The organism is Streptomyces sp. NPDC057280, from assembly GCF_042668605.1.
Classification (GTDB): Bacteria; Actinomycetota; Actinomycetes; order Streptomycetales; family Streptomycetaceae; genus Streptomyces.
This window is the reverse complement of sequence record NZ_JBHUYR010000013.1, coordinates 1-56,799: the sequence shown is the minus strand read 5'-3', so window position 1 is coordinate 56,799 and position 56,799 is coordinate 1. Positions and strand designations below refer to the sequence as shown.

General features: G+C 70.3%; 52 protein-coding genes and 1 tRNA gene (1 of these 53 only partly in view). 19 read left to right on the top strand and 34 right to left on the bottom strand.

Translation table 11 applies throughout. The features are described 5' to 3' along the window. From ACFUO4_RS41145 to ACFUO4_RS41125, 5 genes are all read right to left on the bottom strand, one after another. On the bottom strand, window positions 1-377 hold the 5' portion of the coding sequence (locus ACFUO4_RS41145; RefSeq protein ID WP_383495149.1) for an aldose 1-epimerase. The gene continues 421 nt to the left of window position 1, outside the view; 377 of the gene's 798 nt are visible here — the first part of the coding sequence; the start codon lies at window positions 375-377; its stop codon lies beyond the left edge, outside the window. Window positions 378-449: 72 nt separating this feature from the next. Beyond that, window positions 450-1,433: an SRPBCC domain-containing protein gene (locus tag ACFUO4_RS41140; RefSeq protein WP_383495146.1), complete on the bottom strand. Its 984-nt coding sequence runs from the start codon at window positions 1,431-1,433 to the stop codon at window positions 450-452. A gap of 140 nt (window positions 1,434-1,573) precedes the next feature. Continuing rightward, complete coding sequence (locus ACFUO4_RS41135) at window positions 1,574-3,217, bottom strand: polyamine aminopropyltransferase (RefSeq protein ID WP_383495143.1); 1,644 nt, start codon at window positions 3,215-3,217, stop codon at window positions 1,574-1,576. A 157-nt stretch (window positions 3,218-3,374) separates the two neighbouring features. Continuing rightward, entirely contained in the window at window positions 3,375-3,902 is a 528-nt protein-coding gene (locus ACFUO4_RS41130) for a DUF2617 family protein (protein ID WP_079310835.1), read from the bottom strand. A 668-nt stretch (window positions 3,903-4,570) separates the two neighbouring features. Continuing rightward, the gene (locus ACFUO4_RS41125) at window positions 4,571-4,750 is read right to left on the bottom strand and encodes a hypothetical protein (protein ID WP_383495140.1); all 180 of its coding nucleotides are present in this window, start codon (window positions 4,748-4,750) and stop codon (window positions 4,571-4,573) included. A 266-nt stretch (window positions 4,751-5,016) separates the two neighbouring features. Here ACFUO4_RS41125 and ACFUO4_RS41120 point away from each other — a divergent pair, with 266 nt between their 5' ends. Both ACFUO4_RS41120 and ACFUO4_RS41115 read left to right on the top strand, forming a co-directional pair. Then, entirely contained in the window at window positions 5,017-6,222 is a 1,206-nt protein-coding gene (locus ACFUO4_RS41120; protein ID WP_383495138.1) for a pyridoxal phosphate-dependent aminotransferase, read from the top strand. Between the two features lie 70 nt (window positions 6,223-6,292). Next, on the top strand, window positions 6,293-7,483 hold the full coding sequence (locus tag ACFUO4_RS41115) for a hypothetical protein (RefSeq protein ID WP_383495135.1): 1,191 nt from the start codon (window positions 6,293-6,295) through the stop codon (window positions 7,481-7,483). Between the two features lie 14 nt (window positions 7,484-7,497). On the opposite strand, the gene ACFUO4_RS41110 is transcribed toward ACFUO4_RS41115, so the two are convergent. The 4 genes from ACFUO4_RS41110 to clpB form a co-directional block, all read right to left on the bottom strand. After that, window positions 7,498-8,037 (bottom strand): YbjN domain-containing protein, encoded by a 540-nt coding sequence (locus tag ACFUO4_RS41110; RefSeq protein ID WP_383495132.1) that lies wholly within the window; start codon window positions 8,035-8,037, stop codon window positions 7,498-7,500. A gap of 106 nt (window positions 8,038-8,143) precedes the next feature. Beyond that, window positions 8,144-8,665: an RloB family protein gene (locus tag ACFUO4_RS41105; protein WP_383495129.1), complete on the bottom strand. Its 522-nt coding sequence runs from the start codon at window positions 8,663-8,665 to the stop codon at window positions 8,144-8,146. A 46-nt stretch (window positions 8,666-8,711) separates the two neighbouring features. Next, a complete protein-coding gene (locus tag ACFUO4_RS41100) occupies window positions 8,712-9,992 on the bottom strand; it encodes an ATP/GTP-binding protein (protein ID WP_383495126.1) in 1,281 nt (426 codons plus the stop codon). Window positions 9,993-10,127: 135 nt separating this feature from the next. Continuing rightward, window positions 10,128-12,725 (bottom strand): ATP-dependent chaperone ClpB, encoded by a 2,598-nt coding sequence (gene clpB, locus ACFUO4_RS41095; RefSeq protein WP_079305943.1) that lies wholly within the window; start codon window positions 12,723-12,725, stop codon window positions 10,128-10,130. Between the two features lie 144 nt (window positions 12,726-12,869). Here clpB and ACFUO4_RS41090 point away from each other — a divergent pair, with 144 nt between their 5' ends. Then, window positions 12,870-13,286 (top strand): pyridoxamine 5'-phosphate oxidase family protein, encoded by a 417-nt coding sequence (locus ACFUO4_RS41090; protein ID WP_079305944.1) that lies wholly within the window; start codon window positions 12,870-12,872, stop codon window positions 13,284-13,286. Window positions 13,287-13,449: 163 nt separating this feature from the next. Here ACFUO4_RS41090 and ACFUO4_RS41085 read toward each other — a convergent pair whose 3' ends face one another. Further along, entirely contained in the window at window positions 13,450-13,785 is a 336-nt protein-coding gene (locus ACFUO4_RS41085) for a hypothetical protein (protein ID WP_059194145.1), read from the bottom strand. Between the two features lie 334 nt (window positions 13,786-14,119). On the opposite strand from ACFUO4_RS41085, the gene ACFUO4_RS41080 reads away from it, so the two are divergent. Then, the gene (locus ACFUO4_RS41080) at window positions 14,120-15,130 is read left to right on the top strand and encodes a helix-turn-helix transcriptional regulator (protein ID WP_079305946.1); all 1,011 of its coding nucleotides are present in this window, start codon (window positions 14,120-14,122) and stop codon (window positions 15,128-15,130) included. Continuing rightward, window positions 15,127-16,104, top strand: coding sequence for a helix-turn-helix transcriptional regulator (locus tag ACFUO4_RS41075; protein ID WP_383495121.1), 978 nt, complete (start codon window positions 15,127-15,129; stop codon window positions 16,102-16,104). Before ACFUO4_RS41080 ends, ACFUO4_RS41075 begins: the two co-directional genes overlap by 4 nt. On the opposite strand, the gene ACFUO4_RS41070 is transcribed toward ACFUO4_RS41075, so the two are convergent. Further along, the gene (locus ACFUO4_RS41070) at window positions 16,067-17,098 is read right to left on the bottom strand and encodes a helix-turn-helix transcriptional regulator (RefSeq protein ID WP_079306103.1); all 1,032 of its coding nucleotides are present in this window, start codon (window positions 17,096-17,098) and stop codon (window positions 16,067-16,069) included. The genes ACFUO4_RS41075 and ACFUO4_RS41070 overlap by 38 nt on opposite strands. Window positions 17,099-17,403: 305 nt before the next feature. On the opposite strand from ACFUO4_RS41070, the gene ACFUO4_RS41065 reads away from it, so the two are divergent. From ACFUO4_RS41065 to ACFUO4_RS41050, 4 genes are all read left to right on the top strand, one after another. Beyond that, window positions 17,404-18,948 carry a circularly permuted type 2 ATP-grasp protein gene (locus ACFUO4_RS41065; protein WP_079305947.1) on the top strand — a complete coding sequence of 515 codons (1,545 nt, stop codon included), beginning with the start codon at window positions 17,404-17,406 and terminating at the stop codon, window positions 18,946-18,948. Next, window positions 18,945-19,877, top strand: coding sequence for an alpha-E domain-containing protein (locus tag ACFUO4_RS41060; protein ID WP_079305948.1), 933 nt, complete (start codon window positions 18,945-18,947; stop codon window positions 19,875-19,877). The genes ACFUO4_RS41065 and ACFUO4_RS41060 overlap by 4 nt, the downstream gene beginning before the upstream one ends. Before the next feature lie 4 nt (window positions 19,878-19,881). After that, a complete protein-coding gene (locus tag ACFUO4_RS41055; RefSeq protein WP_383495117.1) occupies window positions 19,882-20,724 on the top strand; it encodes a transglutaminase N-terminal domain-containing protein in 843 nt (280 codons plus the stop codon). Between the two features lie 74 nt (window positions 20,725-20,798). Then, entirely contained in the window at window positions 20,799-21,344 is a 546-nt protein-coding gene (locus ACFUO4_RS41050) for a hypothetical protein (RefSeq protein WP_383495114.1), read from the top strand. Here ACFUO4_RS41050 and ACFUO4_RS41045 read toward each other — a convergent pair. After that, complete coding sequence (locus ACFUO4_RS41045; RefSeq protein WP_383495111.1) at window positions 21,331-22,437, bottom strand: substrate-binding domain-containing protein; 1,107 nt, start codon at window positions 22,435-22,437, stop codon at window positions 21,331-21,333. The two genes, ACFUO4_RS41050 and ACFUO4_RS41045, sit on opposite strands and share 14 nt — an antisense overlap. Before the next feature lie 296 nt (window positions 22,438-22,733). Between ACFUO4_RS41045 and ACFUO4_RS41040 the strand changes: the two genes are divergently transcribed. Continuing rightward, window positions 22,734-24,773, top strand: a complete 2,040-nt coding sequence (locus tag ACFUO4_RS41040; RefSeq protein WP_383495108.1) for a fibronectin type III domain-containing protein — start codon at window positions 22,734-22,736, stop codon at window positions 24,771-24,773. Between the two features lie 39 nt (window positions 24,774-24,812). Next, a complete protein-coding gene (locus ACFUO4_RS41035) occupies window positions 24,813-26,474 on the top strand; it encodes a PA14 domain-containing protein (protein ID WP_383495105.1) in 1,662 nt (553 codons plus the stop codon). A gap of 59 nt (window positions 26,475-26,533) precedes the next feature. Here ACFUO4_RS41035 and ACFUO4_RS41030 read toward each other — a convergent pair whose 3' ends face one another. The 5 genes from ACFUO4_RS41030 to ACFUO4_RS41010 form a co-directional block, all read right to left on the bottom strand. Continuing rightward, entirely contained in the window at window positions 26,534-26,980 is a 447-nt protein-coding gene (locus ACFUO4_RS41030; protein ID WP_079306105.1) for a heat shock protein transcriptional repressor HspR, read from the bottom strand. Between the two features lie 5 nt (window positions 26,981-26,985). Further along, window positions 26,986-28,167: a molecular chaperone DnaJ gene (dnaJ, locus tag ACFUO4_RS41025; protein ID WP_079305953.1), complete on the bottom strand. Its 1,182-nt coding sequence runs from the start codon at window positions 28,165-28,167 to the stop codon at window positions 26,986-26,988. Between the two features lie 36 nt (window positions 28,168-28,203). Then, window positions 28,204-28,857: a nucleotide exchange factor GrpE gene (gene grpE / locus ACFUO4_RS41020; protein WP_383495100.1), complete on the bottom strand. Its 654-nt coding sequence runs from the start codon at window positions 28,855-28,857 to the stop codon at window positions 28,204-28,206. Continuing rightward, window positions 28,854-30,692 (bottom strand): molecular chaperone DnaK, encoded by a 1,839-nt coding sequence (gene dnaK, locus ACFUO4_RS41015; RefSeq protein WP_383495097.1) that lies wholly within the window; start codon window positions 30,690-30,692, stop codon window positions 28,854-28,856. Before dnaK ends, grpE begins: the two co-directional genes overlap by 4 nt. Before the next feature lie 94 nt (window positions 30,693-30,786). Further along, window positions 30,787-31,791, bottom strand: a complete 1,005-nt coding sequence (locus tag ACFUO4_RS41010) for an MraY family glycosyltransferase (RefSeq protein ID WP_383495093.1) — start codon at window positions 31,789-31,791, stop codon at window positions 30,787-30,789. Between the two features lie 211 nt (window positions 31,792-32,002). Between ACFUO4_RS41010 and ACFUO4_RS41005 the strand changes: the two genes are divergently transcribed. Continuing rightward, window positions 32,003-34,270: a (Fe-S)-binding protein gene (locus ACFUO4_RS41005; protein WP_079305954.1), complete on the top strand. Its 2,268-nt coding sequence runs from the start codon at window positions 32,003-32,005 to the stop codon at window positions 34,268-34,270. On the opposite strand, the gene ACFUO4_RS41000 is transcribed toward ACFUO4_RS41005, so the two are convergent. The 3 genes from ACFUO4_RS41000 to ACFUO4_RS40990 are packed head-to-tail and all read right to left on the bottom strand — an operon-like array spanning window position 34,263 to window position 36,651. Next, complete coding sequence (locus tag ACFUO4_RS41000; RefSeq protein ID WP_383495090.1) at window positions 34,263-35,075, bottom strand: DUF817 domain-containing protein; 813 nt, start codon at window positions 35,073-35,075, stop codon at window positions 34,263-34,265. The genes ACFUO4_RS41005 and ACFUO4_RS41000 overlap by 8 nt on opposite strands. 45 nt (window positions 35,076-35,120) lie before the next feature. Next, entirely contained in the window at window positions 35,121-35,636 is a 516-nt protein-coding gene (locus ACFUO4_RS40995; protein ID WP_383495086.1) for a GNAT family N-acetyltransferase, read from the bottom strand. A gap of 13 nt (window positions 35,637-35,649) precedes the next feature. Further along, a complete protein-coding gene (locus tag ACFUO4_RS40990; protein WP_383495081.1) occupies window positions 35,650-36,651 on the bottom strand; it encodes a phosphotransferase in 1,002 nt (333 codons plus the stop codon). 106 nt (window positions 36,652-36,757) lie between these two features. Here ACFUO4_RS40990 and ACFUO4_RS40985 point away from each other — a divergent pair, with 106 nt between their 5' ends. The 6 genes from ACFUO4_RS40985 (at window position 36,758) to ACFUO4_RS40960 (ending at window position 43,848) form a co-directional block, all read left to right on the top strand. After that, window positions 36,758-36,964: a hypothetical protein gene (locus tag ACFUO4_RS40985; RefSeq protein WP_383495078.1), complete on the top strand. Its 207-nt coding sequence runs from the start codon at window positions 36,758-36,760 to the stop codon at window positions 36,962-36,964. 166 nt (window positions 36,965-37,130) lie between these two features. After that, entirely contained in the window at window positions 37,131-38,426 is a 1,296-nt protein-coding gene (locus tag ACFUO4_RS40980) for an FG-GAP repeat domain-containing protein (protein ID WP_383495076.1), read from the top strand. A gap of 169 nt (window positions 38,427-38,595) precedes the next feature. Continuing rightward, complete coding sequence (locus tag ACFUO4_RS40975; protein ID WP_383495074.1) at window positions 38,596-39,960, top strand: FG-GAP and VCBS repeat-containing protein; 1,365 nt, start codon at window positions 38,596-38,598, stop codon at window positions 39,958-39,960. A gap of 36 nt (window positions 39,961-39,996) precedes the next feature. After that, window positions 39,997-41,448, top strand: a complete 1,452-nt coding sequence (locus ACFUO4_RS40970; RefSeq protein ID WP_383495071.1) for an FG-GAP-like repeat-containing protein — start codon at window positions 39,997-39,999, stop codon at window positions 41,446-41,448. Window positions 41,449-41,451: 3 nt separating this feature from the next. After that, window positions 41,452-42,813, top strand: a complete 1,362-nt coding sequence (locus ACFUO4_RS40965) for an FG-GAP-like repeat-containing protein (RefSeq protein ID WP_383495068.1) — start codon at window positions 41,452-41,454, stop codon at window positions 42,811-42,813. A 48-nt stretch (window positions 42,814-42,861) separates the two neighbouring features. Further along, a complete protein-coding gene (locus ACFUO4_RS40960; RefSeq protein WP_383495065.1) occupies window positions 42,862-43,848 on the top strand; it encodes a Yip1 family protein in 987 nt (328 codons plus the stop codon). Window positions 43,849-43,852: 4 nt separating this feature from the next. Here ACFUO4_RS40960 and ACFUO4_RS40955 read toward each other — a convergent pair whose 3' ends face one another. From ACFUO4_RS40955 to dcd, 4 genes are all read right to left on the bottom strand, one after another. After that, window positions 43,853-47,542 carry a TIR domain-containing protein gene (locus tag ACFUO4_RS40955; protein ID WP_383495062.1) on the bottom strand — a complete coding sequence of 1,230 codons (3,690 nt, stop codon included), beginning with the start codon at window positions 47,540-47,542 and terminating at the stop codon, window positions 43,853-43,855. Window positions 47,543-47,646: 104 nt separating this feature from the next. Next, window positions 47,647-48,429, bottom strand: coding sequence for a calcium-binding protein (locus ACFUO4_RS40950; RefSeq protein WP_383495059.1), 783 nt, complete (start codon window positions 48,427-48,429; stop codon window positions 47,647-47,649). Window positions 48,430-48,631: 202 nt separating this feature from the next. Further along, window positions 48,632-49,135, bottom strand: a complete 504-nt coding sequence (locus ACFUO4_RS40945; RefSeq protein ID WP_383495056.1) for a phosphoribosyltransferase — start codon at window positions 49,133-49,135, stop codon at window positions 48,632-48,634. 2 nt (window positions 49,136-49,137) lie between these two features. Then, a complete protein-coding gene (gene dcd, locus ACFUO4_RS40940) occupies window positions 49,138-49,713 on the bottom strand; it encodes a dCTP deaminase (RefSeq protein WP_079305965.1) in 576 nt (191 codons plus the stop codon). Between the two features lie 514 nt (window positions 49,714-50,227). Here dcd and ACFUO4_RS40935 point away from each other — a divergent pair. Further along, a tRNA-Gly gene (locus ACFUO4_RS40935) sits at window positions 50,228-50,301 on the top strand. Between the two features lie 79 nt (window positions 50,302-50,380). On the opposite strand, the gene ACFUO4_RS40930 is transcribed toward ACFUO4_RS40935, so the two are convergent. The 10 genes from ACFUO4_RS40930 to ACFUO4_RS40885 all read right to left on the bottom strand — a co-directional run bounded on the left by ACFUO4_RS40930 (window position 50,381) and on the right by ACFUO4_RS40885 (window position 56,512). After that, a complete protein-coding gene (locus ACFUO4_RS40930; RefSeq protein ID WP_383495053.1) occupies window positions 50,381-51,547 on the bottom strand; it encodes a tyrosine-type recombinase/integrase in 1,167 nt (388 codons plus the stop codon). Continuing rightward, a complete protein-coding gene (locus tag ACFUO4_RS40925; RefSeq protein WP_383495050.1) occupies window positions 51,547-51,759 on the bottom strand; it encodes a helix-turn-helix transcriptional regulator in 213 nt (70 codons plus the stop codon). The genes ACFUO4_RS40930 and ACFUO4_RS40925 overlap by 1 nt, the downstream gene beginning before the upstream one ends. After that, window positions 51,756-53,054: a replication initiator gene (locus tag ACFUO4_RS40920; protein ID WP_383495421.1), complete on the bottom strand. Its 1,299-nt coding sequence runs from the start codon at window positions 53,052-53,054 to the stop codon at window positions 51,756-51,758. Before ACFUO4_RS40920 ends, ACFUO4_RS40925 begins: the two co-directional genes overlap by 4 nt. A 138-nt stretch (window positions 53,055-53,192) precedes the next feature. Then, window positions 53,193-53,444 carry a SpdD protein gene (locus ACFUO4_RS40915; RefSeq protein ID WP_383495047.1) on the bottom strand — a complete coding sequence of 84 codons (252 nt, stop codon included), beginning with the start codon at window positions 53,442-53,444 and terminating at the stop codon, window positions 53,193-53,195. Between the two features lie 25 nt (window positions 53,445-53,469). Then, window positions 53,470-53,664 (bottom strand): hypothetical protein, encoded by a 195-nt coding sequence (locus tag ACFUO4_RS40910; protein ID WP_079305970.1) that lies wholly within the window; start codon window positions 53,662-53,664, stop codon window positions 53,470-53,472. 15 nt (window positions 53,665-53,679) lie between these two features. Then, window positions 53,680-53,871 (bottom strand): mobile element transfer protein, encoded by a 192-nt coding sequence (locus ACFUO4_RS40905; RefSeq protein WP_079305971.1) that lies wholly within the window; start codon window positions 53,869-53,871, stop codon window positions 53,680-53,682. 12 nt (window positions 53,872-53,883) lie between these two features. Next, the gene (locus ACFUO4_RS40900; protein WP_383495042.1) at window positions 53,884-54,489 is read right to left on the bottom strand and encodes a DUF2637 domain-containing protein; all 606 of its coding nucleotides are present in this window, start codon (window positions 54,487-54,489) and stop codon (window positions 53,884-53,886) included. Next, window positions 54,489-54,698 (bottom strand): hypothetical protein, encoded by a 210-nt coding sequence (locus ACFUO4_RS40895; RefSeq protein WP_383495039.1) that lies wholly within the window; start codon window positions 54,696-54,698, stop codon window positions 54,489-54,491. Before ACFUO4_RS40895 ends, ACFUO4_RS40900 begins: the two co-directional genes overlap by 1 nt. Before the next feature lie 78 nt (window positions 54,699-54,776). Next, a complete protein-coding gene (locus ACFUO4_RS40890; protein ID WP_383495036.1) occupies window positions 54,777-56,153 on the bottom strand; it encodes an FtsK/SpoIIIE domain-containing protein in 1,377 nt (458 codons plus the stop codon). Continuing rightward, a complete protein-coding gene (locus ACFUO4_RS40885) occupies window positions 56,153-56,512 on the bottom strand; it encodes a hypothetical protein (protein ID WP_383495033.1) in 360 nt (119 codons plus the stop codon). The genes ACFUO4_RS40890 and ACFUO4_RS40885 overlap by 1 nt, the downstream gene beginning before the upstream one ends. Window positions 56,513-56,799 lie beyond the last annotated feature (287 nt).

Sequence of the window (56,799 nt, the reverse complement as noted above, 5' to 3'; positions counted from 1 at the left end):
GTCAGCGTCAGGGCGTCCGGGGTGAGCGCGACGGCCTGGGTGACGCGGCCGGGGTAGGGCCACGGGTCGACCAGGTCGTACGTGATGACGGCCTCGTCGGCCGTGGCGCGGGCGACGCGCCAGGCGCCGTCGCGCGCGGTGCCGTGGATGGCGTGCGGCGGGGCGTTGAGCGGCATCTGCCGGACGCCGGCCCCGTCCCGGAACCGTCCGTCCCTGATCCGCCCGCACCAGGGCACCATGGGGAAGCAGCCGAAGCGCTCGCCCTGCCGCAGCAGCTCGACGCCACCGATGCGCAGCCCGCCGATCCGCCCACCGTTCCCCGGCAGCACGGTCACCTCCGCGTCACCCGCGGTCAGCGTGATGGGTTCGTTACTCACGGGACGACCCTACTGGGGCGATCAAGAGGGCCTCGGGTGCGGTGGTGGCTCGGAGGGCCGCGGGTGCGTTGCTCAGCGGCGCTTGCGCAGCGCCCGGGTCACCACGATCGCCGAGGCCAGGGCCACCGCCGCCGCGGGAGCCGCCCACCGCAGTGCCGAGTTCGGGGCGATGGTCTGCGGTGCGGGGACGGGAGCGTAGCGGCCGCGCGGGGGTGCGTGGTCGACCTCCTCGGCGCTGCGGCCGATCATCGTGCGGCGCGCGTGCGCGGCCTCGGCGGGGAGGTCGCGGGGGGTGGTGTGATCCTCGTCCTCGCCCTGGCCGCCGGAAAGAGCCTCGGGCTCGGGTTCCTCTGCGGCTTCCGGGGTCTCGGGGGGCTCCGGTACCTCTGCGGCTTCCGGGGGCTCGGTGGTTTCCGGGACCTCGGTGGTTTCCGGGGTCTCGGGGGCCTCCGTGGCCTCAGGCTCGGTGGCCTCTGCCTCCGTGGCCTCAGGCTCGGTGGCCTCTGCCTCCGTGGTCTCAGGCTCGGTGGCCTCTGCCTCCGTGGCCTCAGGCTCGGTGGCCTCGGGCCCAGCGGCCTCGGGCTCAGCAGCCTCCGGCTCAGTGGCCTCGGCCCCCGTGGTCTCGGGCTCGCCGGTCTCCTGGCTCCCCAGGCTCTCCGCGAAACGGTTCAGCAGCCGCGTCACCGCCGACGTCACCGACTCCCCCGGCAGCTCAGTGATGCGTCCGTCCGCCGCGGCCGTCCCTCCGAAGATGACGTTCGTGCCGCCCTCGGCCTCCGTGAGCCGCAGGGTCAGCGTCAGCGTCACCTTTCCGCTGCCCCGGGCCTCCACCGCCTCGCCCTCGACCGCGTACGTGCCGTCGTCCCGGGCGGAGAGGCGGGCCGTGCCGCGGTACGTGACGGAGTGGCTGCCGACGCGCACCTTGAGCCGCCCGGTGACGGGCTCGGCGCCGGCGTCCTGCTGGAGCCCGGGAACGGCCCGGGCGACCCGAAGGGGATCGGCCAGCGCCTCCCTGAGTCGCTCGGCCGGAACCGGAACGAACACCTCATGCTCCATGGTCAGCGAGCCTACCCAGAGGACCGACGACTGCACCCCCGTTGGTCGAAAGTGACCGCGCCCTCGTGTCGGCGGGCCAGGGCCCCGGCGCACTGGCCTCGGCGGTCGCGGTCGGCGTCCCTTGCGCGGGCGCGGGGCGGTCAGTTCGCGTACGCGGGGTGCACCAGCGTCGACGGCGGCATGCCGGTGATCCGGGTCCGGGCCACCGCGCGGGCGTCCGCCGCGAGGGACGCCACGGTCAGGGTCCGGGGCGGCGGTGCGTGCGCGTCGAGGCCCAGGGCGGGCGTCGTATCGGCCCCGGCCAGCACGAAGCCCCAGTCCCGGGGCGCGCGGGAGGCGCCGGTCACCCGGTCGGGCCCGGCCGCGAACCCCTCGTCGCGCCCGCCGACGCAGTAGGGCACGGTACGCAGCCCCGCCGCGCGCATTGTGGTGTCAACCGTCCAGAAGACGCGGGGGCGGGAGGAGACCGGCCCGGCGTGCACCACGAGGCGGCCGCCCGGGGCCAGGGCGCGGTGGGCGAGGCCGTAGAACTCCTGGGAGTACAGCTTGGTGCTGGCGGTGATGCCCGGGTCGGGCAGGTCGGCGATCAGCACGTCGTAGGCGGCGGGCCGCGCCTGCCGCAGCCAGCCGAAGGCGTCGCCCGTGGTGACGTGGACGCGCGGATCGTCGTACACGTGGCCGTTGAGGGCGGCGAGGGCGGGGTCCGTGCGGGCCAGCCGCACCACCCCGGCGTCGAGTTCGACGACGTCGACGCGGCGGACGTCCGGATGGCGCAGGACCTCGCGCGCCGCCAGCCCGTCGCCTCCGCCGAGGATCAGCACGCGGGTGTGCGGGCCGTTCATCGCGGGGTGGACCAGCGCCTCGTGGTACCGGCGTTCGTCGCGGCCGCTGACCCGGAGGCGGCCGTCGAGGAAGAGGTCGAGGGGGCGGCCGTGGGTGCCGCCGGTGAGGACGACCTCCTGGACGTCGGTCTGGAGGGCCACGCGGACGTCGCCGCCGTACACCGCCTGCCGCGCCGCGCGTTCGAAGTCGTCGACGAGTACGGCGGCCGCGGCGAGGACGCCCAGCACGGCGAGGTTGGCGATCACCAGCAGCCAGCGTGCCCGGCGGGTCAGATCGCGGCGGAACAGCCCGAGGACGAGGGCGCCGCCCACGATCGCGTTGACGGTCCCGGTGATCAGGGCGCCGGTCAGCTGGCCCAGCATCGGCAGCAGGAGGAAGGGGAAGGCGAGGCCGCCCACCAGACCACCGACGTAGTCCGCGGCGAACAGGTCGGCGACCGCGCCGCCCGCGTCCTGGCGGCGGATGCGCTGGATCAGCTCCATCAGCAGCGGGACCTCGGCGCCGATGAGCAGCCCGATCGCGAGGGAGAACGCGACCAGCAGGCAGCGCGGTCCATGGGCCCACAGGCCGCCCCAGTCGCCGGTCCAGGCGAAGACGGCGTACAGCGCCATCGCGCTGCATCCGCCGACGAGGGCGAGCGCGGCCTCGATCGCGCCGAACCCGGCCGCCGCATGCCGGCGCAGCCGTTTGGCGAGCAGCGAGCCGACGCCCATCGCGAAGACCATCACGGACAGCACGACGGAGGCCTGGGTGACCGAGTCGCCGATCAAGTACGAGGCGAGGGCGACCAGTTCGAGTTCGTACACCAGTCCGCACGCGGCGCAGACGAACACCCCCGCGAGGACCAGGAACCGCCCGACCGCGGGCCGCACCGGAAGCCGCACAGGACCCGCCCAGGGCGGCGCTGTGCCGGGCGGGGCGGGCGCGTGCGGTTCGATCACGTTGCGACGGTACGTCACTGCAACGGCACGCTTCGTCACCCACACGTGTGGAACTCACGACCGAGGGGCGGACCGGGGTTTGCGCCGCGCGTCAGTGCACCTGGAGCGCAGGGTCGGTACACCTGGAGCGCCGGGTAGGTACACCTGGAGCGCGGGGTCAGTGCGCCTGGAGCGCGGCGGGAATCTTGACGCCGACCTTCGTCCGGGTCGCCACCAACTGGCCGTCCTGCGGGTACGCGTGCCAGGTCCGCCACAGCACCTGGCCCTCGTGGCGCTGGGCGAGCAGCGCCGTGAAGGCGTGCGGGCTGCCCGGGAAGACGCCCGCGAGGCCGTGCGGATGGTCGGAGACGAGGGCCAGCAACTCCTGGGCGCGGCCCGCGAACTGGCCCGGGGAGAGGACCTCCACGCGCGCCGCGAACTCGTACTCCCAGTCGCCGACCCGTTTGGCGACGCCGAGCGGCAGCGGGGTGCTGCTGCCCGGGATGCAGGCCACCGTCTCCGAACAGGTGCCGCGCTCCTCCTCCAGGAGGACCTGGTGGGACGCGCCGAGGAGTCTCAACTGGAGGGTCGACCCGGCCAGTTCGAGGTCGAGCGTGGCCAGCGCCGGAAGCGGCTCGCGTCCCAGCGCCCAGGCGAGGTCGGCCGCGCGCGTGTCGGTGTAGGAGGTGTTCAGGGTCGTGAGCATGGATCGGCTCCGCAAGCACGCAAAGAAAGGGCGGTGTGGGGGGCGCCGGCGCACCCGGGCCGACACCGGCGGGGATTCGGCCCGGTCGGCCCGGTCGGGATGTCGCAGCTGAAGTGTCCGGAGGACGGCCGAGGGCCCGCTTTGGTGATTTAGAGGGAATCATGAACTGTGGCGCCGCCACAGCGTTTTTACCCAACTTCGTGGCGTTTCCATCCCTCAGAGGGCTCCACAGTTCAACTGTTCAACTACGGCGCACGCCGGGCCCGCCAGGGCGTACGCCGGGGCATCCGCGCGCCAGGCGCGAAAAGCCGGGCCCCACCCCCGTGCGGGCCCGGCTCGTCCGGATGCGACAAGAAGCTCAACGTGCGACAGGGAGCTCAGCCGCCTCACGTCAGCTGCCCCCTCCGCAGCCGCCGCCACCCCCTCCTCCACAGGACGCCCCACCGCCCCCGCCCCCACAGGACGACCCGCCGCCACACGACGAGCCGCCACTGTCACCGCCGCCGTCCGCCCAGCTGTCGCCGCTGGTGTCGCCGCCGCTTCCGGAACCCCCGAAGAGGTACCCGCGCCGCCGACTCGGCCTCCGCCGGACGGACCATCTGATCAGCCACACGATCAGGCCCCAGTACAGGGCCACCAGGACGAGGACGAGAGCCGTGATCACGGCGTCACCCCCCTTCCGCCCCCCGGCTGCGGCTCAGCTGCCGCCGCCGCAACCGCCCCCGCCACCGCAGGACGACCCGCCGCCACACGACGAGCCACCCCCGCAGGACGAGGAGGAACCACACGACGAGGACGAGGACGAGCCGCACGACGACCCGCTGCTGCTGGACCCCCCGTCGGCCCACCAGCTGTTGCCACTGCCGCTGCGGCTGCCGCCGCGCCGGCCCGCCCGCGCCCGGTGCGAGCTCCCCCCGCTCGCCCTCGCGATGATCATGACGACGAACCCGATGAAAGCGACTGCCAGGATGATGCCGAAAACCATGGCGTCACCCTCCTTCCGTGTCACCCGAGACGACCCCCCGTGGGCGCCTCGGGTCCTGCGTGCGAGGGAGATGCCCCGGCGTCTCATCAGCCAAAGCAGAGTTGAGCGAATCCAGAGCTTGGGCGCAGGATGACCGGCATGACCTCCACCGCACGCCCGCACCTCAACCGCCGGCTCGCCGAGTTCGGGACGACGATCTTCGCCGAGATGTCCGCGCTCGCCGTGCAGACCGGCTCGATCAATCTCGGCCAGGGCTTCCCCGACACGGACGGCCCCGAGGAGATCCGGGAGGCGGCGGTGCGGGCGCTGCGCGACGGACGCGGCAACCAGTACCCGCCGGGTCCGGGCGTCCCCGAGCTGCGCGCCGCGATCGCCGCGCACCAGCAGCGGCGGTACGCACTGACGTACGACCCCGACACCGAGGTCCTCGTGACGGCGGGCGCGACCGAGGCCATCGCCGCCGCCCTCCTCGCCCTCCTGGAGCCCGGCGACGAGGTCATCGCCTTCGAGCCGTACTACGACTCCTACGCGGCCTGCATCGCGATGGCGGGCGGCACCCGGGTCCCGGTCACCCTGCGCCCGGACGGCGACAGCTTCCGCCTCGACCTCGACGAGCTGCGCGCGGCCGTGACGGACAGGACCCGGCTGCTGCTGATCAACACGCCCCACAACCCCACCGGCACCGTCCTCACCCGCGAGGAGCTCACCGCGATCGCCGAGCTGGCGGTCGAGCGGGACCTGCTGGTCGTCACCGACGAGGTGTACGAGCACCTGGTCTTCGACGACGCCGAGCACATCCCGCTCGCGACCTTCCCCGGCATGCGGGACCGCACGGTCACGATCGGCTCGGCCGGCAAGACCTTCTCCTTCACCGGCTGGAAGGTCGGCTGGGCGACCGGCTCACCGTCGCTGGTCAGCGCGGTGCGCTCGGCGAAGCAGTTCCTGACGTACGTCGCCTCGGGCCCCTTCCAGTACGCGGTCGCCGAGGCCCTCGCGCTGCCGGACAGCTACTTCGAGGCCTTCCGCGCGGACATGAGGGCCAAGCGCGACGTGCTCGCGAGCGGTCTGGCGGAGGCGGGCTTCGGGGTGTTCCGGACCGCCGGCACCTACTTCATCACCACCGACATCCGCCCCCTCGGCACCGAGCTGTCTCAAGGGGGCGACGGCTTCGCCTTCTGCCGCGCGCTGCCGGAGCGGGCCGGGGTCGTCGCCATCCCCAACGCGGTCTTCTACGACCACCGGGAGGCGGGGGCTCCGTTCGTGCGGTTCGCGTTCTGCAAGCAGACGGGGGTGCTGGAGGAGGCGGTCAAGCGGTTGAAGGCGCTGGCGGGCTGACGCGACCCGGGCGATCGGACACTGGGGCGTGATGCTCGCTTATGCCTGACTTCTTATGCAATGTGCTGATGTGACCCCTGTCAGCACGCTCGCGCCGCCCGCCGTCGCACCGCCCGGCACCACCGGACGCATCCGGCCGCGCCACCCCCTCGCGGTGGCGCTCGGCCTGTTCGCCGCCGCCCGGCTCACCGGGCTGGCGGTGCTCGCCGCGACCGCCTGGGCCACCGGCCACCACCCGCTCACCCTGCTGGGCCGGTCCTGGGACTCCCGCTGGTACCTGGGCATCGCCGCGCACGGCTACGGCCACACCCTGCACATCCGCCCTGGCGTCGTCTACAGCGACCTCGCCTTCTTCCCGCTCTACCCGGCGCTGGTGCGCGCGGTGACCGCGGTCAGCCCGCTGGGCGGCGGCGCGGCGGGCCTGCTGGTGTCGTGGACGGCGGCCGCGGTGGCGGCGTGCGGCATCTACGCGATCGGCGTACGGCTGCACGGTCGCGCGGTGGCCACCGTCCTCGTCCTCCTGTGGGCCCTGCTGCCGCACTCGGTCGTGCTGTCGATGGCGTACACGGAGCCTGTCCTGACCGCCTTCGCCGCCTGGTCGCTGTACGCGGTGCTCACCGGCCGCTGGCTGTGGGCGGGCACGCTGGCCGCGCTGGCGGGGCTGGCCCGGCCGAACGGGTTCGCGGTGGCGGTGGCGGTGCTGGCGACGGCGGCGTACGAGATCGTCCGGACCCTGCGGCGGGGCGGAAAAGTTACCCACAGCCTGTGGACGGGCGCGGCGCTCGCCCCGCTCGGCTGGTCGGCGTACGTCGTCTGGGTCGGCCATCGCGAGGGCGACCTGTTCGGCGGCTACTTCGCGGTGCAGCGCGGCTGGGGCTCCAGTTTCGACTTCGGCCGGGGTTCCCTGCGCTTCGCCCGCCACGTCGTCCTCCAGGGCGACCGGCTGGTCTTCCCGATGACGCTGCTGATCGTCGCCGTCTCGGTCCTCCTGTACGCCCTGCTCCTGCTGGACCGCCCCCCGCTCGCGCTGGCCGTCTACACCGCCGTACTCCTGCTGATCACCCTCGGCGGCTCGGGCTTCTTCGAGTCCAAGCCGCGCTTCCTGCTGCCCGCGTTCCCGCTGCTGCTGCCGCCGGCCCGGGCCCTGGTCCGCACGGCGAGAGCCCGGCCCTGGCACGCGGTCGTGGTGACCGGTGCCCTGGCCGGGCTCTCTTTCGCCTACGGGGCGTATCTGGTCGTACTGGCGGACACGCCGCTGTAGAGGACGGCTACGCCTTACGCGTCGTCGTCGCCGTCGCTGTCGGGCTTGTCGGCGTCGTTGATCTCCTGCTCCAGGCCGAGCTGCTCCACGAGCCACTTGTCGAACTCGATGGCGGCCCGCACCCAGCTGACCGTCGACGACACGAAGTGCTCCAGGCTCACCCCGGTGCCGATCAGCATCTGCGCCTCGCCGATGAGGCGGACGGTGCCGTCGTCGTGGGTGTGCGTGTAGAGCTTGGGCCACAGGGTGCGGCGGTTCCAGTCGTCGATGGACTCCAGCAGCTGCGGCTTCTCGTCGATCTTGTGGGGCCGGTCGTAGAACGTCCGGACCGAGAAGACCTGCTGGTCACCCTCACCCCGGAACATGAAATACGTACGGAACTGCTCCCACGGCGCCGCGAGGTCACCCTCTTCGTCAACGACGTACTTCAGCTCCATCTGCTCCAGGAGCTGCTTCACGAGGTCCTGATCCGGGACGACGGGGCCCGCCGGTCCTTGGGGCTGCGGCTCGGGCTGGCCCCCGAAGTTCGGAATCGAGGACGGGTCGATGGTCACCGTGATTTTCCCTTCGTACGGATTCCGCCATCCTCCCCCATGCGGGGAGGGGGGGTGCAAGCCCTGACGGAGCTGTCCGCCGTGAGCTGACTCGATCCGGCTTCCCTCAGCGCTCTTCCATACGCTCGACGAGCCGCCAGATGCCGGTGGACGGGTTGCGCGCGTGATCTTCGCCGGTCGGATCCAGCTTGCGGGCGCGCTCGACGGCGTCGGCCCGGCCATCACGGTACAGGGCGAAATCGACACGCGTCTTGTCGTACCCCGGGACATGTTTCTGCAGCAGGGGCAGCAGCTTCTTGTACGTCGGGACGTGCGCTGTCTGAGGGGCGAAGTGCAGCAGCAGCCACAGCTCGAAGCAAGGGTTGGAGACGGCCACCCGGATGCCGGCCTTGCGCGCGGCGACGGCGGCCTCAGCCACGTCGACGAACTGATCCACGTCGAAGACGCACCAGACTTCGTCGAAGCTCCCCTTGCTCAGGACGCGCTGCTTCTTGGCGTAGTCGACGAGCTGGCTCGGTGAGCAGGCCTTGCCGCGCACAACGACAGAGACAGCAGGATTGCGGAGGTGCTCGCGCAGTCCCTGGAGGTACTGGCGCTCGGTCTCTTTGCTGCCGCAGACGACCAGCACCGTCTGTGCTGATCTGCGCGTGGGACCGCGGCGACGGCCCGACCCCTCACGCGGAAACGGCCTCGCCATGTGCCCCCCAGAATTGCCTGACCACATCCTCGAGCGCCGAGTCCGGCAGGAGCGGCACCGCGCCGTAACTGCCCGCCAGATAGCGCCGCTCGAAGTTCTCCCCCTTGCGCGGTTTGAAGTCGCTGAGGGGATAGAGGTCGGACGCGCCGGTGTCCGCGCTCTTGTCGACGAACCAGACCTGATCGCGGCGCAGCACCTCCTCCCCCAGCATGGTGCCGAGCAGCGAGGCACTGTGCGTGGTGAAGATCAGCTGTCCGCCGCGCGGGTTGAGCTGTGGATTCTGGAACAGCTTGACGAGTTTCGCGGTGAGCAGCGGGTGCAGGCTCACATCCACCTCGTCGATCCAGACCTGGCTGCCGCTGCCCAGGGCCAGCAGGGCCCAGGAGACCAGATTGAGCCAGGTCTTGGTCCCGGCCGACTCGTCCTGGGCGGGCAGCAGGAACTCCTCGTCGCCCACCCGATGCACGAACTGCAAGGACTTCCCCAGCATCTCTTTGACGTCCTCTGGCATCTCGCCCCACTCTTCGGAACGGGCAAGAAAACCAAGCAGCGCGTCGTCGTCCGCCCCTCGGCGAACGCCGTGTACGCCCAGGTCGGCTGCTTTCAGGACGGCATCTCCACGGGCGAGCCCCGCCTGCTCGAAGATTTCAAAGACAGTGGCCAGAACCGCGCCGCGGCTAGTGAGGGCATGGCGCATGCTGTCATTGACGACAACGGCCCCCTTCAGCGCCTTCCAGACGGCTCCCAGCTGCTCGTGCGCCGTCTGAGCGGCCGCGGAGAGATACAGGCTGTTCGGCCGCATCACGCGCTCCGCCGCGACCCTCTCGCCGGAGAGCGAATTCCCGAACGTCACCTCCCCCCTGTGCCGCTCGAAGAGGATCCGCTTACGTCCCTTGGGATACACATAGAGCCACTCGTCCTCGACCTCCGTGTCCGAGACGGCGAAGCCGTACACGTGTCGGACACCGTCGATCAGTACGTCCACGGCGTACGTCGACGGTTCGCTCCTGCTGGCGCGATCCAGCAGAAAAGGTCGCCGCTCGATGCGGGCGCCCGGCAGCCACTGTGCCTGCGATTGCTCCACCGCCCGCACGAAGAACCGGTACGCGTCCAGCACGGTCGACTTCCCCGAGGCGTTGGCCCCGTAAATCGCCGCCACCGTCAACGCCGGCCGCTCGTCCTCGTAAACCGGCACGAGGTTCAGCTCCTGCGGCTCACGCAGTGAGCCATGGTTGGCCACCCGGAAGCTCAACAGCATGCCTTACACCCCGCTTACCGGCCTTGTGAGCAAGTGAATCTCTTATTTTGACTATTCCGAATACTAGCTTCGCATCTCCACACTGGATAGGCCCGCCACCCATGGAGGTGACGGGCCCAAACGCGCTCGCTGCCCTTACAGCGTCTTCCCCGTCGACGGGCCCACGATCAGGCCGTCTCCGAAAGTGTCCACCCGGACCGTGTCGCCGTCCTTGATCTCGCCGGACAGGATCTCCTTGGCGAGGCGGTCGCCGATGGCGGTCTGGACCAGGCGGCGCAGGGGGCGGGCGCCGTAGGCCGGGTCCATGCCCTCGGTCGCGAGCCAGGCCAGGGCCTCGTCCGTGACCTCCAGGGTGAGGCGGCGTTCCGCGAGACGCTTGGCGAGGCGGTCGATCTGGAGGCGGGCGATGCGGCTCAGCTCGTCCTTGGTCAGGGCCGAGAAGACGACCAGGTCGTCCAGGCGGTTGAGGAACTCCGGCTTGAAGGCGGTGCGGACCACCTCCAGGACCTGCTCCTTCTTCTCCAGCTCGGTGGTGAGCGGGTCGACCAGGAACTGGCTGCCCAGGTTGGAGGTCAGCACCAGGATCGTGTTGCGGAAGTCGACCGTGCGGCCCTGGCCGTCGGTGAGCCGGCCGTCGTCCAGCACCTGGAGCAGGACGTCGAAGACCTCCGGGTGGGCCTTCTCCACCTCGTCCAGCAGCACCACGCTGTACGGGCGCCTGCGCACCGCCTCCGTGAGCTGGCCGCCCTCCTCGTAGCCGACGTAGCCGGGAGGCGCGCCGACCAGGCGGGCGACGCTGTGCTTCTCGCCGTACTCGGACATGTCGATGCGGACCATCGCCCGCTCGTCGTCGAAGAGGAAGTCGGCGAGCGCCTTGGCGAGTTCCGTCTTGCCGACGCCCGTGGGGCCGAGGAAGAGGAACGAGCCGGTGGGCCGGTCGGGGTCGGCGATGCCGGCGCGGGTGCGGCGCACCGCGTCGGACACCGCCTGCACGGCCTCCGACTGCCCGATCAGACGCTTGCCCAACTCCTCCTCCATGCGCAGGAGTTTCTGGGTCTCGCCCTCCAGCAGGCGCCCGGCCGGGATGCCGGTCCAGGCGGCGACGACGTCGGCGATGTCGTCGGAGCCGACCTCCTCCTTGACCATGGTGCCCTTGGCGGCCTCTTCCTCGGCCTGCGAGGCTTCCTCCAGGTCCCGTTCCAGGGTGGGGATCTCGCCGTACAGCAGCTTGCTGGCGGTGTCGAAGTCGCCGTCGCGCTGGGCGCGTTCGGCCTGGCCGCGCAAGTCGTCGAGCTTTTCCTTCAGTTCACCGACGCGGTTGAGGGACTGCTTCTCCTTCTCCCAGCGGGCGGTCAGGCCCCGCAGCTCCTCCTCCTTGTCGGCGAGGTCGCGGCGCAGCTTCTCCAGGCGTTCGCGGGAGGCCGGGTCGGTCTCCTTCTCCAGGGCCAGCTCCTCCATCTTCAACCGGTCGACGGAGCGCTGGAGTTCGTCGATCTCCACCGGGGAGGAGTCGATCTCCATGCGGAGCCGGGAGGCGGACTCGTCGACGAGGTCGATGGCCTTGTCGGGCAGGAACCGGGAGGTGATGTAGCGGTCGGAGAGGGTGGCGGCCGCGACCAGCGCGCTGTCGGCGATCTGGACCTTGTGGTGGGCCTCGTACCGCCCCTTCAGTCCGCGCAGGATGGCGATGGTGTCCTCGACGGTCGGCTCGGCGACCAGGACCTGCTGGAAGCGGCGCTCCAGGGCCGGGTCCTTCTCGATCCGCTCGCGGTACTCGTCGAGCGTCGTCGCGCCGACCATGCGCAGCTCGCCGCGGGCGAGCATGGGCTTGAGCATGTTGCCCGCGTCCATGGCGGAGTCGCCGCCGGCGCCGGCTCCGACGACGGTGTGCAGCTCGTCGATGAAGGTGATGATCTGGCCGTCGGAGTCCTTGATCTCGGCGAGGACGGTCTTGAGCCGCTCCTCGAACTCACCGCGGTACTTGGCCCCGGCGACCATGGCCCCCAGATCCAGGGCGACGAGCCGCTTGTTCTTCAGCGACTCCGGCACGTCCCCCTTCACGATCCGCTGGGCCAGCCCCTCGACGACGGCGGTCTTGCCGACGCCGGGCTCGCCGATGAGGACGGGGTTGTTCTTGGTGCGGCGGGACAGCACCTGCACCACGCGCCGGATCTCCTGGTCCCGTCCGATGACGGGGTCGAGCTTCCCCTCGCGCGCGGCGGCGGTGAAGTCGGTACCGAACTTCTCCAGGGCCTTGTAGGAGCCCTCGGGATCGGCGGTGGTCACCCTTCTTCCTCCCCTCGCCTTCTGGAAGGCGTCCTGCAACTTCCTGGCGTCGGCCCCCTGCGAGGAGAGTACGTCCCCGGCCTGGCCGCCCTTGGCGGCGATGCCGATGAGCAGGTGCTCGGTGGAGAGGTACTCGTCGCCGAGGTCCTTGGCGCGGGTCGCGGCGTCGTTGACGACGGCGAGCAGTTCGCGGCTGGGCTGCGGGGGCGCGACGGTGGAGCCGGTCACGCTGGGCAGCCCGGCCAGGATCTTCTCGGCGCCGGCACGGACGGCGGCGAGATCGGCCTCGACGGCCGCCAGCAGGTCGACGATGTTCTCGTTGTCCTGCCCCTGGAGCAGAGCCAGGAGCAGGTGGGCGGGGGTGAGGTCGGGGTGCCCCTCGGCGGCGGCGCGCTTCTCGGCCGCGTTGATCGCGTCCCGGCTCCGGTTGGTCAGCTCGGCGTCCACGTGTCCGTACTCCTCCTCGATGTCGGCGGCTCTCCTGAGTCTGACTCAGTCAACGTACACAAAGTTGAGTCTATTCCACTCAAGGCAGGGCTCGGGAGGGGCCGGGGACCGAGTTCCCCTCCTGCCGGGGTTAAGTTCCGGGGCATGGCGACGACGTACACCCAGGACCCCGGCGCACCGGACCCGCTCTACCTCAGCTTCTGGCGGGAACGGCACCTGTGCACCCTGACGACCCTGCGCCCGGACGGCAGCCCGCACGTGGTGCCGGTCGGAGTGACATACGACCCCGAGGCGCGGCTCGCTCGGGTGATCACGAACAGGTCGAGCGCGAAGGTGGGCCATGTGCGGGCGGCGGGGCCTTCCGGGGCCCTGGTCGCGGTGTGCCAGGTGGCCGGGCGGCGCTGGGCGACGCTGGAGGGACGGGCGTACGTCCGGACCGACCCCGAGCGGGTCGCGGAGGCCGAGCGGCGGTACGCGGAGCGCTATGAGCGCACGCCGGCGCCGAATCCGTCCCGGGTGGTGATCGAGATCGAGCTGACGCGGGCGCTGGGGCGCGGTTGAGCGGGGCCCGGCGAGGGCTGCCGACGATTTCCGGCCATGGCCAGAATGGGCGGATACCAGGAAATGTCGCCCGGAAACTGCAGCGGCGTCACCGTGTTCAGGTCACGGTGACGCCGCTGCGGGGGGAAGCGCCTGAGCGATCTGTTACGACGGGGGAATCGCGTCAGGCACTGCGGGGGGTGGCTGAGATGGTCCGTGGGGTGGGGGACTCCGGTTCCACCAGCCGATGGTCTCGTTGGTCAAGATTCACAAAGATCATTCCGTACCGAATGGCACACCGCACAGGCTGCGGCGCCCCCCGAGGCCGCCGCAGACACCGGTACGCCCGAACGTCCTCGTCGTCGTCGCGGGTGACGACGACCGGCTCACCGAAGACTGTCACCATCAATGAGTCACCGGAGTGAGGGATCGCGGTGACCAGATCGATGAAGTGCCAGCCGGAGCGGTAGGCCGTGGCCATTTCGCGACGGAAGGAGCGGTCGTCGGGTGGGGTGGTCATGACGTCGCGTCCGCCGGTACCGTCCACGAGATGTCCTGCGGCGCGGCCCAAGAGATGTCCTGCGGGGCCGCCCAAGAGATGTCCCCCGCGACGGTGTCGGCACTACGCCAACTGATGTCCGAAGGGGCGACAGCAGCCCCGAGGGTCAGCGCCACAGCAGCAACAGCAGTGGCAAGCACCGAGCGAAGCATTCTCTTCTTCATGACCGGCTTCGTCCTCACTTGATGGCTTCCCTTATCCCCGCGAAACAAGACGATGGCTCATTCAGGCACGTCAATGCCACACAAGAGATGCATCATGTTCCTGCACGTTCAGGACCCTGGGGGGTGGAGATTTGCCAACAAAAAGCACAAACCCGACACATCCTCACGGCATAGCCGACCTTTGTGCCGAAGGCGCGCGTCTCTATGCCAGCGCGCTCGGCTCCGGACGCATCCTCCGGGACGAGGTCGAGCCTGCCCCGTGTCTGCTCGAATTCGCGCTGCTTCACCCCGACCCGGACGACCCGAACTGGTTGCGCCCCGTACCGCCGTCCATCGTGCTCGCACAGCAGCTCCACCCCCTGGAGCGGGAGATCCAGGACCGTCGGCGGCTGTCGCTCAACCTCTCGGAGACCTTCGAGCCGTTTCTCGCCATCAGTGCCCAGAAGCCGGCGACCACGCACGCCATCACCGTGCTCGAAGGCTCTGCGCGCATCAACGCCGCACTGGACGTGGCGACAGCCGAGGCCCGCGTCGAGGTCCTGACCGTACAGCCCGGCGGAAGCCGGCCGGAGGACAAACTCAGTCAGGCCCTCGCCCGCAGCAAGCCCTTGATCGAGCGCGGAATCTCACTGCGCACCCTCTACCAGCACACGGTCCGCTACAGCCAGGGCACCTTCGCCTATGTGGACGGCATGGCAGGGGCGAAGGTCGAGATCCGTACCCTCGAAGAACTCATCGAGCGACTCATCATCTTCGACCAGACGGTTGCCTTCATCCCCGCCCAGGACGACCGGCAGGTGGCTCTGGAACTGCGTCATCCCGGTCTGGTCCAGTACCTCATCAGGGTCTTCGAGCAGCTCTGGCAGCGCGCGACTCCCCTCATGGAGGAAGTTCCCTACGAGTCCACGCCCGAGGGCATCACCGGCATCCAGCGCTCCATAGCCAAGCTCCTGATCGATGGCCATGTCGACGAGGCCATCGCCCGCCGTCTCGGGATGAACGTGCGCACCTGCCGCGCCCACATCGCCAAACTGGCCAGCGTCCTGGGCAGCGGTAGCCGTGCCCAACTCGGCTATCTCATCGCCCAGTCGGGGATCCTGGACCAGGGCGCTTCGGGGTCGGGGGGAGGCGACCAGCCATGACCGAGGCCCATGCGCATGGAGCTCAGGAACTGTGCGAGGCGGGCCTTGATCTGTACACCAGCGCCCTCAGCGAGGGACGGGTCAGCGCCGAGAGGGCGGCAGAAACGCCCTGCCTGCTCGACCTCGGCCTGCTGCAGCCGGACATCGAGGACCTGCGGTGGCTACGACCCGTTGCTCCGACCCTGGCCCTGCACCGACTGCTGCGCGGCCTCGAGGACCGCGTCGCGGACACGCGGCGACGTGAGGAGTGGCTGGCGGAGACCTTCGAGGGTCTCATGGCGGCGAACAGTCGGCAGACGATGGTGGCCGACACACCGCTGATCAACACGCTGAGTGGTTTCGACCGAATCAACGAGGCCATTGAGGCAGCCATGGTGAACGCCTCGGGCGAACTCCTGGCCATCCAGCCGAACAGGGGAACACAGGACACGGCGGCTCGGTTGGCGTTCTCGCTGCGCCGCGACCAGGCTCTGCTCGATCGCGGCGGCCGAATCCGGACCCTGTATCAGCACACGGCCCGCCATTCCCCTGCCGTCGTTGCTCGCTACGAAGAGCTGAGAGGCGACGCCGAGGCCCGCACACTGGACGAGATCACCGACCGACTCATCGTCGTCGACGGCACGGTGGCGTTCATCCCGGCCAACGCGGACCGCACGCTGGCCCTGGAGATCCGTCACCCTGCCCTCCTCGCCTTCTTCACGACCACCTTCGACCGCCTCTGGCGCCTGGCCTCGCCCATGTACCCCGAAGCGCCTCAACAACCTGCCTTCAACGGCATCACCCCCCGCCAACGCGCCATAGCCGCCCTCCTCATCGAGGGCCACACCGACGCCGTCATCGCCGACCGCCTCGGCCTCAACGTCCGTACCGCCCGCGAGCACATCGCCAAACTCGCCGCCACCCTCGGCAGCGAGAGCCGCGCCCAGCTCGGCTACCTCATCGGACGCTCCGGGATTCTTGACCAGGAATCGTGACGCCCATCGCGCGAGGCGGCCCGTCCAGCCCCACCTGGGCGATACGCACCCCGAGTTGGGTGCGGCTCGCCGCGCCCAGCGTCTCCGACAGCCGCGCGATGTGCGCCCTGCACGTGCGCACGCTTATGCCCAGCCGTTCCGCGATCACCGCGTCCTGGTGGCCCTCCGCGAGCAGCGCCGCGATGGACTGCTCCCGGTTGGAGATGCCCTCGATGCCGGTGTCGGGCAGCGGGGCGGTCAGCGGGATCGCCAGCCGCCACAGGCGTTCGAAGACCGTCGCCAGGAAGCCCACCAGCGCCGGGTGCCGCAGCTCCAGCGCCAGCGTGCGGTCCGCGTTCGCCGGGATGAACGCCACCGTGCGGTCGAAGAGGATCAGCCGGTCGATGACCTCGTCCAGGGTGCGGGCCTGGACCGCGTCGCCCATCAGCTCCAGGTAGTTGAGCAGGCCCTGGCCGTGCCGCGCCACGTGCGTGTAGAGGTCGCGCATGCGCACGCCCCGCCCTCGCAGCGCCAGCGCCCGGTGCAGACCCTCGGTCAGTTCGTGCTCGGGACGGATGCCGCCGGGCTGGACCGTCAGCACCTCCGTCGTGCACGCCTGCGTCGCCTCGTCCATCGCCGCCTGGATACGGGACAGCCCGTCGAGGACCCGGATCGCGGAGCGGTCCGCCATCGCCGAGGACGCCAGCTGCGAGTCCAGGCCCGCGTACCACTCGAACGCGGCCACCGCCGAGCCCATCCGGCGTTGACTGGCGCTGACTTCGTCGTAGACCCCGCGCAGCAGCCGGGTCATGACCTCCTGCGGGGAGGTGGGGACCAGCCAGTCCATGTCGTCGGGGTCGGGGTGCAGCAGGGCCAGCTCCAGCAGGCACGGCACCGGCTCCGCGTCCTCACGCGGCACCCGGCCCCGCCGTACGGCCCGGGAATACACGCGATCCCCGGCCTCGCACAGTCGGTCAGCACCGTGTGGATGCTCGTCCGCCGCGTGCCCGGCCATCGCCCAGCCCACCCCCGGTTCCCGCCTCATGTGCCCGGCGTGCGCGCGCTCGTGGCACGGGCACACCCCTACGGCTCCGCAACTATGCGCGGACCAGACCAGGTCCGCAACACGGCTCGTCCCGGTGTGACCGAGGGAAACCACTGATTTACCCCACTATCGTCGGACCTCCGGCCGTCGCCCTGCAACAAGCTGATGGTCCCCCCGCGCGCCCGCCGCACACCCGGCGGAACCCGTTTCTCCGCGTGAGCTGCCGGAAATCCGCCGGTGATCGCCGCGTTACGCACCGCATCTAACGTCCCCTCATGGCGGACATATTTGACGCGTACGCGTTGGCCGACGCGTGGGACGAGATGTTTGTGCGGCCGGGTGAGGTCAGGACCGCCTATGAGCCGGTGCTGGCGGCACTTCAGCCGATCGAGCCGAGTGAACTGCGCTTCCGCGCCGACCAGATGGCCCGGGCGTTCACCGACCGGGGCGTGACCTACGCCTTCGCGGGCGAGGAGCGGCCCTGGCCGCTGGACCTGGTGCCGAGGATCCTCGACGCCCTGGAGTGGGATCTCATACAACGGGGGGTCGCCCAGCGGGTGCGGGCCCTGGAGGCCTATCTCGGCGACGCCTACGGGCACTGCCGGGCCTTCGAGGACGGGGTCGTGCCCTGGCGGCTGCTCCTCAACTCCCCCCACTTCCACCGGGTGGCGCACGGGGTCGAACCACCCGGCGGGGTGCGCATCCACGTCGCAGGCATCGACCTCGTACGGGACGAGGCCGGTGACTTCCGGGTCCTTGAGGACAACGTCCGGGTGCCCAGCGGGGTCTCGTACGTCATCGAGAACCGGCGGGCCATGACCCGGATCTTCCCCTCCCTCTTCGCCGAGCAGCACGTCGTGCCGGTGGACGGGTACGCGCAGAAGCTGCTCGCCGCGCTGCGCAAAGCCGCTCCGGACGGGGCCGACGACCCGCGCGTCGTCGTCCTCACTCCCGGCCCCAGCAACGCGGCCTACTTCGAACACGCCCTGCTGGCACGGCTGATGGGCGTCCAGCTGGTCGAGGGGCACGACCTGGTGTGCCGGGGCAACCGGGTGTGGATGCGGACCACGCGCGGCGAGGTGCCGGTGCATGTCGTATACCGGCGGCTCGACGACGACTTCCTCGACCCGCTGCACTTCCGGCCCGACTCCGTCATCGGCTGCCCCGGCATCATGAGCGCCGCGATGGCCGGGAACGTCACCCTCGCCAACGCCGTCGGCAACGGCATCGCCGACGACAAGCTGCTCTACACCTACGTTCCCGACCTGATCCGGTACTACCTCGGCGAAGAACCGATTCTCCCCAACGTGGAGTCCTTCCGCCCCGACGAACCGGGCCAGCTCGACGCCGTCCTCGACCAGATCGACCAGCTGGTCATCAAGCCGGTGGACGGGGCGGGCGGGCAGGGCATCGTCATCGGACCCAAGGCCGACGCCGAGACCCTGCGCAGGACCCGGGAGGCCGTCGCCGCCGACCCGCGCGGCTTCATCGCCCAGCGGCCCGTCGCCCTGTCCACCTCCCCCACCCTCGCCGGAGAACGGATGGCACCGCGCCACATCGACCTCAGGCCGTTCGCCGTCAACGACGGCAACGATGTCTGGGTGCTGCCCGGCGGTCTCACCCGCGTCGCCCTCCAGGAGGGCAACCTGATCGTCAACTCCAGCCAGGGCGGCGGCTCCAAGGACACCTGGGTCATCGCCGAGGGCCCCGCCGAGCCCCTCGAGGTGCCGAGCACCGAGGGACTCCCCGAGGTCGCACCCCGCCAGCTCGGTCCCGACGGCAACCCCACCTTCGTGGAGGAAGGGGCGCAGCAGCAGTGAGCGACGTGATCCTCTCCCGGATAGCCGAGGCGCTGACCTGGACCGGCCGCTATGTCGAACGGGCGGACGCCACCGGCCGCATCCTCGACGCCTACCTCCACCGCATGCTGGAGGACCCCTGGCGCGACGAGGACGTGGCCTGCCGCTCGCTGTACGCGATCCTCGGCGTCGACGCGGGCGCCGAACGCGTCGACATGCAGCAGGTCCTCGACCAGCTGGCCTTCGACTCCCGCTCCACCTGCTCCATCGAGGGCGCCCTCGGCGCCGCCCGGCTCAACGCCCGCAGCGCCCGGGAGGCCGTCTCCTCGGAGATGTGGGAGTGCCTCAACTCCACCTGGCACGCCCTCGCCGACCAGCGCCGCGCGGCCCGCCGTACCGGCCCCTACGCCTATCTGGAGCTCGTACGGGCCCGTGCCGCGCTGTTCTTCGGGCTCGCCGACTCCACCATGAGCCGGGACGACAGCTGGCGGTTCGTGGTCCTCGGGCGCAGCCTGGAGCGGGTGGACATGACCGTACGGCTGCTGTCGGTACGCGTGCTCGACGCCGCCCACGCGCCGGACTGGACGACGCTGCTGAGCGCGTCCGGTGCCGACGAGGCGTACGCGCGCATCCACAGCGGCTTCGGTGACAGCGCCCGCGTGGCCGAATTCCTGCTCCTCGACCGGGACTTCCCGCGCTCCGCGCTGCACGCGCTGACCACCGCCGAGGAGTGCCTCAGCGCCCTCGGCCGCCCCCGCCAGGACCCGGCCCGCCGCCCGATCGGACGCCTGCGCACCCGCCTCGAGTACCTCGACCTGACCGCCCTCCAGGACCAGCTCCCCGCCCTCCTCGGCGACCTGCAACAGGCCTGCATGGCCTCGGCGGAGGCGGTCGCGGAGCGGTTCTTCCCGTACCAGGGGCCCGTGATCTGGGCCCAGGAAGGGGCGTGAGCAGATGGCGCGCCGCCTGAGGATCAAGCACGTCACACGGGTGTCGTACGCCCAGCCCGCGGCCTCCTCCCACAACGAGGTCCGCATGACCCCGCTGACCCTGCCGGGCCAGACCACCCTGGACTCCCGGGTCACCGTCAGCCCGGCCACCTCGACCTGGTCGTACTGGGACTACTGGGGCACCCAGGTCACCGGCTTCGACCTCCTCGACCCGCACGCCGACCTCACCATCACGGCCTCCAGCCTGGTGGAGACGGCCCCGCCGGACCCCCTGCCCGAGGCGCCGGCCTGGGCAGAGCTGTCGGAACGTACGGCGAGTTCCCGCCTCCTGGAGTTCTCGGGCCCGACAGCCCGTACGACCGTCCCCGCGAAGCTCCTCAAGAAGGCCCGGAAGGCCGCCGCCGGCCTCGACCCGCACCAGACGGCCGTCGCGGTCTCCGCCCTGGTCGCCGACCGGGTCACCTACCTCCCCGGCGCCACGGGCGTGACCACCTCCGCGGCCGAGGCCTGGGACCAGGGCGCCGGCGTCTGCCAGGACATCGCCCATGTCACCATCGCCCTGCTGCGGGGCCTGGGCATGCCGACCCGGTACGTCTCCGGCTACCTCCACCCCGAGCGGGACGCGGAGCTCCACCGACCGGTCGCGGGCCAGAGCCACGCCTGGATCGAGTACTGGGCGGGCGACTGGTGCGGCTACGACCCGACGAACCGCACCCGCGCCGACGAGTCGCACGTCGTCGTCGGCCGCGGCCGGGACTACGACGACGTGACCCCGCACAAGGGCATCTACCGGGGCGTGCCCGGCGGCCCGCCGGAGGTGACGGTGGAGTTCACGCGCGTGGCGTGAGCCTCTCACGGCGTCCGCAGCGGCTCGTGTCGCCCTTCTCCCCTTTCCGGGGCGAAGGGCGCACAATCGCCGTCATGCCGACAGCGCGCCCGATCAGGCTCATGGCACTGTCCCTGACCGCCCTGCTGCTCGTCGCCGGCTGCGGCGACGACGGCGACGACCCCGGCAGCACGGCCCCGAAGCCACACAAGGACGGGCATCTCACCTTCACGCTGCTGACCCTGCACTGCGGGATCACGGGCGTGACGGGCTCCCACGCGGACGCCCCGCCCGAGGGACAGTTCTGCGCCGCACGGCTGCGGGTGGCGAACAACGACCCGAACTACCACACCTACGAGTCGGCCCGGCAGCGCATCGCGGGCGTCACCGGCGACCGGTCCCGGCCCGACGCCTTCGCGATGGCGGTGCGCCGCCAGTCGGAGAAGGTGCGGCTCGGCGGCCACACCCTCATGGAGGTCGAGCTCTGGTACGACGTCCCGAAGGGCGCGAAGGTCACCGGACTGCGGGTGTCCGGCGACAACGACCCGGCCGGCTTCACCAGCACCAAGCCCGTCGGACGGGCGCCGAACGGGGTGTTCGTCCCGATGACGCCCACCCCGCCGACCGCTAGTGCAACTTGATCTGGGCACAGGCCGAGGCGAGCTTCGCGGTGCAGATCTGCTTCACGTTGAAGATGCCGTCGGCGACGACCGTGCTCTTGATGTTGGACTTCGTCAGCGCGGACACCGTCACCAGCTGGGCCGGGATGTCCTTGTCGGTGGGGCTGTCGACGCGGTCCTGGGTGAGGGAGTCGAACAGGATGTCCTTGCCCTGGATCTTCGCCACGGCCATCTCGGCGGCGGCCTCGGCCTCCTGCGGGTAGGACTTGTAGACGCTCATGTACTGCTCGCCGGTGACGATCCGCTGCACGGCGGCCAGTTCCGCGTCCTGGCCGGTGATGGGCGGCAGGTCGGTCATGCCGGCCTCCTCCATCGCCTCGATGGCGGCGCCGGCCATGGCGTCGTTGGCGGAGTAGACGGCGGCGATGTTGTCCTTGCCGATCGCCGAGATCGCCTCGGCCATGTCCTTCTTCGCGATGGCCGGCTTCCAGCCGTCGACGTCGTACGTCTTGGCGATCGACACCTTGCCGGTGATCTCGGAGAGCGCGCCCGCCTTGAACTGTCCGGCGTTCGGGTCGGAGGGCGAGCCGTTGAGCATGACGATCTTGTCGGAAGTGTCGATGTCCGAGCCCAGCGACTCGATGAGCGTGCGGCCCTGCACCTCGCCGACGAGTTCGTTGTCGAAGGAGACGTACGCGTCGATGGGGCCCTCGGCGAGCCGGTCGTAGGCGATGACCGGGATGCCGGCGTCCTTGGCCTTCTTCACCATGGGGGCGATGGCGTGCGAGTCCACGGCGTCGAGCAGGATGACGTCGACCTTGTCGTCGATCATCTTCTGCATCTGGCCGGCCTGCTTCTTGGCGTCCGCCTCGCCGTTGGCGTAGACGGTCTGGCCCTCCTTGTCGGTGAGCTCCGTGACCTTCTTCTGGATGATCGGGTAGTCGAACTGCTCGTACCGCGTGTTCGTCGTCTCCGGCATCAGCACGCCGACGGTGACGTCGTTGCCCTTGGTCGGACTCGCGTCCGTACTGTCCCCCGTCACACCCAGGGCCCCGCAGGCGGTCAGCGACAGGGCCATCGAGGACACGGCCATGCATATGGCGGTACGACGCATTGGGGAGCTCACTTCTGGTGCCTTCCGGACGCGGGCGCAGCTTTGCGACCCAGATGACTGAAAAGCCAACGCGGCCCCGCCCCCCAGCGTCAAGCGGAACCACTTAACGAGTGCGCAACGCCACGCTCCGCTTGTTATGTGAAGAGATGACGGAACCGCCTCCAAACGCCCTTTACGGACTCTCCATTCAAGCGGAGCCCCGGCGGAGGCAAAGATCCGTACAACCAACTCCATTCCTCGCGAGTCGTGATCACGACAGCTTCTGCCGGCTGTTCCCCACCCGCTCAGAGGATCGAATGAAGTCAGCCAGACGTACGACGGTCACGTCCGCCGCCGTGCTCGCCGTGACCGGCGGTCTCCTCACCACGACCGCCGCCCCCGCCTCCGCCGCGACGACCTGCACCTCCCCGGTCTTCAAGCGCCAGTTCTTCGCGAACACCACCTTCTCCGGCACCCCGAAGAAGACGGACTGCGACAACGCGATCGACCAGACCTGGACGGGCGCCCCCGCCTCGGGCCTGCCGTCGGACAACTTCGGCGTCCGCTGGTCGGTGACGCGGGACTTCGGCTCCGGCGGGCCGTTCGCCCTCGCCGCCTCCGGGCTCGACGGGATACGGGTGTACGTCGACGGCGTGCGCAGGATCGACCTGTGGAAGAACACGACGACGACCGTCTCCAAGACCGTCAACGTCACCGTCCCGTCCGGCAAGCACACCCTCCGCGTCGACTACGTCAACTGGACCGGCAGCGCCAAGGTCAAGTTCGGCTACACACCCCGCACCTCGGCAACCGTCGACCAGGTCAAGCCCCTCACCCCGACCGGGACTTCGGTCGCCTACGACGCCGCGGCCGGCAAGGCCAAGCTCACCTGGGCGAAGAACCAGGAGATGGACCTCGCGGGGTACCGGGTCTACCGCCGCCTCAAGGGCGCCTCCTTCGGCAGCACCCCGCTCACCACGACCACCGCCACCTCGTACACCGACACCCCGCCCCCCACCGGCGAGACCTACTACTACGAGGTCCGCGCCCACGACAAGGCGGGCAACGCCTCGACCGGCACGACCGACCAGGGCGTCACCACCGTCGACCGCACCGGACCGGCCGCGCCGGCCGGGCTCAGTGCGCACGGGGATCTCGACGGGATGGTGCTGGGCTGGGACGCCGTGCCGGGCGCGGTGGGGTACGAGGTGTTCGAGAAGGACGCGGCGACCGGCTCGTACACCCTGCTGAAGTCGCTCACCGGCACCTCCTACCTGCACTACGTGGGCCACGACGCGACGCCGCACACCTATGTCGTGCGCTCCCTCGACGCGCTGGGCAACCCGGGCCCGTACTCGGCGCCGGTCACCTCCGACGGCATCGACCGGACCGCGCCGCCCGCGCCGTTCGGACTGGACGTGGTCACGAACCGCGGTGACGTGCACGTGAGTTGGAAGACGCCCGAGGCGCACACGCGCGACGAGCTGGACAACTACGGCCGCTTCACCGTGTACCGCTCCGTGGGCGCCACCGTCGGCGCCGACGCCGAGCGCATCGACTGCGACTACCTCACCACGCTCCACAGCGCCGAGGGCGTCTACGTGTTCGACTGCGACGACCCCACCTGGGCGTACGCCACGACCTACACCTACGCCGTCACCTTCACCGACGGGCAGGGCAACGAGTCCACCCCCTCCGCGCCCGTCACGGTGACGACCGCCGACCGGGTCCCGCCCGCGCCCGTCACCGGCCTGACCGCGACGCCCCGCGGCGACGGCATGCTGCTGCGCTGGAACGCGTCCACGGACGAGGACATCGACCACTACTGGGCCGCGCGGGGCGTGCGCCAGGCCGACGGCTCGTTCAAGGCGACGGACCCCTGCACCCGGAGCACCACCGACCCGCTGACCGCCCTGTGCATCGGCATCCCGGACGGCGAGAACGCCGCCTACGCGGTCTACGCCGTCGACAAGTGGGGCAACGCCTCGACCTGGACCGTCGTCGACGCCACGGAACTGACCATCACCCCGGGCGAGCCCATCGGCGCCGACTCCGGCGCGCTGTGGGGCAGCGGGGGCTGGACCATACCCGCGCAGAGCGAGAACGTCCTGTGGCACTGCTCGGGCGACATCTGCGCGGACATCACCGCCTACCGCGTCAGCCGCTGGAACGCCGAGACGCAGGCCTACGACCTGCTGGGCACCGTGGCCCCGAAGGACGGCGTCTACTACCAGTCCTACACCGACGCCACCATGCCGCTCGGCTCGATCTCCTACTACCGGGTCGTCGGCGTCCTGTCCGACGGCACCGAGACCGCCGCCGCGCACCCCTGGCAGATCCGGCCGGACCTCGTCTGAGCCCGACAGCCCCCCGAAGAACCCGAGGAACACGACTAGATGAATCACCCTCGCTTCACGACGGCCGCCGCCGCGAGCGCGGTCGTCCTGGCCACCGCCAGCACCCTGCTCACCAGCGTGCCCGCGTCCGCCGCGACGACCTGCGCCTCGCCAGTCTTCAAGCGGCAGTTCTTCGCGAACACCAGCTTCTCCGGCACCCCGAAGAAGACCGACTGCGACGACGCCGTCGACCAGAGCTGGAGCGGCGCCCCCGCCTCCGGACTGCCGTCGAACGACTTCGGTGTGCGCTGGTCGGTGACACGGGACTTCGGCTCGGGCGGGCCGTTCGCCCTCGCCGCCTCCGGGCTGGACGGCATCCGCGTCTACCTCGACGGCGTGCGCAAGATCGACCTGTGGAAGAACACCTCCACCACCGTGTCGAAGACCGTCAACGTCACCGTCCCGTCCGGCAAGCACACCCTCCGCGTCGACTACGTCAACTGGACCGGCAGCGCCAAGGTCAAGTTCGGCTACACACCCCGCACCTCGGCAACCGTCGACAAGGTCAAGCCCCTGACCCCGACCGGCACTTCGGCCTCGTACGCCCAGGCCACCGGCAAGGTCAAGCTGACGTGGTCCAGGAACAAGGAGATGGACCTCGCGGGGTACCGGGTCTACCGCCGCCTCAAGGGCGCCTCCTTCGGCAGCACCCCGCTCACCACGACCACCTCCACCTCGTACACCGACACCCCGCCCCCCACCGGCGAGACGTACTACTACGAGGTCCGCGCCTACGACAAGGCGGGCAACGCCTCGACCGGCACCACCGACCAGGGCGTCACCACCGTCGACCGCACCGCTCCCACCGGGGTCACCGGTGTCGCGGCGAAGGGCACCACCGCCGGCATCTCGCTGAGCTGGGAGGCGTCGGTGTCGAAGGACGTCCATCACTACGAGGTGTGGGCCTACCGCAACGGGGAGGTCGTCCCCGACGGACCGGAGCTCGTGTTCGGGACGTCGCTGCACTTCCCGGTGCCGGTCGACGACACGGGCGCGCTCTACGGCTTCACCGTGCAGGCCGTCGACACCGCGTCGAACGTCTCGCCGGTCTCCGGCGAGGTGGGCGCGAGCCGGGCCGTGGCCTCGGCGGCGGCCGCGCCGACCGGCCTCGCCACCGAGCCGCCCGCCGACGATCTCACGATGGTCACGTGGACGGCGTCGCCCGACGAGGTCGGCGGCTATCACGTCTACCGCCGGACCAGCCCCACGGGTGCCTGGACGGCCATCGGCTCCACCAACGGCACCGGCTGGGAGGACCGGACCGCGCCGGCCGGCAAGGCGTACTACTACGTGGCCACCGTGGGCGCGGACGGGCTGGAGTCGCTGCCCTCCGAGGAGATCTCCGCCGAGCGCGTCACCAAGGCGACCGCGGTCGGGCCGAAGGCGCCGCGGCTGACGCTGGTGACGAACGGGATACCGGGGCGTTCCGCGATCCAGGTCACCGCCGCGCCGGGCGCCGGCGACGAGGGGCGGCTGCTGAAGGGGTACTCCTGGGAGATCTCCGGGGCGTGCGGTGACAGCGGCACGCAGCTGTCGGCCACGGGGGCCATCTCCTGGGTCGCGCCCTACAACGGGCCGTGCATGGTGACCGTGTACGCCGTCGACCACTACGGCCGGGTCGGGTACGAAGGCGCCTCCCTGGAGTTCTTCAGCGGGCGGTGACATACGGGAGCGGGGCCCGGAGGACGACGATCCTCCGGGCCCCGCTCGCGTACAGCTGCCTAGTCCTTGGCCTTCTTCGGCCGCCAGACCACCAGCGCGCTGGTCTGCTGCACCTCCTGGTACGGCACCAGGTCACGCCGGTACGACGCGTGCACCGCCGCTTCCCGCTGGCGCATCGTGGCGGCGGCGCCTTCCAGGGCCGCCTCCATCTCCGCGACCCGGGACTGCAACGCCGCGACCTGGTTCTCCAGCTCGATGATGCGCTTGATGCCGGCCAGGTTGATGCCCTCGTCCTGCGACAACTGCTGCACGGTGCGCAGCAGTTCGATGTCGCGGGCCGAGTAGCGGCGGCCCCGCCCGGCCGTGCGGTCCGGGGAGACCAGGCCGAGGCGGTCGTACTGGCGAAGGGTCTGCGGGTGCAGGCCGGAGAGCTGGGCCGCCACCGAGATGACGTAGACCGGGGTCTCCTCGGTCAGTTCGTACGGGTTGCGTCGACGGCCGTCCATCACTCTCATGCTCCCTTCGCGGCCTGGAACAGCTCCGCCCGCGGGTCCTCGTCCGCGGTCGCCTCGCGATACGCCTCAAGCGCTTCACGAGCCTTCCCCGTCACGTCCTTGGGGACACTCACCTCGACGGTGACCAGGAGGTCGCCGCGGGTGCCGTCCTTGCGGACCGCGCCCTTGCCGCGGGCGCGCATGGTGCGGCCGTTGGGGGTGCCGGGCGGCAGCTTCAGCGTGACGGGCGGGCCGCCCAGGGTGGGGACCCGGACCTCGCCGCCGAGGGCCGCCTCCGCGAACGTCACCGGGACGGTCACCGTGAGGTTGTCGTCCTTGCGGCCGAAGACCGGGTGGGCGTCCACATGGACGGTGACGTACAAGTCGCCCGCGGGGCCGCCCCGTTCACCCGGCGCGCCCTTGCCGCGCAGGCGGATGCGCTGGTTGTCCGTCACCCCGGCGGGGATGCGGACCTGCATCGTGCGCGAGGACTTGGCGCGGCCGCTGCCCTTGCACTCCATGCAGGGGTGCTCGGCGATGAGGCCGCGGCCCTTGCAGTCGGGGCAGGGGTCGGTCAGCGAGAAGCCGCCGCCCGAGCCCCGGGCCACCTGACCGGTGCCGACGCAGGTCGGGCACACGCGGGGTGTGCCGTTCTTGTCGCCGGTGCCCGAACACGCCTTGCAGGGGGACTGCGAGGACATCCGCAGCGGGACCGTGGCCCCTTCGATGGCCTCCGTGAAGCTCAGCGTGACCTCGGTGTCGATGTCCTGGCCGCGCCGCGGCTGGACCCGGGTGCCCCCGGTGCCGCCGCGGTTGAACAGGCCGCCGAACACGTCGCCGATGCCGCCGCCGAAGCCGCCGGAACCCTGGCCGCCCTGGCCGCCACCGCCTCCGAAGAGGTCACCGAGATCGAAGTTGAAGGAGCCGCCGCCCGCGCCCGGCCCCGCGCGGAATCCGCCGTTGCCGAACAGTGCGCGGGCTTCGTCGTACTCCTTGCGCTTCTTGGGGTCGCCGAGGATGTCGTTCGCCTCGGAGATCTCCTTGAAGCGCTCCTCCGCCTTGGTGTTGCCCTTGTTGGCGTCCGGGTGGAACTCGCGGGCGAGCTTCCGGTACGCCTTCTTGATCTCGGCCTCGGTGGCGTCCTTGGGGACGCCGAGGACCTTGTAGTAGTCCTTCTCGATGAAGTCCTTGGTGCTCATCCTCGACGCCCCTCCTCTCGGTCGGTCCCGTTGACGTCAGCCCTCTTCAGAGCTGTTGTCCTTCTTCTCCTCGGTCTCGGCGTCCTCGGCCTTGACCGTCTGCGCACCCGGCTGCGGTTCGGCGACGGCCACCCGGGCGGGGCGGATGGTGCGCTCGCCGATGCGATACCCCGGCTGGAGGATCGCCACGCAGGTCGTCTCGGTGACGTCCGGTGCGTAACTGTGCATCAGGGCCTCGTGGATCGTCGGGTCGAAGGGCTCGCCCTCCTTGCCGAACTGCTGCAGACCCATCTTCGCCGCGACGGTCTCCAGCGACTCACCGACGGACTTGAATCCGCCGACGAACTCGCCGTGGTCCCGGGCGCGGCCGATGTCGTCGAGCACGGGCAGGAGTTCGGTCAGGAGGTTCGCGACGGCGATCTCCTTGACCGTGATCCGGTCCCGCTCCACGCGGCGGCGGTAGTTCTGGAACTCGGCCTGGAGCCGCTGGAGGTCCGCGGTGCGCTCCTCGAGCGCCTTGCGCACCTGGTCCAGCTGGGCCGTCAGACCGGCGATCTGTGCGTTTGCGTCCCCGGCCGGGGCCGCCCCCTCACCCTCGGGCGAGGCGGCGGTCTTCGGCTCGGCGTCGTCGGGGGTCGCGCCGGAGGGGACGTCGGGCTTCTCCTCGAAGCCCGGGGTCTCCTCCGTCACGCGGCACCGTCCTTACGGTCCTCGTCGACGATCTCGGCGTCGACGACGTCGTCGTCGGCCTTGGGGGCCTCGGTGCCCGCGCCACCGGCGGCCTGAGCGGCCTGGGCGTCGGCGTACATGGCCTGGCCGACCTTCTGGGAGACCGCGGCGACCTTCTCGGTGGCCGTGCGGATCTCGGCGGTGTCCTCGCCCTTGAGCGCGGTCTTCAGCTCCTCGACGGCGGACTCGACCTCGGTCTTGACCTCGCCGGGGACCTTGTCCTCGTTGTCCTTGAGGAACTTCTCCGTCTGGTAGACGAGCTGCTCGCCCTGGTTGCGGGTCTCGGCGGCCTCGCGGCGGCGGTGGTCCTCGTCCGCGTACTGCTCGGCCTCCTGGCGCATCCGGTCGACCTCGTCCTTCGGCAGCGAGGAGCCGCCGGTGACGGTCATCTTCTGCTCCTTGCCCGTGCCCAGGTCCTTGGCGGTCACGTGCATGATGCCGTTGGCGTCGATGTCGAAGGACACCTCGATCTGCGGGACGCCGCGGGGCGCCGGCGGCAGACCGGTCAGCTCGAACATCCCGAGCTTCTTGTTGTACGCCGCGATCTCGCGCTCGCCCTGGTAGACCTGGATCTGCACGGACGGCTGGTTGTCCTCGGCCGTGGTGAAGATCTCGGACCGCTTGGTCGGGATCGTGGTGTTGCGCTCGATGAGCTTGGTCATGATGCCGCCCTTGGTCTCGATGCCGAGGGACAGCGGGGTCACGTCGAGGAGCAGGACGTCCTTGACCTCACCCTTGAGGACACCGGCCTGGAGGGACGCGCCGATGGCGACGACCTCGTCCGGGTTGACGCCCTTGTTGGCGTCCTTGCCGCCGGTCAGCTCCTTGACGAGCTCGGCGACGGCGGGCATGCGGGTGGAGCCACCGACGAGGACGACGTGGTCGATCTCGTTGATGGAGATGCCGGCGTCCTTGATGACGTTGTGGAACGGCGTCTTGCAGCGCTCCAGGAGGTCCGCGGTCAGCTGCTGGAACTGGGCGCGGGTGAGCTTCTCGTCGAGGTGCAGGGGGCCCTCGGCGGAGGCGGTGATGTAGGGCAGGTTGATCGAGGTCTCGGTGGACGAGGACAGCTCGATCTTCGCCTTCTCGGCGGCCTCGCGCAGACGCTGCAGCGCCATCTTGTCCTTGGCGAGGTCCACGCCGTGGCCCGACTTGAACTGCTGGACCAGGTAGTCGACGACGCGCTGGTCCCAGTCGTCACCACCGAGGTGGTTGTCGCCGTTGGTGGCCTTCACCTCGACGACGCCGTCGCCGATCTCCAGGAGGGACACGTCGAAGGTGCCGCCACCGAGGTCGAAGACGAGGATCGTCTGGTCGTCCTTGTCGAGGCCGTAGGCGAGCGCGGCCGCGGTGGGCTCGTTGACGATACGAAGGACGTTGAGACCGGCGATCTCACCGGCTTCCTTCGTCGCCTGGCGCTCGGAGTCGTTGAAGTACGCCGGGACGGTGATGACCGCGTCGGTCACCTTCTCGCCCAGGTAGGCCTCGGCGTCCCGCTTCAGCTTCTGGAGGATGAACGCCGAGATCTGCTGCGGGTTGAAGGGCTTCCCGTCGAGCTCGATCTTCCAGTCGGTGCCCATGTGGCGCTTCACGGACCGGATGGTCCGGTCCACGTTGGTGACCGCCTGGCGCTTGGCCACCTCGCCGACGAGCACTTCGCCGTTCTTCGCGAAGGCGACGACGGACGGCGTGGTCCTGGCACCCTCGGCGTTGGTGATGACGGTGGGCTCGCCGCCTTCGAGAACGCTGACGACGGAGTTAGTCGTGCCCAGGTCGATGCCGACCGCACGTGCCATGGTTGATTCCTCCAGCTGACTTGAGTGGAACGGACTCAAGTGTGCATGACGCCCGCGGATGGGTCAACAGACCTGAGTCTGTGAGGCTCAACTCTTATCCGTTCCTTACACGCAATGGGGCTCTGACCTGCGGCGATACCGGTCGAGGAGTCCCGGAGGACTTCACCCGCAGCAGGGCGAGTACGACGACCAGGGCGCCCGAGGCCACCCACAGCGCCCCCGTTCCGCCCACCCATCCGAGATGCTCCAGCACCCCGACGAGCACCCCGGCGAAGGCCCCGAGCCCGAGCAGCACCACCGTCCCCTGCGGGGTCAGCCCGAGCCTGCGCAGCCGGTGCCCGAGATGGTCGGGCCCGCGCCGCCCGGCCAGCCGCCGGGAGACGACGACCAGAAGGACGTCGGCGACGGCGACGGCGTTGAGCGCGAACAGCACGCCCGCGCTGGAGGCCGCCTCGTGCCCGGTCCGCGCCACCACGCCGGCCGCCGCGAGCACGAACCCGGCGAACAGCGCCCCACCCGAACCGAGCCCCACGCGCGCGGGCGGCCAGTTGTGCATGAGGAACCCGGTCAGCGCGGCCGCCAGCACGCTCAGCAGCACCGCGAGCCCGTCCATCACCTCGGCCGCCACGCAGGCGCCCACCCCGAAGGCGGCGACGACCCCGACGGTCCCGGCGAGTCCGTCGGCATGGTCGAGTGCCCGGAACCCCAGGGCCACGAACACGATCCAGCCCACGGCGAGCACCCCACCGACGACGCCGGTCTCCTCGTACGGCACCACGCAGGCCGCCGCCACGGCCGTACCGACGCAGAGCACGCGCGCGCGGACGCGCCACAGGTCGGCGGCGAGGCCGAGGGCGGCGACAGTGCCGGCCGCGACGAGGAGTTCCCCGCCGCCCGGGGGCGCGACGTGCGTCCGCTCCCCCGCGGCCACGACGGCGCAGGTCGCGAGCACCACGGCGACGCCCCCGGAGAGCGGCACCTTGCGCTGCTGCCGGCGGCGGTCGACGAGACCGAGGCGCAGCGCGGGGGCGCGGAGTACGGCCGCCAGGACGGCGGTCAGCAGCAGGGCGGTCGTGGCGGCGGCGATCCCATAGAGCACGCGTCTTAAAGTAGTCACGAATGTACCAATTTGGTACGAATAACACGTTCGGATTGCCACACACTCGCCATCGGCCCTTAAGGCAACCCTCAGCGACACAGATCACCGCAGTGCTGGCTACAGTGCGGACGACGATGCGGGTACCCTCAAGAGGACTGCATAAGTTACCGCTTAGTAATCTCGCCCCGCCCAGGCCCGAGGAGCCCCCGACATGCAACTCGCAGCGATCATCGTGTCGCTGGTCCTGACCGTGGTCGGCGCCGCACTCTTCGCACGCGTCATCGCGCAGTTCGTCCGCTTCTTCATGCTCGGACAGCCGCTGCCGGCCGGTGCCCGGACCGACAACCCGTACCAGCGCAGCGTGACCCTGGTGAAGGAGTTCCTGGGCCACACGCGCATGAACCGCTGGGGCATCGTGGGCTTCGCCCACTGGTTCGTCGCCATCGGCTTCCTGACGCTGATCCCGATCCTGGGCCAGGCCCTCGGCCAGCTCTTCCAGGCCGACTTCCAGCTGCCGATCATCGGCGGCTGGCTGCCCTGGGAGATGTACGTCGAGTTCATCACCGTCATGACCACGGTGGGCATCGCGATCCTCATCCCGATCCGGCTGCTGAACCTGCCCTCCAGGGCGGGCCGCAAGTCCCGCTTCGCCGGCTCCACCGCCTGGCAGGCGTACTTCGTCGAGTACGTCATCCTCACCATCGGCACCGTGATCTACATCCTGCGCGGCCTGGAGGGCGCGCTGCATCACGTGGAGCACTACGAGGCCGCGTACTTCGCCTCGTACCCGCTGGTCGCCGCCCTGCGCGACCTCGACGTCTCCACGCTGCAGAACCTGGTCTACCTGTTCGCCGGGATCAAGGTCAGCGTCTCCTTCATCTGGATGATCGTCGTCTCGCTCAACGCCGACATGAGCGTCGCCTGGCACCGCTTCCTCGCCTTCCCGAACATCTGGTTCAAGCGCGACGCCGACGGCCGCACCGCCCTCGGCGCGCTTCAGCCGATGACCTCGGGCGGCAAGCCGATCGACTTCACCGACCCCGGTGACGACGACGTCTTCGGCGTCAGCCAGGTCGAGCAGTTCTCCTGGAAGGGCCTGCTCGACTTCTCCACCTGCACCGAGTGCGGCCGCTGCCAGTCGCAGTGCCCGGCCTGGAACACGGGCAAGCCGCTCTCCCCGAAGCTGCTGATCATGTCGCTGCGCGACCACTCGCACGCCAAGGCGCCCTACCTGCTCGCGGGTGGCGGCAAGACCATGGAGGGCGAGGAGAAGGCGTCCGAGGAGCAGCTCAAGGACGTCCCCGCCGCCGCTCTCGCCGAGGCCGAGCGCCCGCTGATCGGCACCGTGGAGGAGAACGGCGTCATCGACCCGGACGTCCTGTGGTCCTGCACCACCTGCGGCGCCTGTGTCGAGCAGTGCCCGGTCGACATCGAGCACGTCGACCACATCGTCGACATGCGCCGCTACCAGGTGATGATCGAGTCCGCGTTCCCGTCCGAGGCGGGCACGATGCTCAAGAACCTGGAGAAGAAGGGCAACCCCTGGGGCCTGGCCAAGAAGCAGCGCCTGGAGTGGACGAAGGAAGTCGACTTCGAGGTGCCGGTCGTCGGCAAGGACATCGAGGACCTCTCCGAGGTCGAGTACCTCTACTGGGTCGGCTGCGCCGGCGCCCTGGAGGACCGCGCCAAGAAGACCACCAAGGCCTTCGCCGAGCTGCTGCACATGGCGGGCGTCAAGTTCGCGATCATGGGCGGCGACGAGAAGTGCACCGGTGACTCCGCCCGCCGCCTCGGCAACGAGCCCCTGTTCCAGGAGCTCGGCATGGAGAACGTGGCCGCGCTGAACATGGCGTTCGGCGAGGACGACGAGGACCCGGAGACGAAGAAGCCGAAGTCGGCGAAGAAGATCGTCGCCACCTGCCCGCACTGCCTCAACACGCTCGGCAACGAGTACCCGCAGCTCGGCGGCGACTACGAGGTCATCCACCACACCCAGCTGCTCCAGCACCTGGTGGACGAGGGCAAGCTGGTCCCGGTCACCCCGGTCGAGGGCATCATCACCTACCACGACCCCTGCTACCTGGGCCGCCACAACAAGATCTACACGCCCCCGCGCGAGATCATCGCCAACGTCCCCGGCCTCCGGAACGAGGAGATGCATCGCCACAAGGAGCGCGGCTTCTGCTGTGGCGCCGGTGGCGCGCGGATGTGGATGGAGGAGCGGATCGGCAAGCGCATCAACAACGAGCGCGTCGACGAGGCTCTGTCGTTGAACCCCGACATCGTCTCCACCGCCTGCCCGTTCTGCCTGGTCATGCTCACCGACTCGGTGAACGGCAAGAAGAACGAGGGCAAGGCCAAGGAGTCCATCACCGTCGTCGACGTCGCCCAGCTGCTGCTGGAGTCGGTCAAGACCCCGGTGGACCCCGAGGACGCCGCGGAGACCGAGAGCGAGCCGGAGCCCGAGCCGGTCAAGTAGCACTCGTGGTCGGTACGGCCGTACGACGCCCCCTGTCCGAGGAATCGGCAGGGGGCGTCGCCGTGTGCCGGCGCGCGCCGCAGATGACGAAGGTGACGCTGATCAGCAGCGCCCAGGAGACCCACTTGCCGACCGCGACCGGCTGCCAGCCGTCGAGCTGGTCCGGATAGGTCCAGGCGCCCAGATACGTCGCCACGTTCTCCGCCAGCCACAGGAAGAACCCGATCAGCGCGAAGGACAGCGCCAGCGGCATCCGGTACCGGTGGGCGCCGATCGTGTAGTGCACCCAGGTGCCCGCGGTCGCCGCCAGCAGCAGCGCGGCGAGCGGCCAGCGCAGGTCGGGTATCCAGTGGTGGGTGAGGAAGTTGGCGTACAGCAGCACGGCGACCGCGGCGGTGGCGCGGGGCCGGTAGCCGCTCAGCGACAGCCGCAGCAGCCGCCAGGCACGGCACACGTAGCTGCCGACCGCCGCGTACATGAACCCGCCGTACAGCGGCACCCCGGCGAGCTTCGCTACCCCCGGCTCGGGGTAACTCCAGGAGCCGACGTGCACCTTCACCATCTCGAAGGCGAGGCCGAGCAGATGGCAGAACGCCACGACCGCCACCTCACGCCGCGTCTCCCAGCCCACCAGGAACCCCACGCCGGTCAGCAGGACGCCGTACGCCAGCAGCAGGTCGTAGCGCGCGACCGGCAGCGGCGGCAGCAGGGTCGAGGCCGCCATGCCGGCGAGCAGGGCGACGGCGAAGGCGCAGCAGCGGGCCTGGAGCCAGGTGAAGCGGGCGAGTTGGCGGAGGGCATGCATGGTGCTGTAGATCGCCGCCGGGGCGGGGACGGTTCCAGCGGCGCCCTACATGGGCAGCGAATGCAGCCGCGCCCGCCCCGCCGGCCATACGGCGCCCTCGACGAGCGGCAGCCACATCGTGTGCAGCGGATGGTCGACGACGGCGTCCCCCGGCTGCTCCACCCGCATGCCGTCCGGCGCCTCCCGCCAGCCCAGCCGCCGGTACAGCGGCATCCGGTCCGGCAGGCAGAACAGCAGCCCGAACTCCGCTTCGGTGCCCCGGGCATGGGCGACGGCGGCCTCCACCACCAGCCGCGCCAGCCCCTGGCCCCGCAGGTCCGGCGCGACGACCACCCCGCCGAGGCCCGCCACCGGGAACCGCCTCGCGCCGGCCGACACCGTGGCGTCCACCAGCCCCGCGTGCGCCACCAGCCGCCCCTGGTGCCGGACGCCGAAGTGCACGTCCTTGTCCCGGGACCGCACCCCGAACGCGGCCACCTCGAAGGGGTCGTCGACACCGCCGGTGATCTCGTCGAGGTCGGCCTTCGTGTACTGGGGGAGCCGGATGGCCGCGTACGTCATGACGATCATCGTTTCACCGCGGGTGCTCCCCGGTGCACAGCCCCCTCAGCCACTCCGCGCACGCCGCGTCCGCCGCCGGGAGGCTGGTGCCGGGGAAGAGGCGGGTCCAGGCCCGGGTGGGGGCGAGGGCGCCCAGGCGGGTGGCCAGGGTCAGGGCGCGGCGCAGTTCCGGCAGCGTACGGCCGTTCCCGGTCCAGGGTTCGAGGTAGGCGTCGCGGAGCCTGGGCAGCGCCTCGGGGCCGTACCGCTCGCGGACCCGGCGGGCGGGGACGGTGAAACTGCAGAAGGGGTGGGAGATGTTGGCGTCGCCCCAGTCGAAGAAGGTGAAGCGGCCGGGCCCGGGGTGGAAGAGCTGACCGTCGTGCAGGTCGCAGTGGTCGAGGGAGTCGGGGATTCCGGTGTCGGCGAGTTCCGCGCACCAGTCCAGGAGGCGGGGGCGGAGGGCCCGCAGCCGGGACCGGTCCGCCGGTTCCAGGGCGGTGTTCTGCGCCACCGCGCTGTCGAAGATCGCGGGGAGGGCCGCGGCGCGGGCGTCGGGCACCCCGAGACGGCTCATCTCGTCGACGTACGGGACCAGCGCGCGCTGCATCCGCGCGTACTGCCCCAGCGCCCCCTCCCAGGCCCGCACGTCGGCGGCACCGCGCTCCAGCGCGTCCCGGAAGACCTCACCGCCGTAGGGCAGCAGGGACCAGCCGCGTCCGGCGTCGACGGCGAGCGGCTCCAGCACCTGCTCGGGCACCCAGCCGGCCAGCGCGGCGGTGAGCGCGCCCTCGAAGGCGCTCGCGGGCGGGTTGGCCTTGAACCAGACGTCGGTCCCGTCCCGCACGCCGATGCGCACCAGCACCGACCACGGCCGCAGCCGCACGCTCCACCGCCCCGCCGGTCGCAGCCCGCGCGCGGCGAGCCGGGTCTCCGCCCAGCCGAGCGCGGCCTCCCGCCACTCCTGCCGCTCCCAGGGGGTCACGGTGTCCTGGTAGTTCCCTCGGTCCACGGTCATCGACGCCTCGTGCTGCATCGCCCCATCCGAACATCGCGGACCCCCGTCCCACCAGCGGTTTTCGCGTCCCCGCGGGCCACTGGGAGGATCATCGGACCGTAGGCATGGATGAGGTGGGGGAAACATGGGGCTCGTGGTGCTGCTGGGCGTGCTCGCGCTCGTGATCTTCGGGTGTGTGTGCGTGGTGTGGGCCGCCCGCGGCGGGCCGCGGTGGGTGCGGGGCGTGGCCGCGGTGACGACCGGGCTGGGCGAGGTCGTGCTGGTGCTGGCGAAGAGCAGCAAGGGGAGCAACCGCTCCAACTCCAGCTCCGGCGACGACGGGACCGACTGAACCGGCGGTGACTGAGCCGGCGGTGACTGAGCCGACCGGTGACTGAGCCGACGGATGACTCAGGCGACCGACGAGTGACCGAGCCGACCTGTTCCACCCCTTAACCCCGCCGTCGAACACGTGCATCATTGCGAGGTCGTTGTCGATGATGCTGACGAGGTGAGCGGTGCGCGTGCGAAGAGCCGGGACGGGGACGGCGGTTCTCTGCGGTGTGCTGCTGATCGCCTCCTGCGGCCCCACCCAGCACGCCGAGGGCTCCGACGCCACGGCCGGCGCCCCCGTGCGGGCCAACAGCGCGCCCGCCCTGCTGCCCGTGCCGAGCGGCGACGGCAGCAAGGTCGCCGACGACTTCAACGGCGACGGCCACCGCGACCTCGTCCTCAACGACCTCGTCAAGGCGGAGAGCCACACCGACGACCCCGGCATCGGCATCGTCTACGGCAGCGCGCGCGGACTGCGGCCGGGGGCGCGGCAGTTGGTGAGCGCGAAGCGGCAGGCGGTGGCCACCAAGGGCCAACTCCCCGCCGTCTTCGACGCGGAGGCCAGCTGCGATCTCGACAAGGACGGGTTCACCGACCTCGTCGTCTCCACCGACCCGCCCTTCGACGGGCAAGGGCAGCCGCCCGTCCCGCTCCAGGTCCTGTTCGGCTCCCCCGCCGGGCTGACCGGCAAGGCCGTCAAGCTCACCGTCCCCGCCAAGTCCCGCGCGGGCAACGACTGGGCGGACCAGCCGGTGTGCGGGGACTTCGACGGCGACGGCGACGAGGATCTCGTCCTGCACGCCTCGGGCGGCCGACTGAGCTTCCTCCAGGGCCCGTTCAGCCGGAAGGGCGCCCCGCGCAAGGCCGGTGCGCCGATCCCGTCCCCCGGTCAGGTGCCGGTCGGCCCGGCCGCCGACGTGAACCTCGACGGGTACGACGACCTCGTCGTCCGTACCGCCGAAGGCACCGCCGCGTCCGCCGTCGTCCTCGGCGGGCCCGCCGGTCCGACCCGTACCGGCGCCGGCCTCCCCACCGGCATCGACGTCGCCCTCGGCCGCTTCGGCGCGGGCCCGGCCTGGGACGCGGCGGTCGGCGCGATGGGCGGCACCGCCCTGCGCTACGACCTGCCCACCGCCGTACGCGGCACCCTCGCCTCCCCCGGCTCGATGCTCGACGCCGCGGACTTCGACGGGGACGGGCTGAGCGAACTCGTCTCCAGCGGCTCGCGGGTGAAGGTCTTCCGGGGCCGCACGAAGGGACTGTCCGCGTCGGCCATGGTCACCGTCGCACCGAAGGCCGTCGGGACGACACGGGTCGTCGGCGTCGGCGACTTCGACGGGGACGGCCGGGCGGACCTCGCGGTACGCACCTACCGGGGCGAGACGAAGGACAGCGTCGCGGTGTTCTCCGGGACGAAGAAGGGCCTGGTGACGGCGGAGCCGACGGTCACCTTCTCGACGGCGGCGTTCCTCGGCTCCTGACGGCACACACGCCCCAGCTCGCACAAAAATTTACCGAACTCACGTACAACCCTTGCGTAGCGGCAGCGGTCTCCTGATCGCCGACCGCGCTGTGTGCCCGAGGTGAGCCGCCAACCGCTCCCCGGAGAACGCGTGCGGTCCCCCACCCCAGCCACGGGAGAAGCCCTCCATGCGCAGAAGCACCGCCGCCGCCCTCACCACCACCCTGCTGGCGACCGGCCTCACCCCGCTGTTCCTCGCCGCCCCGGCCTCCGCCGCGGTCGCCAAGCACTACGACGACTTCAACGGCGACGGCTACCGCGACCTGGCCTACAGCAACTACTACAGCGGCATCTCCGGCGACGACGGCTGGAACGGCGGCGCCGTCACCGTCGTCTACGGCAAGGCGAGCGGCCTCGACACCGCGCACACCCAGGTCGTCCACCAGGACAGCCCCGGCATCCCCGGCACCGGCGAGGAGGACGACTACTTCGGCGAGTCGCTCAGCAGCGCCGACCTCAACAAGGACGGCTACGCGGACCTGGTCGTCGGCAACGGCACCGAGCACGTGGGCAGCGCGAAGTACCGCGGCACGGTCACCGTCGTCTGGGGCTCCCGCACCGGCCTGTCCGGCGGCACCAGCCTCGCCCCCAAGTCGGGCGCGAACGGCTCGCAGTCCCACTTCGGCAGCGAGCTCGCCACCGGCGACTTCAACGGCGACGGCTCACCCGACCTGGTGGTGATCGGCGGCGGCGAGGCATGGCTGTACCGGGGCCCGTTCACCAAGTCCGGTACGACGGGCAGCGTCACCAAGATCGACAAGGAGGGCGCGGGCTGGTACTCGTACGGCCTGGCCGCCGGCAAGGTCAACGGGGACGGCAAGACAGACCTGGTCATCCTCGGCACCCAGTTCACCGGCCAGACCGAGGCCGATCGCGTCTGGTACCTCAAGGGCGCCTCGTCCGGACTGACTTCGGGCGCCTCGAAGACGTACGCGAGCCAGCCCTGGGGCGCCGCGATCGGCGACTTCGACAAGAACGGCTACGGCGACATCGCGGTCGGGCTGCCCGACAACAACGACGGCAAGGGCATCGTCAGCGTCTGGCGCGGCACGTCGTCGGGGCCGAGCGGCTCGATGACGTACAACCAGGCCTCCTCCGGCGTCTCCGGCAGCCCCGAGGCGGGCGACAACTTCGGCTACTCCGTCTCGGCCGGCGACACCAACGGCGACGGCTACGCGGACCTCGCGGTCGGCGTCCCGCAGGAGGACGTCGACGGCAAGGAGGACCAGGGCGGCGTCACCGTCTTCCGCGGCGGCTCCGGCGGCCTGACCGGCACCCGCTCCACCTGGATCCCGCAGACGGTCCTCGGCCCGGCCGACTCCTACGCCTCGTTCGGCTCCGCGGTCCGCCTGCGCGACCTCGACCGCGACGGCAAGGCGGACCTGACGGTCGGCGCGAACGGCGACGGCCTGCTCATGCGCGGCACCGGCACCATCCCGACCGCGACGGGCTCCGTCCACCTGCCGGAGTACGGCGGCGGCTTCCTCGACTGACTCTTCCCCCCCTTTTTTCTTCACTGGAGCACCTGTATGCGCCCCCTCAGAACCGCCCTGGCGGCCGCCACCGCCGCCGCCCTGACCGGCGGTCTGCTCACCCTCGCGTCCGCCACGACCGCCGCCGCGGCCCCCTCCGGCCTCACCGGTGACTTCAACGGCGACGGCTACCGCGATGTGGCCGTCGCCGCCCCCATCGCCAAGGTCAGCGGCAAGACCGGCGCGGGCTACGTCGCCGTCGTCTACGGCACCAAGAGCGGCCTCGACACGAGCAAGCGCCAGATCATCAGCCAGGCCACGGACGGCATCCCGGGCACCCCGGAGGCGTCCGACTACTTCGGCGACCGCCTGACCTCGGGCGACTTCGACGGCGACGGCTACACCGACCTCGTCGTCGGTGTGCACAGCGAGCGGATCGGCACCACCGACTCCTTCGGCGCGCTGACCGTGCTGTGGGGCGGCGCGACCGGCATCAAGTCGGGCACCGACATCTCCTCCCCGCTGCCGCGGTACCGCAACGAGCTGGGCTGGGTCCTCGCGGCCGGCGACTTCGACGGCGACGGCCACACCGACCTCGCCGCCGGCAACAACGCCGCCCCGTCCCTGAACATCTTCAAGGGCCCCATCTCCCGCACGGGCAAGGCGAGTTCCCTGGTCGGCGTCGACACCGTCGACCAGACCACGATCTACCCCGACGGCCTGATCGCGGGCGAGGTCAACGGCGACGGGAAGACGGACCTGCTGGTCATGGGCCAGGAGGAGACCAGCGGCGGCGAGTACCGCACCCGCAGCGTCCTCTACACGGGCGACGCCACCACCACCGTCAAGGCCGGCAAGAAGCTCGCGGGCGGCTACGCGGGCGTCATCGCCGACGTGAACAAGGACGGCTACGGCGACATCGTCACCGGCAACTTCATGGAGAAGTCCACGACCGAGCCGAACGGCGGCCTGGGCGGCGCGGTGACGGTGACGTACGGCGCGGCCGGCGGTCTGTCCACCCGCACCCCGGTGAAGTTCACCCAGGATTCGGCGGGCGTGCCGGACACGGCCGAGAAGAACGACTTCTTCGGCTGGAGCCTGTCGGCCGGTGACGTCAACGGCGACGGGTTCCCGGACATCGCGGTCGGCGCCCCGCAGGAGACCATCGGCTCGGCGAGGCACGCGGGCACGGTCACGATCCTGCGCGGCTCGTCCACCGGCCTGACCGGCACGGGTGCGAAGTCCTGGTCCCAGAACACCACGAACGTCCCCGGCACGGCCGAGTCCGACGACCAGTTCGGGTACGCGGTCCGGCTCACGGACATCGACAACAACGGCCGCACCGAACTGGTCGCCTCCGCGTCCAGCGAGAACAGCGGCGACGGCGCGGTCTGGTTCCTGAAGTCCACCACGTCCGGCATCACCGGCACCGGCTCGAAGTCCTTCAGCGGCACCACCCTGGGCGGGCCCGCGGGCGACTCCTACTTCGGCGACGTACTGGAGGGCTGAGCGATGCGCATCCGCACGGCGACGACGATCGCCGCCCTCCTGACGGCGGGCCTGTCCCTGAGCTCCCCCGCCTCCGCGGCCTCCGCGAAGTACGGGGACGACTTCAACGGGGACGGGTACCGCGACTACGCGGCGAGCGCGGGCGGGAACACCAAGGGCGGCGGCGTCCTGATCACCTTCGGCACGGCGACCGGCCCGGGCACGAAGACCCAGTTCGTCAGCCAGTCCAGCGCCGGTGTCCCCGGCAGCGACGAGACCGACGACATGTTCGGCGCGTTCCGTGCCGCCGCCGACTTCAACGCCGACGGCTACGGCGACCTCGCGGTCGGCGCCCCCGGCGAGAACGTCGACGGCCGTGCCGACCAGGGCGCGGTCACCATCCTGTGGGGCAGCGCGAACGGCCTGTCGGGCGGTACGGCGATCCCGGCCAAGGCGAAGGAGTCGTACGCCTATACGGGCCGGGACCTGGCCGTCGGCGACTTCAACGGCGACGGCCGCAAGGACCTGGCGGTCGTCGCGGGCGGCAAGGCGTACGTCTACCGCGGCGCGATCAACCGCACGGGCGTGCACGGCACGGTCTCCACCCTCGACAAGTCCGGGTCCGCCTTCTCGGCCACGGCCGTGATCGCGGGCAAGGTGAACGGCGACGCCAAGACCGACCTCGTCGTGATCGGCGACGGCGTCAACCCCGAGGAGATCTGGTCGGAGGCCTGGTTCGTCAAGGGCGGCAGCACCCTCTCCTCCGGCAAGACGCTGCGCCTGGAGTCCCAGTCGGGCGGCGGGGGCAGCGCGGACCGCGGCGGCGACGGCGTCATCGCCGACTTCGACCACGACGGCTACGGCGACATCGCCATCGGCACGTCCCTGTACGGCGGCTACAAGGGCCGGGTGTCCGTCTGGTACGGCTCGTCGTCCGGCCCCGGCACGTCCGCCCGGATCACCCAGAACACCAGCGGAGTGGCGGGCACGGCGGAGGCGTACGACCACTTCGGCGACAGCGTCTCGGCCGGTGACGTCAACGGCGACGGCTACCAGGACCTCGCGGTCGGCGCGCCCGGCGAGAAGATCGACGGCAAGGAGTACGCGGGCACGGTCCACGTCCTCTACGGCCGCGCGTCCGGCCTGACCGGCACGGGTTCCCAGGCGTTCGCCCGCAACTCGGCGGGAATTCCGGGTGCGTTGGAGTCGGACGACTTCTTCGGCGCCACGGTCCGCCTGCGCGACACCGACCGCGACGGCCACGCGGACCTGTTCGTGACCGGTCAGGTGGGCTCGCTGCGGCTGCCGGGCACCGCGTCGGGCGTGACGACGGCGGGCGTGACGGCGGTCTCCGCGGACGGCGTGATCAACGGAATGCCCCAGTAGCCGGCTCACCGGGGAATCTCCGTGACCTTCAGGGATTCCCCGTAAGGGATGTCACAGCTCGGCAGCAAAGCCGGGCCCGAACGCTCGGGCCCGGCACGTGACTCTCCGGGACGAGGTACGTTCGAAGGCGTGGCTGGATTCAGGATCGGACGCGGCCGGGACAACGGCGCTCCTCACACGCGACCGCAACAACCTCCGTACGGGCAGCAGGCCCCGCAGGCTCCGCAGGGACCGTCGTACGGCGGCTACCCCGCGCCGCCGCAGCCGTACCCAGGGCAGCAGCAGGGCTACGGCGGCGGTCAGCGGGGCGGCGGGTACGACGAGCCGGAGTACTTCGGCGACGGCGGCTACGGCCCACAGCCCCACCACGGCGGCCCGGACCCGTTCGCGGCGAACCAGCCGGGCCACACCCAGGCCTTCCCGGTCGGGGAGGACCCGTACAACCAGGGCGGCACCTACCGCGCCGGCTCCACGCCCCCCGCGGGCCCCGTCGGCCCCCGCCTGCACTGGAAGGACCTGCTGAGGGGCATCGTCATGGCCCCCAACCAGACCTTCCTCCAGATGCGCGACTACACGATGTGGGTCCCGGCCCTCATCGTGACCTTCCTCTACGGCCTGCTGGCGGTCTTCGGCTTCGACGGCGCGAGGGAGGAAGCGATCAACGCGACCCTCTCGAACGCCGTACCCATCGTCCTGACGACGGCCGTCGCCATGGTCCTGTCGTCCTTCATCCTGGGCGTGGTCACCCACACCCTGGCCCGCCAGCTCGGCGGCGACGGCGCATGGCAGCCCACGGTGGGCCTGTCCATGCTGATCATGTCCCTGACCGACGCACCCCGTCTGGTCTTCGCCATGTTCTTCGGCGGCGACGCGACCTTCGTCCAGGCCCTCGGCTGGGCGACCTGGGTGGCCGCGGGCGCCCTCCTGACCCTGATGGTCTCCAAGTCCCACGACCTGCCGTGGCCGAAGGCGCTGGGCGCGTCGGCGATCCAGCTGATCGCGTTGCTGTCGATCGTGAAGCTGGGGACGTTCTAGGCGGCTACACCGCGAGCCGGGCCAGCACCGCCTCGAAGAGCTCGGTGAACGCCGACTCGCGGTGCAGGTCCACGGTCAGGGCGTTCATGTCACGCAGGATGTCGGCCAGCCCCGGGAGCTGGGCACGGATCTCCGTGTAGAGGTCCATGTCCTCCCGGAATCCCTGGAGGTTGGCCGACGACACGGACTTGAGCGCCTCGTCCAGCTCGGCGATCTGCTCCTCCCAGTACCGTACGTACCCGACCCGGTCCTGCGGCCGGTGGATCCGCGCGTCGGGCAGCACCACCGGGAACACCCGGTCCCGGAAGTCCCCGTGCCGGGCGACCTGCAGCAGCTCGAACAGACAGCTCTGCGACTTGAGGTAGGCGTCACTGATCACCAGGATCACGCACCGGCCCTCCCCGATACGCTCCATGAACCGCCCGATGGACGCCTTGTAACCGGCGTCCCGCCGGTCGCGCACCATGACGACACCGCGCTTCTGGAAGGCGGCGTCCAGTTCGTCGGCGAGGGCGTTGCTCTCCTCGCTCCAGGAGTACGACAGATAGACGTCTGCGGACTGCATCGACGACAGGGGCTCCGGTACCGCGAGCCGGAACCTCAGCGCCTCCAGCTCCATGTCCCCCCGCAACCCCCCGAACGCCGGATGGTCGAAGGGGATGGCGTACAACGTCAGCACGAGGTCGAACAGCGCGACGACATACCTGCTGTACCAGAAGTCGTCCTGGAACTCTCCGGGCAGCAGGCCACGCAGCTCGTCGGGAAGGACCGCCTCAGCGGCACCGGTGCGCAACAGCGGGGCGACACGGGGCGACCGGCCGGGGCGCATCCGCCGTGCCCGGATCAGCGCGGCGTCGGCGCCGAGCCGAGCGAACTCCCGTGCGTACGCGCGTGTCACGACCGCCAGCACGAAGTCGTCGTCCTGGACCTCGCCCACCTCCTCGAGGACCAGCACACCGGCATCCCGAAGATCGCGGGCGAGCTGCGCAGCCCACTCCGCGTCCTCGGGCAGACGGCTGACGTAGCACCGGGGCACCGCACGGTCGGCGCGGTAGCTCTTCACCCGTACCAGGCGCGTCTCGTACGCCCCGCGCAGCCGCGCAGCCGCGCGGTCGGTCCCGACGAGCCGGCTGTCCTCCTCGCCGAGCGCCACCGGCCCGTCGAGATCCGGCAGCGCGATGCGCTCCCCGCACCGGGAGCAGAACATCGTCCGCAGCCCGTCTCGCAGGACGCCGATCACCACGGTACGGTCCTGCCGGTGGCCGTTCCCGCAGACCACCGGCGGGAAGGGGGTCACGGTGACGTCGTGGCGCTCGTAGAGGAACCCTTCGAGGAGTCCCTGGAAGGCGTTCCGGCCGTACGGTGGAACCGCGTCGCTGTAATGAAGGACGAGCTCGATCTCGCCCTCCCGCTCCTGGAGGAGGCGCAGACCGCAGAGCTGGCCGCTGCCCATCTCGAACTGGGCCTGGTTCTGCCAGTAGTTGACGCGGGTGAACCGGCGGGTGTGGCCGAGCAGCACCACGAGCGCGGCGTAGACGTTCTCCACCCGGCCGCGGACGACGTAGGTCATGTCGTCGACGGTCTCGACGGCGTCGTACAGCGGCCTCTTCTGTTTGATCAGGCCGGGGAAGATCAGCAGGGTCTCCGCGCCGAGGGTCTCCCGGAAGCACAGGTTGTGCTCCAGGAACCGCGCCACCGCGGCATCGACGAGGACCTGCTTCTCGTCGGGCGCCAGCGTCTCCAGCTCGGCGAAGCGGTACTCACCGGCCAGCAGGAAGGCCTCGCTCATCGCGCCGAGTTCCTGCGGGTGCTTGTCGGCCTGGAGGAAGATCGAGGAGGCCAGGTCCACCAGCAGCTCAGGGGCCAGCAGGATCGCCTCAGCGCCGGCCGAGGTGCGGAGCACCGACACATAGCCGTGATTCTCCAGGTGTCCGACGGCGGTCATCATCTCGTCGTCGGTGAACCGCCAGCCGGCGTCCGTGACCTGGAGCTGCTGCCTCAGATCCGCCGACAGGACCAGGACCTCGCTGCGGTCGGGCCGTTCCTTCAGCGCCAGGACGTACTCCTTGATGCGCTTGAAGGTGACGGTGGTGACCGTCGTGGTCATCCGCTCCCACTGGATCTGGCCGCGTAACAGCTCCATCAGCTCGCCGACCCCGGCGCCGGTCGCGGCGCTGGTGCTGACGTATCCGCCGCTGATCCCCCGGCTCTGGCAGAACTGTTCGAGATCCGAGGACGGCAGGGCCGAACTGCCCCGGTCGTCGCGCGCGCCGACCAGGACGGTCGGCGGGAGAGTGCTTCCGCCGGACAGCTGCTGGAGCCAGAACTCCACGCCCTTCAATGGCTCCTGACGGTTGGTCGGGTCGAAGACCACGAGCGCGAGGTCGACGTTGTCGAGGAAGATCGCGTGCACGGGCCGGTAGACATGCTGCCCCGCGAGGTCCCACAGCACGGCCTCGCAGTCGGTGCCGTCCGCACGCTGTGTCCGTACGTCGTCGACGACCCAGAACTGCTGTCCGTGCGTCGACGCATGCTCCCGGAACTCGTCGTGCGCCAGCCGCCATCCGAGCCCGGTCTTGCCGACGCCGGAGTCGCCGACGAGAACGACCTTGGCGGTCATGTAGCGGACGGACTCGACCGGCGCCGGCTGGCCGAGGAGCTGGTCCAGGTCGTAGTCCCAGACGGAGAGGCCCGAGTGGTGGGTCCAGACGGCAAAACGGTGCTGGTCGGGGTGGAAGTCCAGGGCCGGGGCAGTGCGCCATTTCCAGTCGATGGGCTCGTCAAATTCCTCGTACCGGCTGCGGAGGGCGGCCTCGTCCGCTTCGTTGTGGCGAGGGAGTGCCACGACCGCGACGGTCGTCCAGTCGTCGGTGCGCCACAGCCGGACGGTCCCGTCGTCCGAGGCCGTCCCCATGAGCTTGCCGTCCGAGGAGAACACCACGTTCCAGACCCTGTCGGTGTGCCCTTCCAAGGTCGTGGAGCGCTGTTCCGGATCGTCGGTGGGGAAGGGTGACCGCAGCCCGACAGTGCCACGGTCCGTTCCGAAGGCGAGCAGCCCGGTGTGCACGGACCAGGCGAGGCAGGACACGTGGTCAGGGGCCTCCCACTCCGTCGGAGCGAGGGGGTGCGAAGTGCTGGAAGGCCCCGTCCTCCATGTTCGGACCGTGCGGTCAGCCGAGGAACTGGCCAGGCCCAGTCCGTCCGACATCCAGGCGAGGCCGGACACGAAGTCTCTGTGTCCCCCGAAGGTGTTCCGCAGCCGCCCGTCACGGACATCCCAGACTCGGACCGTCTGGTCGTACCCGCCGGACGCGAGCAGATGCCCGAAGCGGAAGTTCCCCCAGGCGACCTGGTAGAGGAATTCCCTGTTCGCCGCCAAATGCTGGGACGGCCTGCCCCCGTCGAGATCCCAGAGCCACACGCCGGCCTGGCCGCACGCACCGGCGATCCGAGTACCGTCCGGCGCCCAGGACACGTGGACCACGTCCACCCGGTCTGCGAGCCGGTCGGATGCGGGCACCTTGAAGACCGCGACGTCCGTGCCGCTCTCTGCGTCCACGACAAGGACGCGGTCCGGCGCGGCCGGCACAGCGACCACCGACCCGTCCGGCGACCACGCGACGAATCGCCCGCATTCCTCGTCCCGCGACCGGCCCAGACCCCGCGTGAGCCACACACCGTCGCTCGACGACACCCCGTACTCCGTCATACTCCCCCGCACGTGCCCCGAGCCCGTCCCCCACTGTGAAGAACCAGGTTAGAACCAACGGCACGTGCGGGCAGGCCAGTTCGCCCGTGCTACTGCACGTCGACGAAGTCGCCGGCCGCGCTGACCGCCGGGGTGGTCGAGGTGCCCGCGAAGGAGTAGCGGAAGTAGCCGTCGGTGGCGGCGGTGACGGTGGTCTTGAGGTTGCCCGTCGAGTCGGTCTTGATGGTCTTGACGGTCGTGTAGGTGCTGGAGCCCTTCTTCCGGAACTGCAGCTTGACCGACTGGCCCGCGTACCCGTGGTACAGGTTGTCCTCCCAGTTGGCCCGGGAGAGCTTGCCGGTGACGGTGAGGGTCTTGCCCTTCTTCACCGGTTCCGGCGATGCGTTGACCGTCAGCTTCGAGGCACGCTGCACATTGAAGGTGGTGGCCGCGTCACGGCGGATGTAGTCGAAGTCGTTGGCGGAGACGAGCGCACCGAGGTTCCAGGTGCCGGCCGCGGCGTTGTTGGCGAAGCCGGTCTCCGCCCGCGGGTCGAAGGTCAGCGTGCCCGAGCAGGTCGACGTGGTGGCGCTGACCGCGACGCAGGTGATGTCGCCGTCGTCGTACCAGATCGTCGCGAAGTTCGGGCCGGGTCCGTCGCCGCTGATGTAGGACGCCTTGGCGATGCCCGAGTTGTCGGTCGCGGTCACGGAGACCTTGGCGGTCACCGCGGTGGTGCCCACCACGACCGGCTTGCCGCCGTTGACGACGGCCTTGTCGATCGTGATGTTCCCGGCACCTACGTCGTCCGCCTGGGCGCTGGTGGCGCCGACCGCGGTGACGGCCAGCGCGAGGCTGGTGCCGAGCAGGGCAAGGCGCGTGGTTGCGCGCATGAACGTCCCCCCATGGAGTCCCTGGCCGGTCAGGATCGATCTGAACGGATCTGAATGGATCCGAATGGAGCTGAATTGATCTGACCGGAGCTGATCACAGGGGAGCGTACGGCGTTGGCCAAGGCCTCACCACGTTGTTATGTCAACGGCTTCGCCACAGCACTGTCACGAGGCCGGCCACAAGCCACCGAGGCCCCAGGCCTCAGGCGTCGAGCACCTGCCCGACCCGCTTGACCACCGGCGGTTCCACGCTCCACGGGAAGTTGATCCAGTCGTCGGTCCGCTTCCACACGTACTCGCACTTCACCAGCGACTGCGACTTCTCGTAGATCACGGCGGACCGCACCTCGGCGACATGGTCGAGGCAGAAGTCGTGCACCAGCTTGAGCGTCTTGCCGGTGTCGGCGACGTCGTCGGTGATCAGGATCTTCTTGTCGGAGAAGTCGATGGCGTTGGGGACGGGGGCGAGCATGACGGGCATTTCCAGGGTCGTCCCCACGCCCGTGTAGAACTCCACGTTGACCAGGTGGATGTTCTTGCAGTCGAGGGCGTAGGCGAGGCCCCCGGCGACGAAGACGCCGCCTCGCGCGATGCTGAGGACGATGTCCGGCGCGTAGCCGTCGTCGGCGATGGTCTGCGCGAGCTCGCGCACGGCGGTGCCGAAGCGCTCGTAGGTGAGGTTCTCCCGTACGGCTGCGTCGCTCATGCTCACACCTGCGTCCGATGGAAGTTGAGGAAGGAACGGGAGGCGGTGGGCCCGCGCTGCCCCTGGTACCGGGAGCCGTACCGCTCACTGCCGTACGGGAACTCGGCCGGCGAGGACAGCCGGAACATGCACAGCTGGCCGATCTTCATGCCGGGCCACAGCTTGATGGGGAGGGTGGCGAGGTTGGACAGCTCGAGGGTGACGTGCCCGCTGAAGCCGGGGTCGATGAACCCGGCGGTGGAGTGGGTGACGAGCCCGAGCCGCCCGAGGGAGCTCTTGCCCTCGAGCCGCGACGCGAGATCGTCGGGGAGCGTGATGACCTCGTAGGTCGAGGCGAGCACGAACTCCCCGGGGTGCAGGATGAACGGCTCGTCGCCCTCCGGCTCCACCAGTCGCGTCAGATCGGCCTGCTCGATGGAGGGGTCGATGTGCGGGTACCGGTGGTTCTCGAACACCCGGAAGTAGCGATCGAGGCGCACGTCGATGCTGGACGGCTGCACCATGGATTCGTCGTAGGGATCGATCCGTACCCGCCCGGCGTCGATCTCGGCCCGGATGTCCTTGTCTGAGAGAAGCACGTCCCGAGGATACGCAAGGCGCGCGGACCGATTCGAATCGGACACCGCGCGCCTGTGTCACTGCCGGGTGGCTGCTGCCGTGGTCAGTGCTTCTCCAAGGTCACCGGTACGACGCTACGGAGCCGCGCACACCGGGGACATCGGACCAGCCGGCCGGGGCCGAGCCGCTCGGCCTGCTGCATCGGGAACGAAGCGGTGCTGAACACGTGCCCATCGGCACAGCGGACGACGGTGCGTTCCATCAAGTCCCAGAGTCCCTTCCCCAAGAGCCCCGTCCGGCTGTTGCTCGCCGGACGACAAATGCCACATTACGGGATGGAAGGAACGACTCTCCAGGCGGCACTCCGACCACTCCCGGACCCTCTCCCACCTCTCCACCGTACGCCCCAACTCCGGCCCCCCGCAGCCCTGTCACACCCCCTTAACGCACTCAGACCCCGCGGCTTCAGCGCCGGGGGTCTGACATGAGGTACAGTGACGAGGCATTACGACACCGGTCGAACCGGCGTCTTACGCGGGTGTAGTTTAATGGTAGAACATCAGCTTCCCAAGCTGAGAGCGCGAGTTCGATTCTCGTCACCCGCTCCATGTGAAACCCCCAGGCCATGGGCCCGGGGGTTCTTTGTTGTCTAGACCAGTGCGCGGGGTGCGCACCACAAGCGCACCATTAGCTCTCGGCGGCCGCCTCGCTGTGGTGCGCGGGATGGTTCTTGTGGTGCTTCGCACGCTCGGCGCGGACCAGGTCGTCGAGTCCGGCGGCCACCTCGCGCTGTCGCTCCTCGTCGGAGTGCTGATAGATCAGCGCGGCTTTCTCAGAGGACTGCCCGGCGCGAACCATCGTGTCCTTGAGGGTCGCGCCCGAACGGGTCGAGAGGGTGTGCCCGGTGTGACGAAGGTCGTAGAGGCGGAAGCCGTCCGGGAGGCCAGCGGCCGTACGGGCGCGTCGCCACTTTCGGCCGAACGACGTGCGCCGGAAGGGCGCTCCCTTCTCCCCCACGAAGACGAGCCCGTCGGGTCCCTTCTCGGCGAACCAAGCGAGGTGCTGTTTCACCTCCTTGTGGAGGAACGGCGGGAGGACGACGACACGGACGCCCGCCTCGGACTTGGTCTCGCCGGGAACCCGCTTGCCGTTGGTCCGCTCAGGCTCAGCGACGCGGACTCGGATCACGAGGTTGTCGACGTCGACGTCCCGGCGGCGGAGGCCGGCCAGTTCCTCGGGACGCATCGGACCGTAGGCGCCGAGATAGACCATGAGGCGCCAGCGGATGCCAATCGCGTCGGCGAGAGCGTCGACCTGGGCGACGGTGGCGATACGACGTTCGGCGGCTGACTCCTTGCCCGCGCCCTTGATTCGGCACGGGTTGCGGCTGATCAGGTCGTCGTCGACCGCTGTCTCCAGGATGCCCTTGAGGAGGCGGTACGCCTTGGCGATCGTCGTCTTGGCTTTGGTCGTGCGGAGTCGCTCGGCGCGCCATTCGCGAACGCGCGGCGCGGTGATGTCATCCAGGTCGAGGTCACCGAAGGTCGGGAGGATGTGGAGCCGTAGGAGATCTTCGTAGAGGTCTACGGTGCGCACCGACAGCTCTCGTTCCTCGACCCACTTCTCGGCGTAGACGCGGAAGTTGACTGCCCCGGCATCCGGAGCGCGCCAGTCTCCCCGGGTAAGGTCCGCCTCCACCTGAGACAGCCAGACCTCCGCGTCCTTCTTGGTCTCGAACGTCTCCTCCGCGCGGATGCGCTCACCGTCAGGACCGAGGTAGGAAGCAGTCCAGCGGCCGGACCGGTACCGCCTCACCGCGCCGAAGCGGCGTCTTCTGCCTTTCTTGTTGGCCATTAGGCGGCCCTCCTAAGGGCGGTGCGCCGGAGCCTGATCGGCTCGACGGTGCGGGACTGGATGAACTCCTCGACCGCGCTCTCAGGGATACGGACATGCCGGCCGAGCTTCACGTACCGAATGCGTCGCTCCTCGATCAGCCGCCGAGGGAATCGGGCGCTCGTACCGAGCAGCTCGGCGACTTGGTCGACGGACAGGTAGCGGTCGGTCATGCGGTGGGCCCACCTTCCGTTCCGGGGGCAGGGTCGAGGGATGCGGAAAGCCAGGCCTCGGTGTCGGAGAGGCCGGTTCCGGCGAACACCCAGTGCGCGAGTACGTACGTGGTGTTGGTGGTGGGGTCGTTGGCGGGCGCGGCTTGTACGCGGCGCCATTCGGCGCGGGCATTGCGGAGGGCGCCGAGGGTGGTGGAGTAGCGGCGGGACTTGGTGGAGAAGTGGCCGCGGAAGCCGAGCATGTGAGCCCAGGCGCGTAGGCGGAGGTGTTCGAGGCTCTTACGGGCGCCGAGGGTCCAGGCAGTTCGGACCAGGCGGCGGGCGTGGTCGCTGATGTCGAGCTGGGCCAGTTCGGCAGCGAACTTCAGCGGGCGGTCGAGCGCTCCCGTCGCCGTCTCGGCACCCTTGGTCGCGTACTTGGCGATGTACGCGGCTACGGCTCGCTCGGTGAGCTCTTGGCCGTCGTTGAAGTCGGCGGATCGGATGGTGCGGATGTCGAGTTGGCTGCCGAAGGTGAAGGTGTGGGTGCGGCCGTCGATGGTCGGGCCGTCGACGCGGACCTTGGTCGCGGCGGCCCGGATGGCGTCGGTGAGCAGTTCGGCGGTGGCCCAGGGCGGGGGTGGGGTGTCTCCGCCTCCGGGGCCGTCGAGGCGGATGACTGCGTGGAAGTGGACGGCGCCGCGTTTCTGGTATTCGGCGACCTTGGCGAAGGAGACGCGGGCGTGGTCGCGGAGTCTGCGTTGTGAGAGGCCTGCGCGCTTGGCGACTTCTCGGCGCAGGTAGGTCGAGAAGCGGCGCCAGAGCTGTCCGGCGTGGGCGTTCCAGAGGACGGCGGCTTCGTAGTCGTAGGTGTCGGGGTTGAGTGGGGTGCCGAGTGTTTCGTCTTCCTGGTCGTGGTGGGTGCCGCAGCGGCAGGGGCGGCCGTCGGTGCGACGGTTGTGGACCGGGCCGAAGCCGGGGGCGGTGAAGGTGGCGAACACGCGTGGGTGAGCGCCGACTTGTTCGGGGGTGCCTTTGCCGCCGCGCAGTCCGGCGGTGATCAGGTGGAAGGTGTCGCGGCGGTAGACCTCGGCGCAGGCCGGGCAGCGGGTGGTGCGGCGGTTGTTGCAGCGGACGAGAAGTTGGCCGGCCGGAAGGTCGGTCGAGTTGAGGTGGTGGAGGACGGCGCCGATCTCGCCGGTGGTGGTGTCGATGTCGTACTCGGTGCGGTGGCCGTCGAGGCGGATGGGGTGGGTGCAGCCGCCGAGGGTGGAGAGTTGGCGGAGGGTACCGGGGAGCGTGCCCTGTGCGGCCAGGTTCGCGAGTTCCGGGAGTGGGGCCGGAGTGGTGCGGGTGAAGATGGCGTTTCTCCTTCTGGCTGACTCGGTCGGGAGGAACAGGCCCCGGGGCGGCGTGATGCTTGGTCGAGCGACGCCGCCCCGGAGGTCAGGGGCTCAGCGCCGGTGCTGGTCGCGGAGCATCGAGCGCAGGACGACGGCGGCCACGGCTACGGAGATGGCCGTGACGGCGACGGCGGCCAGGAGCGCGGTGAGGACGACTCCGCCGACGACCAGGGCCGCGATCGTCTTGTGGTCGATGGAGACCGCCGGGAGCGAGCGCTGGACCGGCACGGGTGCCGGGTCGGTGGGTGCGTGGGTGTGTGCGGGCGGCGGGGTCGGGTTGTCGGGGTACTTGGGCAGCAGCACGGTCGATCTCTCCTCATCTACTCGTCTAGGTATGTGAGCGGTTTATGACGTCGACGCCGGTGCGCGTGCCGGACTCGATGGCGGGGGCGAAGAAGGTCTGTGAGAGCCAGAAGCCGAAGAGGGCGATCAGTACGACGACCCAAGTGCGGACGCCGAGGAACTTGACCGCGCCCCAGGCGAAGAAGCCGAGGACGACGACGAGCGGCAGGCTGACGGTCACGGGGTGTGGGTCCTTTCAGCGGACGGGGCAGCGGTGGGTGCGGGCGGCCAGTTCGGCGGCGGCGCGGCTGTCGTAGTCGGTGGAGAAGCCGCAGCGCGGGGCGGTGCAGGCGGCGGTGTGCTTCTCACGACCCCGGCCGTCGTACGAGGTCGCGACCTGGACCGGGCCGATACGGACGACGTTGCGGAAGCGGCGTTTGGCAGTCATGAGCCTCTCCTTTCAGAGCTGGGCGGCGATGGCTTCGGCCATGGGCGCGGGTACGCCGAGGCGGGCGCGGAGGGTGGGGGTGTCGATGGGTGAGCCGGTGCGGGTGTGGTGGTCGGCAGCGACCTTGCGGGCGTGGTCGACGAGGGCGGCCGGGACGGTGACGGCGGGGCGTTCGGGCGTTGCCTCGATGGCGGGTTGGGCGAGGGGTGCGGAATCTGGGGCGTCTTGCTCGTCCTCGGTGGCCGTGTCCGGCTGCGGTGTGGTGTGGACGAGCAGCGTTCCGCCGAGGAAGGCGACCGCGGGCCAGCCCGCGACGAGGATGCGCAGCCAGGCCGGCACCTGGTTGAGGTCGAGGAGTCCGGCGGTGGCGATGTTCGCGCCGAGGGATGCGGCCAGTGCGATGACGAACCAGCACCAGGCCGCCGCTTTGGCCGTGCCGGACCGCAACCGTCGCCAGGCGGCGACGAGCAACAGGTCGACGCTGATCGGGTAGGCCCACGCCTTCCATCCGTCCTGCCCGGCCGCTGCGGCGATGTCGTGGAGGTGGGCGAAGGAGAGAGCTCCGGCGATGACGGCCTGGACCAGGACGGCGTCGACGCGGAGGGGCGGGCGAGCCATCAGGAGTCCGTGCCCGGGTAGCGGGTGCCGGAGTTGGGGTCGTAGTCGGGCGGGAAGAAGCCGGGCGGCGGCTCCGGCAGCGAGGCCGCCAACGACGGTCCGGCGACGTCGATGAACTCGCTGTCAGCGTCGAGGGAGGCGGCGTACAGGGCGAGTTGGCCGAGCATCACGACGGTGCGCACGAAGTCATCGCGGGCGGTGCTGCTCATCGGGACCTTCCTGTTTCGGGCATGGGAGGGGTAGGGACGTGGCGCGAGACGGTCACGCCGGCCGTGGGCGGGTGGAGGTCAGTCGGTCATCGGGTACGGCCGGAGGGCGGGAATCGGTGCTTCGACCGGCCGTACGGGCACGTCGGGCCGGAAGGGCTTGAGTGCCGCCAGGTCGGGCACCAGGTGTGCGGTGTCCTGGCAGATCTCGGCGGCGTCGCCGAGGGAGAGGTACGGCGTGCGGATGCGGGACCAGCCGCCGGAAGTGTCACCGGCGACGGCCAGGCCGGGGCGTTCGGGGGCGATGGCGCAGGCGGCCGCGACCGCTTCCGGGGCGATGTCGCCGAGGGCCATCTTGGCGGAGGCTTCGTCGTTGACGCGGTGGCAGACGCGGCCGGTCAGCTGGGCGCGCAGCATGGTGGCGCCCTTGCCGAGTTCGGCGCCGAAGCGCTGCCCGCAGACTTCCAAATAGATGCCGGCGGCGCGGCCGAGCTGGGCGAGGCGGATGAGTTGGGTGACCATCTCGTCCCGCCGTTCCTCGTCCTTGCGGGTGGCGACGAGGAAAAGTTCGGCTACCTCATCGACGAACAGCACGATGGGAGTGGGGCGTTCGGGCTCGGGCAGGCCCCAGATGTCCGAGGTGATCTCCTCGTCGGGGGTGCTGGGGGCGATGCCCTGCCGGGCCTTGATCAGGTCGTAGCGGTCCTCCATTTCCTGGACGAGTGCGGGCAGCAGTTCGGCGGCCTGTTCCGGGTCGGTGGCGAGTGCGGAGAGGCGGGGTGCGAAGGGCGCCAGTTCCACGCCGCGCTTGCAGTCGATGCCGACGAGGGCGACCGGTTGCGGGGCGAGGCCGGTGATCAGGTGGCGCAGGTACATGGACTTGCCGGACAGGGTGGCACCGAGGGTGAGTTGGTGAGGGATGGTGCGGTAGTCGCGTACGAAGGGGGTGGCGTCCTCGCGGAGCGCGACCGGGATACGCAGGTGGCCGCTGTCGACCTTGCGGGGCATCCGTACGCGGCGCAGGACGTCGTAGCCGACGAGCCTGAGTTCGACGACGCCGGGCTTGACGGTGGTGACGTAGACGGCGTGAACACCCCAGGCATGCCGCAGCCGTTCGGCGGAGGCGGCGACGTCGGCGGGTTCCTGGCCCGGGGCGAGCCGGAGCCGTATACGCAGACCCGTTGTGGTGGGCCGGATGAGGCCACGGCGGGGCGGGACGGGCCGTATCTCTCGGTTGGTGGTGGCCTTGACCGCGAGGACTCGCAGCCGCGACGGCGCGACGGTCAGGCCGCACGCTTCCATGACGGAGGCGTAGGAGCCGAGCAGCCGGGCGGTGGAGACGGGCAGGCCGACGGTGGACCAGTAGACGGCCGGGTGCTTGGCCCGGGCATAGGCGGCCCCGCCGCCGAGTGCGGCGACAGGACCACCCACCTCCAGGAGCGTTGCTATGTCGGTCATCAGGCAGCGGCCCCGCTCGCGGCAGCCGGGAAGGCGGCCGGGGTGACGGCGGCGGCGCGGTAGGCGATGCCGTGGCGCTGCTGGCCGTTGAAGACGCTCTCCCACGGCCGGGCAATGAGACCGGGCAGGGAGACAGGTGAGCCGAGGGCCAGCCCTTCCGAGATGCCGCCCTCGGGGATGGTGACCTTGATCAGCGACGATTCGCCGTCCTCGATGTAGACGACGCCGATGGTCATCAGCGGCTCACCGCTGACAGCGTCGGTGGCCCGCTCGCCAGTCTGACGGTCGCGGACCTTCGGCTCGGGGGCCTCGGTCAGCAGGATCGTCGCGGCAGCGGTCTCAACGCGAATGGTACGCAAGGCAGTTGTCCTATCTACTCGTCTATACATGATGCGTCCTGCGAACCCGATCTCCGGGTTCGCGTGGATCACTCTGCCACTTAACTTGCCCACTCGTCTATACGAGTATGCCTGTTGGGGCGTACGAGTTCGAAAAGCCGGCTCCGCGCATCGCCCGAACCCACGCGAACTCACCCGAACGAACCGTCCTCCCGGATGGCGAAGAGCTCGCAACCGTCGTGCTCAAAACGGGCTCGACCGTCGAACGCGGAGCCGGGATGAGTGCAGACTCCCCAGTCCCGCCCCAG

Bases quoted from the DNA above. Each gene is read 5' to 3' on its own strand.
- ACFUO4_RS40995 (WP_383495086.1), bottom strand. From the start codon at position 35,636: ATGACGTACGCGGCCATCCGGCTCCCCCAGTACACGAAGGCCGACCTC.
- ACFUO4_RS40930 (WP_383495053.1), bottom strand. From the start codon at position 51,547: ATGGCCAACAAGAAAGGCAGAAGACGCCGCTTCGGCGCGGTGAGGCGG.
- ACFUO4_RS40905 (WP_079305971.1), bottom strand. From the start codon at position 53,871: ATGACTGCCAAACGCCGCTTCCGCAACGTCGTCCGTATCGGCCCGGTC.
- dnaK (WP_383495097.1), bottom strand. From the start codon at position 30,692: ATGGCACGTGCGGTCGGCATCGACCTGGGCACGACTAACTCCGTCGTC.
- ACFUO4_RS40890 (WP_383495036.1), bottom strand. From the start codon at position 56,153: ATGACCGACATAGCAACGCTCCTGGAGGTGGGTGGTCCTGTCGCCGCA.
- ACFUO4_RS41100 (WP_383495126.1), bottom strand. From the start codon at position 9,992: ATGCTGTTGAGCTTCCGGGTGGCCAACCATGGCTCACTGCGTGAGCCG.
- ACFUO4_RS40970 (WP_383495071.1), top strand. From the start codon at position 39,997: ATGCGCCCCCTCAGAACCGCCCTGGCGGCCGCCACCGCCGCCGCCCTG.
- ACFUO4_RS40950 (WP_383495059.1), bottom strand. From the start codon at position 48,429: ATGCGCGCAACCACGCGCCTTGCCCTGCTCGGCACCAGCCTCGCGCTG.
- ACFUO4_RS40965 (WP_383495068.1), top strand. From the start codon at position 41,452: ATGCGCATCCGCACGGCGACGACGATCGCCGCCCTCCTGACGGCGGGC.
- ACFUO4_RS41075 (WP_383495121.1), top strand. From the start codon at position 15,127: ATGACCGAGGCCCATGCGCATGGAGCTCAGGAACTGTGCGAGGCGGGC.
- ACFUO4_RS41130 (WP_079310835.1), bottom strand. From the start codon at position 3,902: ATGCTCACGACCCTGAACACCTCCTACACCGACACGCGCGCGGCCGAC.
- ACFUO4_RS41090 (WP_079305944.1), top strand. From the start codon at position 12,870: ATGGCGACGACGTACACCCAGGACCCCGGCGCACCGGACCCGCTCTAC.
- ACFUO4_RS40990 (WP_383495081.1), bottom strand. From the start codon at position 36,651: ATGCAGCACGAGGCGTCGATGACCGTGGACCGAGGGAACTACCAGGAC.
- ACFUO4_RS41050 (WP_383495114.1), top strand. From the start codon at position 20,799: ATGCCGACAGCGCGCCCGATCAGGCTCATGGCACTGTCCCTGACCGCC.
- ACFUO4_RS41070 (WP_079306103.1), bottom strand. From the start codon at position 17,098: ATGGCCGGGCACGCGGCGGACGAGCATCCACACGGTGCTGACCGACTG.
- ACFUO4_RS40975 (WP_383495074.1), top strand. From the start codon at position 38,596: ATGCGCAGAAGCACCGCCGCCGCCCTCACCACCACCCTGCTGGCGACC.
- ACFUO4_RS41085 (WP_059194145.1), bottom strand. From the start codon at position 13,785: ATGACCACCCCACCCGACGACCGCTCCTTCCGTCGCGAAATGGCCACG.
- ACFUO4_RS41120 (WP_383495138.1), top strand. From the start codon at position 5,017: ATGACCGGCATGACCTCCACCGCACGCCCGCACCTCAACCGCCGGCTC.
- ACFUO4_RS41045 (WP_383495111.1), bottom strand. From the start codon at position 22,437: ATGCGTCGTACCGCCATATGCATGGCCGTGTCCTCGATGGCCCTGTCG.
- ACFUO4_RS41000 (WP_383495090.1), bottom strand. From the start codon at position 35,075: ATGCATGCCCTCCGCCAACTCGCCCGCTTCACCTGGCTCCAGGCCCGC.
- dnaJ (WP_079305953.1), bottom strand. From the start codon at position 28,167: ATGAGCACCAAGGACTTCATCGAGAAGGACTACTACAAGGTCCTCGGC.
- ACFUO4_RS40900 (WP_383495042.1), bottom strand. From the start codon at position 54,489: ATGGCTCGCCCGCCCCTCCGCGTCGACGCCGTCCTGGTCCAGGCCGTC.
- ACFUO4_RS40945 (WP_383495056.1), bottom strand. From the start codon at position 49,135: ATGAGCGACGCAGCCGTACGGGAGAACCTCACCTACGAGCGCTTCGGC.
- ACFUO4_RS41035 (WP_383495105.1), top strand. From the start codon at position 24,813: ATGAATCACCCTCGCTTCACGACGGCCGCCGCCGCGAGCGCGGTCGTC.
- ACFUO4_RS41055 (WP_383495117.1), top strand. From the start codon at position 19,882: ATGGCGCGCCGCCTGAGGATCAAGCACGTCACACGGGTGTCGTACGCC.
- ACFUO4_RS40925 (WP_383495050.1), bottom strand. From the start codon at position 51,759: ATGACCGACCGCTACCTGTCCGTCGACCAAGTCGCCGAGCTGCTCGGT.
- ACFUO4_RS41005 (WP_079305954.1), top strand. From the start codon at position 32,003: ATGCAACTCGCAGCGATCATCGTGTCGCTGGTCCTGACCGTGGTCGGC.
- ACFUO4_RS41065 (WP_079305947.1), top strand. From the start codon at position 17,404: ATGGCGGACATATTTGACGCGTACGCGTTGGCCGACGCGTGGGACGAG.
- ACFUO4_RS40985 (WP_383495078.1), top strand. From the start codon at position 36,758: ATGGGGCTCGTGGTGCTGCTGGGCGTGCTCGCGCTCGTGATCTTCGGG.
- ACFUO4_RS41140 (WP_383495146.1), bottom strand. From the start codon at position 1,433: ATGGAGCATGAGGTGTTCGTTCCGGTTCCGGCCGAGCGACTCAGGGAG.
- ACFUO4_RS40895 (WP_383495039.1), bottom strand. From the start codon at position 54,698: ATGAGCAGCACCGCCCGCGATGACTTCGTGCGCACCGTCGTGATGCTC.
- ACFUO4_RS41030 (WP_079306105.1), bottom strand. From the start codon at position 26,980: ATGGACGGCCGTCGACGCAACCCGTACGAACTGACCGAGGAGACCCCG.
- ACFUO4_RS41040 (WP_383495108.1), top strand. From the start codon at position 22,734: ATGAAGTCAGCCAGACGTACGACGGTCACGTCCGCCGCCGTGCTCGCC.
- ACFUO4_RS40960 (WP_383495065.1), top strand. From the start codon at position 42,862: ATGTCACAGCTCGGCAGCAAAGCCGGGCCCGAACGCTCGGGCCCGGCA.